The following is a 54,724-nucleotide window of genomic DNA, read 5'->3' on the forward strand; positions in this document are numbered from 1 at the left end:
GGGTACTTGCTTTATTTGCTCTCATTCTAATGAGTATTGGTGCGGCGATCCTCAAACCTGATGAACTAGAAGTAAGTTAAAGCAACTAAAAGGGCAGCCGGCTAAGGCTGCCCTTTCGTATCTGATGTTTGTTAGATTACAAAAGCGCTAGAGATAATAACCAACAAGATGAAAAGTACCAAAATTGCTGCTGCAGAGGATCCACCGCCACAGCCAACACCACCAACACCTGCTACACCATAACCCATTTCATTCACCCTCTCTGTTTTAAGACCTGTTCATTGACTTTCGACATAGCATATGGAGCAATGGGAAAGATGGAATGGGCTGTGAGAGACTTCTGAAATGATTGTGCTGCTGTCCCTAGTCAAGTGCGGATTTTGCATGGATGTATGGTATAATGATCGAATGTTCATGGAAAGGAGAATGGTTGGAGAATGACAGCGAATGAAATTGCAGAGTGGATGCTTAACGAGTTGAAATCGGCAGGTATTTTGTATCAGAAAGATGCCGTTGACTATATTCTTAAGCATTATGGGGAATCCTTTATTTATGTAAATGACAATGGAAATCAAGCCATTTCCAAAGATGTTAAGAAAATTTTCAAGAAATTGCATGGCGGTAGAGCAGCATGGGAACGTGATGGGTTTTTCTGGGGTTGGCATTAATCAATGGTTGGCGTGAACATGGGCTGTAGCTGATGGCAAACAGGCATCGGCTTTTTTTGTGCGCTTTCTTTTAAAAAAATATCCATAATCCAAGTTGCTAAAACATAGAATTCATAATAAGATAACATTAAGAACACAAGTTGTCTGAATATTTAAATAAATGGTTTGCGCCAATTATGGAGGGGATTGCCGTGAGTAAGAGTCATGAAGTGGAGTATTGCAACCTAGAGTTACGATTTGATCGCCGGCTAATCCGGAACTTCATTAAAGCACTCATCCAAGAAGGATATTCGCTCTACTGGAATGAAAGTGAACTTCAGTTTATCATTTCAATTCGCACTGGACGCAAGCTGATTAAGCTGAAATTCGAACGAATTGGCGAGAAGTATAAGATTGTTGGCAATTATTCATTCAAGGATGAGAAGCTTGCAGAAATGATGGAGAAGTTGATCGGGGATACCCGAGGCCATGCCGTTGTCAAAAGATTTAAGGATCGGCAAATTCTCATTGAGAATATTATGTTCGGGGAGATCATCCGCATGGTGGAGATTAGCGGAATTGAACATAAGGTGCTGTATCAGAAGGAGCCTGCTGTGACCGTAGAAGAAGTCATGCAAGCACTAAGATCGAAGAGGACAGACGAACGCATCCCTATTTTGCGAATGGAGCTTGATTATGAATTAGCTACATTGCAAGATGCGCTCTCGTCCGGTGATGCCAAAGCCGCGATGGAAAGTAAAGTTAAATTGATCGAGCTGAGACAAGAAATGCTGCTATTGGAGATGTGAGAATGAATAGTGTGCTGGGATGAAAGAGAGCCTGTATGAACGTATACGGGACTCTCTTTTGTGTGTTTATAAGGGGAGAAGAATGAGACTTTTGTAGATGCAGCGAAGAAAAGAAGATTTTCTGCGGTCAATGTCTGAACTCCCTGAGATGGGAGTTCTTTTGACTCGCGAAAAGACTATTGTTAACGTGTGCATAGATGTGATATGCTTCTAATTGAGGTGAATGTATGAGCGCAACTATTAAGGATATTGCGAAGCTCGCGGGAGTTTCCCACACGACAGTTTCCAGAGCGTTAAACAATAGTCCGCTCATCCAAGAGGAAACGAAAGAGCGCATTCGCATCATCGCTGAACAGCTGGATTACACACCGAATTATAATGCGAAAAGTTTAGTCTTGGATCGTTCGTATAACTTGGGGCTATTTTTTACCACACTAAGCAATGGAACATCTGCTGGTTTCTTCTACGAGGCCATTCGTGGGGTTAATTCTGTGATAAGAGATCGCTATCAGTTGATTGTCAAGGGTATTGATGATTACACTAGCTTTCATTCCATCACCAAGAAGAGCTTTGATGGCATTATTATTGTTAGTCAAAGTGACGACGATGGACCGATCATTGAGCATATTGCGAACAAAGGTATTCCGCTTGTCGTATTGAATCGGCCTGTGGACACCGCTGGTGTTCTGAATGTCCTTTCTGATGAGGAACAAGGAGCTTTTCACGCAGGAGCCTTCCTGGTAAATCAAGGGCATAAGAAAATCGCCTTAATTGAGGGACGTAAGGGCTTTAAGTCTGCACAGAATCGTAAGGATGGCTTTGAACGAGCAATGGAGCATTATGGTATTTTGATCCCAGCTTCATACCGCATGCCGGGACTTTACGATTTGGAAAGCGGTCATCAAGCGATGCAACAATTTTTGAGCCTCGAAGAGAGACCGACAGCGGTTTTTTGCTGCAATGATGAGATGGCATTAGGAGCTATTAAAGCTGTTTTTGAAGCGGGCTTACAAGTCCCGAAAGACATATCTGTAGTCGGTTTTGACGATACAGTTTTCGCGGCGTATGTGACCCCAGCTTTAACGACTGTACGCAGGCCGATCGAACAAATTAGCAAAGAAGGCGCACTTCGTCTCTTAGGTAATATAGAGAATAAATTGCATGCAACAGAGCAACTTCTTTTGCGGACAGAATTAATCGTTCGTGAATCTGTGCAAGTATTACAAGCATAAGAAAGTGGGGAAAGTCGATGAGTATTCTACGAGAATTGTTAAATGACATTCCGATTCCGCAAATGGTCAAAATTCGTCAGAAATTTGATCGCACAATTCTGGAAAATCCTTTGCAGGAACTTGCTGATAAGCTCGAAAGCAGCGGCGTTATGCCTAGCATCCTGCCAGGACAGCAAGTAGCAGTTGCAGTTGGAAGCAGAGGAATTGCTAATATTGCGGGTTTCACGAAGACAACCTTGGATGCCATCAAGGCAAGAGGTGCACATCCATTTATCGTACCTTGTATGGGAAGTCATGGCGGGGCGACAGCGGATGGTCAGACTGAGGTGCTCCAGCACTTTGGGATTACGGAAGAAACGATGGGAGCACCGATTCGTTCTTCCATGGACGTGGTTCAAATTGATCAACTGCCGAATGGTTTGCCGGTTTATGTAGATCGCATCGCCTCAGAAGCAGATGCCATTGTCGTTATTAACCGTGTGAAGCCGCATACCGCATTCCGCGGACGCATTGAGAGCGGCATCATGAAGATGATCGCGATTGGCCTTGGTAAACAAAAAGGCGCTGAAGCTTGCCACCAGCTTGGCTTTAAATACATGGCAGAGAATGTTCCTGCTATGGCGAATTTAATGATTGAGAAGCTGCCGATCGTATTTGGTGTAGCACTCGTAGAGAATGCTTACGATGAGACTTGCCAGGTTGAGGTTCTTCCTGCCGCAGAGATTGAAGCGCGTGAGGAAGTTTTACTGGTAGAAGCGAAATCGCGTTTGCCGAAAATTTTATTCGATGAAATTGACGTCCTTGTGATTGATTACATCGGTAAAAATATTAGCGGTGACGGTATGGATCCTAACGTAACCGGACGTTATCCAACCCCATATGCACATGGCGGACCCGAAGTGTCGAAGATGGTTGTCCTTGATTTGACACATGAAACTAAGGGGAATGCCAATGGCGTGGGTACAGCGGATTTCACTACACAGCGTCTGGTTGATAAGACAAATCTAGAATTCACCTATGCCAATGGGTTAACTTCTACGGTTTGTGCTCCTACGAAAATCGCGACTACCTTAGAAAATGATTTCTATGCGATCAAAGCAGCCGTGAAAACTTGTAATATTTTAGATTACACGACCTGTAAGCTTGTTCGCATCCAAGATACACTTCACTTAGGTGAGATTGAAATTTCGGTGAATCTCCTTGAGGCTGCCCGTCAGCATCCAGATATTGAAATTTTATCGGAGCCATTTGAGCTAACATTCAATGCAGAGGGGAATATTCGCCCATGACGCAAAGTCAGAAGCCCTATATCATAGCTGCGGATATAGGTACCACGAGCACCAAAACACTGGTCATCGATCGGGACGGACAAGTACTTGCCTCCCATTCCATCGAATACCCGTTATTCACACCTGCCGCAGATCGGGCTGAGCAGGATCCGGATCAAATTTTTGATGCGGTGGTGCAGGGGATTGGGGCCGTTGTTCGCAAGCAAGGCATTTCGCCTGAACAAGTGCTTTGCGTATCCTTCAGCTCAGCCATGCACAGCATAATTGCGGTAGATGAGCTCAATAAGCCATTAACCCAATGTATTACTTGGGCAGATAATCGTGCCGCGAAATATGCGGAGGATTTGAAGCTGAATGGACTTGGTCAACAGATTTATGCGAGAACAGGCACACCGATTCATCCCATGTCACCACTTTTGAAATTGAAGTGGTTCGGGGAGCATGAACCAGCGCTTGTTCGAAATACCCATAAATTTATAGGGATTAAAGAGTATGTGTTTGCCAAGCTGTTTGATCAGTATCTGATCGACCATTCTCTGGCGAGTGCGACAGGATTATTCAATCTCGAACAATTGGATTGGGATGCAGGTGCGCTTGAGTATGCAGGGGTTTCACCTGAGCAGCTATCCGCGCTTGTACCTACAACACATCGTGTAGAAGGTATGAGCTTAACTTATGCTGCTGCGATGGGCTTGTCCACGGACACGCCGTTTATTGTCGGAGCTTCCGATGGTGTTCTTGCCAACCTTGGCGTAGGCGCCTTCGAGCCCGGGGTTGTCGCGGTTACGATCGGAACAAGCGGAGCCGTGCGCAGCGTCGTAAACAAGCCGCAAACGGACCCTGAGGGTAAGTTATTCTGTTACGCGTTAACCGAAAACTTCTGGGTCGTGGGTGGACCGATTAATAACGGAGGTATCGTTTTCCGTTGGGTCAGAGACCAGATTGCGACAGCAGAAGCCGAAGAAGCACGCCGTATGGGGATGGATCCGTACGATCACCTGACAGCTCTTGCTGCTGAAGTGAGAGCAGGCTCCGAAGGATTGCTGTTCTTGCCATTGCTGTCCGGCGAACGTGCTCCATATTGGAATGCCAATGCTCGCGGCGTTTATTTCGGTCTATCGCTTAGTCATCAGAAGAAGCATATGATCCGTGCCGCTTTGGAAGGTGTTATGTTCTCCATCCAAGCCGTTGCCACATCGTTGGAACGAATGATGGGGCCAGCTACGGTCATTCGCGCCTCCGGCGGTTTCGCTCGCTCAGAATTTTGGCGTCAGATGATGACCGATATGCTCGGTACGGCAGTAACCGTTCCAGACTCCATTGAGAGCTCAGGAATTGGTGCAGCTTTGCTTGGTCTACTCGCTATGGGGGAGATCGACGACTTATCACATGCACATAAATGGATCGGGGTAGGAAAGGCTCACGAGGTGAATGAAAACGATTATCGCGTATATCAACAATTGACATCTATTTATACGAGCGTATATCATCAGTTAAAAGATCAATTCGACGCGATCACCGCTTTTCAAAGTCAGCACCTACGGAGTCCTCAATCATAATTCACTAGAGACAAAGAACTATTATTCGAGAGGATGACGACAATGAACTTATTCGATCTTTCTGGGAAAACAGCAGTAATTATTGGCGGTAATAGTACACTTGGTGGCTCAATGGCTTTAGCCCTTGCTGGACATGGCGCTAAAGTAGCTATCGTCGGGCGTAATCAAGAGAAAAGCGAGCTGGTTCGAGATAGTATTGCTGCTATTGGCGGCGAAGCGAAAACTTTCCAAGCGGATGCAACCAAACGTGAAGATTTAGAGCAAGTACTTCAAGATGTCATCGCTTGGTCAGGCAGTGCGGATATTCTTATGAACTGTCCGGGTAAAAATAGTGCGACACCTTTCTTTGACATTTCCATGGAAGAATGGGATTCTATTATGGAGGTAAATTTGAAAAGCGTCGTGCTAGCTTGCCAAGTGTTCGGGAAATACATGGTTGAACGAGGTGCAGGCGGAAGCATTATTAATATTTCATCCGTTTCCTCGGATCCACCACTTTCTCGTGTATTCACTTACTCCGCTTCTAAAGCAGCTGTGAATAATATCACACAAAACCTAGCTCGTGAGTTCGCTCCTAGCCGCGTACGTGTGAACGCGATTATTCCTGGCTTTTTCCCAGCAGAGCAGAATCGTAAGATTTTGTCGCCTGAGCGGATCGAATCCATTATGCGTCATACGCCAATGAATCGATTTGGTGAAGCTGCAGAGCTTCAAGGTGCTGCGGTGTACCTGGCTTCAGAGAAAGCTTCAAGCTTTGTAACAGGAACAGTTTTGAGAGTAGACGGCGGTTTTGGCGCGATGACGATTTAAACTATTTATATATCGGAAGGGTGTATGAGAGACATGTCTAAGCAACAAATAGGTGTTGTAGGTTTAGCAGTAATGGGGAAAAACTTAGCATTAAACATTGAAAGCAGAGGCTTTACGGTATCCGTATTCAACCGTTCTGCTGAGAAAACGAAGGAGCTTCTTAATGAAGCACCAGGCAAGCAACTAGTAGGTACATATACGGTTGAAGAATTCGTTCAATCCCTTGAAGTCCCGCGCAAAATTTTGATCATGGTCAAAGCAGGCGGTCCTACAGACGACACAATCAACCAATTGCTTCCGCATTTGGATAAAGGCGATATTTTGATCGACGGCGGAAATGCATTCTTCCCAGACACACAACGTCGTAACAAAGAGCTTGAAGCTCACGGTATTCGTTTCGTTGGAACAGGTGTTTCCGGCGGTGAAGAAGGCGCGCTTAAAGGCCCTGCAATTATGCCAGGTGGCCAAGAAGACGCGTATAAATTGGTTGAGCCAATCCTTACTGCAATCTCTGCCAAAGTTGGCGAAGATGCTTGTTGTACGTATATCGGGCCAGACGGCGCGGGTCACTATGTAAAAATGGTGCACAACGGTATTGAGTACGGCGATATGCAATTGATTTGTGAAGCGTACCAATTGCTGAAAGATGTACTTAACGTTAGCACAGAAGAGCTTCATGAGATCTTCACGGAGTGGAACAACGGAGAGCTTGACAGCTACTTGATCGAAATCACGCGTGATATTTTCACGAAATATGACGCTGAAACAGGCAAACCGATGGTTGACGTGATTCTGGATTCCGCTGGCCAAAAGGGAACAGGAAAATGGACCAGTCAAAGTGCTCTGGACCTTGGCGTGCCGCTTTCTATTATCACAGAATCCGTATTCTCCCGTTTCATCTCTGCGATGAAGGAAGAACGCGTAGCAGCTAGCAAAGTACTCAAAGGACCTGATGCTCCAGCATTCACAGGGGATCGCAAAGCGTTCATTGAGGCTGTTCGTCAAGCGCTATACGCAAGCAAAATTTGTTCTTATGCACAAGGCTTCGCTCAAATGAGAGCAGCTTCCGAAGAATACAATTGGGATTTGAAATACGGCAGCATCGCAATGATCTTCCGTGGCGGCTGTATTATCCGCGCTCGTTTCCTTCAAAATATCAAGGATGCGTATGATCGCAATCCTGAATTGAAAAACCTATTGCTTGATTCCTACTTCACTGGTGTAGTTGATAACTATCAAGGATCATGGAGACAAGTTATTGCAGAAGCAGTTACTCGTGGTATCGCAGTACCTTCCTTCGCATCAGCGTTAGCTTATTATGATAGCTACCGTACTGAAAGATTGCCTGCTAACTTGTTACAAGCACAACGTGATTACTTCGGCGCTCATACGTTCCAACGTGTAGACAAAGAAGGATCTTTCCACTACAACTGGATGGGTAACGAATAATTACGTCTCATCTTGGAAGCCGTATGCTGCTTCACGCAGCCACATCTTCAATCGATCAGCTTCTTGATCGAAGCCATTGCGTTTGTGGATGAGCATGAGGGATATCTCGGCAAAATATCGGAAATTTCTTAATAATCGTGGTTGAGTTAGACCTTGCATCAGCGGGTCTTCTTCAGCCACTTTTTTCTTAATAAATTCTAGAATCCAGACGACATCCTCTTTGCATAGCGTATAGCTTGGGTGCAAAATTTGCTCCAGTTTGCGTTGTGTGCGGTTTGTAAAGGCGGTAGTTTGGTTTTGCTGCAGCATAGTTGGGTTCAAAGCTCCATCTCTCCTTACCTTTGTGGTCTCTCTCCAATCTTAACTGTTTGTGCTAGAATTTATTCACACTACTATATGATTTTTGGATGGAATGTATTCATGCTGTAAGGGCTATGGTATGATGTTGGGAAGTTTGTATGACTAGCATATGGGAAAAGGGGATTTGTGTGACAGTCAGAAATATTGTACTTGTTGGATTCATGGGAACAGGGAAAACAACCGTAGGCAAGAAACTTGCAGAGCGTTTAGGATGGAGTTTTTGTGATTCTGACGCCGTGTTAGAAGAAGTTCAACAGACAAGCATTCCCGAATTATTTAGGGATCATGGAGAAGCACACTTTCGCGTTCTGGAAACCGAGACGCTGGCACGTATATTAGACAGTGAGGGACAAGTTGTCGCAACGGGCGGCGGTGCGGTACTTGCAGAATCTAATCGGATTTGCATGTTGCAGCATGGTTTTGTTGTCGCTTTGAATGCGACTGCGGAAACGATTATCCAAAGAGTAAGTAGCGATACGAATCGACCTTTACTTCAGGGTAATTTGGAAGAAAGAGTACATACGCTAATGGAACAAAGAAAGCATGCCTATGATTTCGCTCATACGTCCATTGATACGACGGACTTAAGCGAGGATGAAATTGTAGATCGCATCATTCAGCAAGCGGTACGCCACTAAGGAGAAGATAAGCTCTTCAGCTTAATCTTCCCACTCCAGCATGCCGCCGGTCATGTTCTTAAGTCCCTTATAACCGTTAGCTTCTAGATAGCCGAGTGCGCGTCCGCTGCGATTTCCACTACGACATACTAAAATGACTTCGTCGACTTGCGGGATCTCGCTAAGCCGCTCAGGCAATTGGCCTAGGGGGATATGTATTGCTCCTTGAATTATACCTTGGGCTACTTCCTCATCTTCGCGAACGTCAATAAGTGTTAACTGCTCTCCTTGCGCGAGTCTTGCTTTAATCTCGGATGGTAGAATCGTGTCCATGATACGCCTCCATGTTTGTATTTTCAGAAGATAGCTTCTTACTTAGTATGATAGAAACTTAACACCGTGATGTCAAACGGAGCGTTTCAATATCTAGCTTTTCCTTGATATATCTGCTAGGGGGAGAAGGTTCCCAAGTTACATTTCGTATGGTACACTGTCAATAAATCTTAGGATCTCTATCATCCTGCTGATGTTTGGTTTCTTGGCATTCATTCTGCTGGATATACATATAAACTATTTGCGAAGGAGTTAACAAACGACATGAAAGCCATCGTAAAACCAACCTCCCATCTCCAAGGGGAAATTAATGCGTTATCCTCCAAAAACTACACGACACGCTACTTGCTCATCGGTGCACTAGCTAATGGGACAAGTACTATCTATTACCCAGCTCATAGTGAAGATAGTGATGCTATGAGACGATGTGTACGTGATCTTGGTGCTATTATAGAAGAAGATGATGAGAAAATTGTTATTACAGGCTTCGGCAAGAACCCTAAGCATGTATCTCAATTGAATGTTGGTAATGCTGGCGCTGTGCTCCGCTTCTTGATGTCTACGGCTGCTTTCTGCCCAGAAGTGACATTTGTTAATACGTATCCAGAATCATTGGGTAAACGTCCTCACGATGATCTAATCGACACTTTGCAACAAATGGGTGTAGAAGTACAACATAATAACGGTCGTTTGCCGATAACAATTAAAGGGGGACAACCTCGCGGCGGCAAAATCACCGTTTCTGGTAATGTGAGTTCGCAGTTCCTGAGTTCTTTGTTGTTTATGACGCCACTTTTGGAAGAAGATAGTGAAATTGAAGTTTTGCATGATTTGAAGTCCAAAATTATTGTAGGGCAAACGCTTGAAGTTCTAGCACAGGCTGGCATCGTCGTTCATGCAAGCGAAGATTTAATGCACTACCGTATTCCAGGCGGACAATCCTATGAAGCCAAAGAATATGTGATCCAAGGCGACTATCCGGGCTCTGCAGCCATTCTTGCTGCCGCAGCGGTTACGAATTCCGACGTACGTGTACTTCGACTAGAAGAGAACAGTAAGCAAGGCGAGAAGGCCTGTGTGGATGTTCTGAAGGCGATGGGTGTGGACTTAACACATGACAATGGTGTTGTCCATATCCGAGGGAATCAACGTCTTGTTGCTGGTGAATTTGATGGTGATCATTTTACGGATGCCGTTCTTGCCATGGTTGCTGCAGCTGTATTTGCTGAAGGAACTTCGCGTTTCTACAATGTTGAGAACCTACGGTATAAAGAGTGTGATCGTATCACAGATTATTTGAATGAGCTTCGTAAAGCTGGAGCCCATGTTGAAGAGCGTCAGAGTGAGATCATTGTTCATGGTAAACCACAGGGGGTCGAAGGCGGCGTAGAAATTAATGCGCATTTCGATCATCGGGTAATCATGGCATTAACTGTAGTTGGTCTACGTTCTGAGAAGGGTTTAACGATTCGGGATGCCCACCATGTGGCGAAGTCGTATCCACAATATTTCGACCACTTGCGCTCAATTGGCGCACAGGTTGAGCTTGTGAGTGAGTCCTAGAATCTCAATTACATTGAATGGGTGAGTCAGCATGAGGATTATTTGGCAAGGATTGAAAGTGACGTTTGGATTGTTTCTCGTAGCAGGGCTTACATTTGCGAGCAGCGTATTTGCTGTATTGCTTTATGCGAAGGCTACAGGGAAAGAACCAGCATTATTCGCTTCTGGTCCAGTAGTCTTAGCAGTTGATAAACCCATCGCTACGGAGAAGGGCGCTGTGAAGCCGACACCGTCGCCCATACATGCACAAGTCACATCAGCGATGTTGGATGTTCCTATTTTCGAACAACTGCCCGAGCTGCCTGCTGGTTGCGAGATCACAAGCCTCACCATGCTGCTGCAGTATTATGGCGTAAACAAAACGAAGATGGATCTAGTCGCCGAAATGCCGACCGACATGACACCAGCCAAATTGGATGCCAGCGGTAACATCACTTATTGGGGCAATCCGAACTCCGGTTTCGTTGGAGATGTAACCCGTAAGAAAAGAGGCTTTGGTATCTATTCCGCAGGACTCTTCCCGCTTATGAAAAACTATATCCCTCAAGCGATTAATATAACAGGGGAAGCTTTTGAATTGTACGAGGGGCAAGTGGCGCAGGGGATCCCAGTTATCGTTTGGACGACAATTGACTACAACCTACCGTACAAATGGGTAACCTGGGATACACCAATCGGTCCACTAAAGACGACATATTCGGAGCATGCTGTAGTCCTTGTTGGATTTGATGAGACTAATGTTTACTTGAATGACCCATTGAGTGGTAAAAAGCAAGTCAAAGTGAGCAAAGCTCAGTTTATTGAAACTTGGACAGCAATGGGGCAACAAGGTCTAACCTACTTGAATAAATAGGAGAGCAACCCACATGACATTTGAGAATCCATCTAGGGAACATATCAAAGAATTGCTTGCTAATGCAGGGAATATTGCTGTAGTAGGCTTATCTGATAAACCAGATCGCACATCTTATATGGTATCAGCCGCCATGCAAAGCCGAGGATACCGAATTATTCCTGTTAATCCGAATGCGGATCAGATTCTAGGCGAGAAATGCTATCCATCGTTATCGGACATTCCTGAGCCTGTTGATATCGTAAATGTGTTTCGCCGTGCTGATCAGGTTGTTCCAGTGGCTGAAGAGTCAGTTAAGATTGGGGCGAAAGTGTTCTGGTTACAGCTAGATATCGTAAATGAGGAAGCAGGACGTATTGCTAGTGAAGGTGGCTTAGAAGTCATCATGGATCGCTGCATTAAAGTGGAAGATGCCATACTGAATCCGCGTAACAATTAATGCAGGTCGCGTAAGATGTATGCGTCAACCAAAGAAAACCGCTAGTCGATCACCTTTGCAGGGGGCCGATTAGCGGTTTTCTCATACGTTGGAACTAAGCTTTCAATACATCGTGATCCACATAGCGCTCGCCATTAAGCTCGCTAATTATATTGATAGCGACTTTGGCTCCATCACCAGCTGTGATAATCGTATGCATGCTGACGCCAGCTGTCGTACCTGCTGCCCATACACCTTTGAGACTTGTATTTCCTTGTGCATCACAGTCAACAATGGATTTAATTCGTGGTTCAGTTCCTGCTTTTGTCGCGATACCAGCGGCTTCAGCAAGTTCAACGGATAATCCAGTTGCAAGAATAACGTGCTTACCTGTATAGGTACCATTTTCTGTGGTGATCTCAAAACTATCTTCATTCTTTACAAGCTGAGTCGCTTTGCCATGAACGAATTCAGTTCCAAATTTTGCGGCTTGTTTCTTGCCGATTTCAACTAAATCAGGCCCGCCAATCGCTTCAACACCATAGTGATTTTCGATCCATGCACGCTTCGTAACACTTTGCTCATTGTCGATGACGAGCGTTTTCTTGCCTGCTTTTGAAGTGAAAAGTGCAGCACTCGCGCCGGTTGGACCTGCACCAATAATAATAACATCATAAGACATAAGCGTATTTCCTCCTTGAATCATGAATTTGGGTACAAGTGAAGTATGACAGTTTCTAGGGGACTTAGTCAACTTTTGCATTTACTATGTAGAGAAACCTTGGTGGAACATGCGATATGCTTATTTTTTTTGACAAAAGGACGTACAAGCTTTACGATTTGATAAGAGAATCTTATGGTGATGAGGAAGATTCTCTTCGAAATTGCTAAGGCAGATGCTTACGAAGTCAGTTTTCTGACGAAAACTTTAAGGAGGTTAGCATTCGTTTGAACTGGATGGGGAACTTACAACAGCTTGGCCGCTCCTTAATGCTGCCTACCATTGCGCTTCCTATTGCTGCTGTGCTGCTTTGTCTAGGGGAATTACCTTGGGATGTCATACATGCTTCAAGCTTTGGGGAAATGCTGTTATTGGCTGGAAATACAATCTTTGATTATATTCCAATAATTTTCGCTGTTGGTGTGGCATTGGGATTAACAGAAAGTGCCGGAATAGCTGGCTTATCGGCCATGCTAGGGTATTTCATGTTTACCCGACTCATCGAGCATGGGCTTGGCACGCAATTTCAATTAGGCGTTTCTGGCGGGATCTTGATTGGGCTACTGGCCGCAATTATCTATCATCGCTGCAAGGAGATTAAGCTTCCGGAGTATATACAATTTTTCGGTGGACCTCGGATGGTACCACTTGTTATGGGCCTCGCAACGCTCATTGTCTCGTATATTATGATCGGGATTGGTCCGTATCTAGTGATGCTTATGGGCAAAATCTCAAGCGGATTACTTGGATTAGGCGGCTTCGGTACATTCATATACGGGATTGCTCATCGCTTGCTCGTACCTTCGGGCTTACATCATATTTTGAATAACTTTTTCTGGTTTCAAGTTGGGGCTTACGAGACGCCAACGGGTCAATATGCTTATGGTGATTTGCCGCGCTTTTTCGCTGGCGATCCATCTGCAGGCATGTATATGGCCGGTTTGTACCCGATCATGATGTTTGCATTGCCAGCTATCGCTTTTGCGATTATCGGAGAGGCGAGGGAAGATCTAAAGCCGAAGATCAAAGCTACATTTTTAACGGCTGCATTAGCTTCCTTTTTAACTGGCGTGACAGAGCCGATTGAATTTGCCTTTCTTTTTGTTGCACCGTATTTGTTTGTTATCCACGCCATCCTTTCGGGTGTAGCTATGTGGATCGCGTATGAGTTAAATATCCACCATGGATTCTCATATTCTGCTGGGGCTATTGACTACATCATTAATCTGCACTTATCACACAATGGCTTATTATTGATCCCGATTGGGCTGGTCTATGGTTTACTGTATTATTTCTTATTCCGATGGGCGATTCAGAAGTTCCGAATTCCTACTCCGGGTAGGGAAGAAGGCTCATCGCTAGAAGAGTGGGCAGGGGACATACCGTATCGTTCTCCATTAATTTTGCAGGCACTTGGCGGGAAAGACAATATTAAGAAGATTGAAGCCTGTATTACTCGATTGCGACTTACACTTGTCAATGATCGTCTGATGGACATCACGGCATTACGACACTTAGGAGCAGCAGGCGTCATACGTCTTGGAGGAGGCAATGTTCAAGTCGTGTTTGGAACATTTTCAGAGCTTATACGTGAAGAAATTATGAAGGTATTACGCAAAGATATTCATGTCGTATTATTTACTTCTCCGATGCAAGGACGTATGATCCCGATTGAAGAAGTGCCGGATCGTATCTTTGCCTCCCGACTAGTTGGGAATGGTGTTGCCTTTATTCCTGAAAAAGGAGAGTTGGTTTCCCCTGTTGCAGGTACCATTATGCATATTTACCCGACGATGCATGCACTTGGGATTCTTACGGAAGAAGGGCTTGAAGTTCTGCTGCATATCGGAATTGACACGTCCAGCTTACCAGGTAAGTGCTTTAATGCGGTGGTGAAGGAAGGCGATCGTGTGGAAGCCGGGCAGCTGCTAGTGAAGTTCAATTATAACAAAGTGAAGAAATTCGCATCTTCCTTAGCGACACCTATGATTATTACGAATCCAGATATTGTGAAATCATGGAGTTTTGCTCCGTTTAAGCCAGTTAAGAAAGGCCAAGGCTCTGTTATGTCCGTAGTCCTTAAGCCAACTAAATCCGAGGGGGGGACGAACGGATGATTAGAGGTGTAGGCGCATCATCGGGAATTGCAATGGGTCAAGCGTTTGTTATTCCCACTTGGGAATGGGATTTTCCAGAGAAAATGATAGATGTGACGGATTTAGCGTATGAATTCGAGCGATTGTATGATGGTATTCGGCACTCCAAGGACGAGTTAGAACTAATCAAACAAGAGATCAAAGAAGTTGTCGGGCAAGAACAGGCCTATATTTTTGATGCACATTTGGCCATTTTGGAAGACCCTATTTTCATGAATGAAATTCAAGGTATTATTGAGCTGCAATATAAAGCCGCAGAAGTCGCGGTGAAAGAAGTTATTGATAAATTCGTAGGTATGTTTAATTTGATTGATGATGAATACATGAAAGAACGTGCCTTAGATATTAAAGATGTCGGTAATCGTCTCTTGAAACATTTATTGGGGGATACAAGCACAACAGTGCCGCCGATTGACCATCCTTATATTCTAGTTGCGAAGGAGCTTACCCCTTCACAGCTTGCTCATCTAGACCCGACGAATGTGCTAGGATTGTTGACCATTCTGGGAGGAACGCACTCACACGTGTCGATTATGGCTAGAGCGATGTCTGTTCCTTATGTACTTGGATTAGAAGGAAAGCTGCTGCGTCCTATTCAGAATGGTGATTTCTTGATTATTGATGGGCAAGAAGGCACTTTGTATATTAACCCAGATAAGATCACAATAGAACGTTATCAAGCGCGTAAGAAAAACTGGCTGGAGTTCAAAGAAAGTTTGCAAGGAATTGCCGATGTGGCTCCGTTGACATTGGATAGAAGCTTGGTTAATCTGCATGCGAATATTAATTCGGTTATGGAAATTGACCAAGTACTGAGGAATGGCGCATCAGGTGTAGGGTTATTCCGTACGGAATACTTGTATATGGATCGAGATTCATTGCCTAGTGAAGAGGAACAATTTGAGGTCTATCGCCACGCGGCGCTGCAGCTCAAAGGGCGTCCAATCGTAATCCGTACCTTGGATATAGGCGGGGATAAGAAACTGGACTACATGCCGCTAGCCAAAGAAGACAATCCTTTCCTAGGCTACAGAGCCATTCGGATTTCTCTGGATCGAACGGACCTGTTTATGACACAGTTAAGAGCGATCTTAAGAGCTAGTCATTATGGGAATGTGAAGATCATGTATCCAATGGTGACTTCGATCGAAGAGGTGCGTCAAGCGAAAGCGCACTTGGAAAGAGCGAAGCTGGAGCTAAGTAGTCTTGGTGTGCCTTTTAATGCGAATATCGAGGTTGGCCTTACGATTGAAGTACCTGCAGCTGCCATTATTGCTGATGTGCTTGCCAGTGAAGTGAATTTCATGAGTATCGGTACGAATGATCTAGTTCAATATGTTCTAGCTGTTGATCGAATGAACGAGAATATCGCGCACTTATATAATCCTTATCATCCCGCCGTTATTCGATTACTCAAACTCGTGATCGACGCAGGCAAGCGTGTTGGCATTCCTGTAGGCGTATGCGGGGAAATGGCAGGAGATATTCGGGCTCTGCCGATTTGGCTTGGACTGGGCATTGAGGAGCTGAGCATATCGGTTCAGACGCTCTTGCAAGTTAAGCACAGACTGCTTAGCAGTGATGCCGCGACATGCAAGGCGTTGGTCGATCGTATTTTAATTTGCAAAACGAGTGATGAAATCTTGGAGCTTCTTGCTCAAACAGAACAAACGGAATCCATTGTAGGAGGTAATTAGTATGGAATTAGCAGGTTTGAAGGTGCTAGCCTTTGTTGATGAAGAATTTGAAGATTTGGAAATGTGGTATCCTGTCTACCGGTTGCGCGAAGCAGGAGCAGTTGTAGACATCGTTGGACCTAAAGCGAAGACCGTATATCATGGCAAATATGGTGTACCCATCACGACGGACTATGCGTTCGATGAAGTGAAATCTTCGGATTATGTTGGTCTCTATGTACCAGGTGGTTGGGCACCTGACAAGCTACGTCGTTATGCCGATGTGCTTAGATTAACGCAGGAATTTCATGCGGATGTAAAGCCAATCGCGCAAATTTGTCATGCTGGCTGGGTTTTGATTTCTGCCAAAATCGTTCAAGGCTACACGATGACGTCCACGCCTGGCATTCGCGATGATATCGAAAATGCTGGGGCGATCTGGCTTGATGAAGAAGTGGTCGTGGATCGCAATATCATTTCAGGGCGTAGACCGCCGGATCTTCCGGCATTTTCCAAACGTTTTGTGGAGGAAGTTATCTCGTTTAGCAAACAACAGGAAAAGTAACACTTCGCTTCCAAAGGTGGCAAAAACTACTATGTATGACTCAGAAGGAAATCTGAAGACATCGTAGAATAACATAGTACAAGCAACTCATGTACATGCCGCCAGGAAGTAGAAGGAGTGTTAGAATGCAAAAGTATTGTAAGTGCGGACGCACGATGAACCTTCGTCTGCGTACGGTTATTTATCAAAGTAAAGTAGATATCGAGAATGTGCCTATTTATTCCTGTGAAGCCTGTGGACGAAGTGAGGTCGTACCTCATGTGAAGCCTGAACTTACTGGTCTGATAGGTAGGTTAGGTAGTAAACCAGAGAAGCAGCAATTCTTTTTCCATGAAGTTTCGGAAGTTGCCTTTCTGCTATTAAAAGTAACAGAAAAAGAGCGTATGAATGATTCTATGGAGAAAATTGTGGAAGAACGAATCAATGAACTGTTGGACATCTTATTGCTAGCGCAATCGCTAGGAGATGAGCCATGGGCTGAGGAAATTCGGAAACGGTTATCTCAAATCACTCAAAGCGCAATTTCAACGTAAAAATTGGCGGCCAATCTCGATAGGAGGTTGGCTTTTATTCTATTTGTGACCCTTTTGAAAATAAAATGAAAATTATTTTCAAAGCATTTTCATTTTGCATTGCAAGATGGGTTAATTTGTCGTATCATAACGATAATATACTAGGTTCGCAGAATACTTGTGAAAATGGAGAGAGCAACCGTGACCGTAACCATTTATGATGTAGCGAGAGAAGCAGGCGTTTCCATGGCAACCGTATCTCGGGTCGTTAATAATAACCCGAACGTGAAGCCACAAACACGTAAGAAAGTTTTTGAAGCCATTGAACGATTGGGTTACCGTCCAAATGCGGTAGCTAGAGGATTAGCAAGTAAGAAGACGACAACGGTTGGCGTTGTTATTCCCGATATATCCAATTCTATTTTTGCTGAAGTAGCGCGTGGAATTGAGGATATTGCGAATATGTACCATTACAATATCATTTTGTGTAATGCGGACAAGAAGAAAGAGAAAGAAATTCGTGTAATCAATACATTGCTTGAGAAACAAGTTGATGGGTTGCTCTTCATGGGTGGAGTTGTAACCGAAGAACATATTCAAGCTTTCCGTACTTCATCTGTACCGGTTGTCCTTTGTGGCACGAAGGATGAGAACCAAGCAATGGCATCCGTCGATATTGATCATGAGGCGGCTGCATTTGATGCAGTGAACGTACTTATTGCAGCTGGGCATCGCGATATTGCAATGATTTCAGGAACACTTCAGGATCCAGCGAATGGATTCGCGAGATATCAAGGCTACAAACGTGCGCTTGAAACGGCTGGTATTCCATTACGTGATGAGTATGTACGGATTGGCAATTACCGTTATGAGTCCAGTGTGGATGCGGTTAACTATTTCTTGGAACTTTCTCCTAAACCATCTGCCATATTCTCGGCAACGGATGAGATGGCTATTGGCGCTATTCATACCATTCAAGACAATGGGCTTCGCGTTCCTGAAGATATCGCTGTAATCAGCGTAGATAACATTCGGATGGCATCCATGGTGAGACCGACATTAACGACGGTAGCTCAACCAATGTATGATATCGGAGCTGTGTCGATGCGACTACTGACGAAGTTGATGAATAAAGAATCAACAGAAAATATGCAAGTAATTTTACCGCATGAAATCATTAACCGTCATTCGGTTAAAGCTCAAGCTTAAGTGAAAAAATAAACCTCTAATCGTGTCCTTCCATGTTGGAAGAGATGCGATAGAGGTTTTCTCATGTAGGAAGAGAGAGGGAAATCAATATGACTTGGAACAAAATCGCACTAATTGGAGCAATGAATGAAGAAATTGAGCTGCTCGTTGCTCATATGACAGATATAAGCGAAACGGTAAAAGCCGGCATTACCTTCCGAGAAGGCACATATTTCGGGAAAAATGTCGTTGTATGCCGCACTGGCGTGGGGAAAGTGAATGCTGCAGTAACTACGCAAATTCTGATCGATCAGTTTGGTGTAGAGGCTGTTATCTTCACGGGTGTAGCTGGGGCATTAGATCCTGAATTGCAAATCGGTGATCTTGTTATTTCCACGGAATGTGTACAGCATGATATGGACGTGACAGCACTAGGTTTTCCGCGCGGCGTTATTCCTTATGCTGAGAACTCGGTGTATGCAGCTGATCGCAAACTCGTAGAGTTAGCTGTCGCTTCTGGAGAAAAATTATTTGCAGGTAAAGTGAAGCAGGGGAGAGTACTATCAGGCGATCAGTTCATTGCAAGCCGTGATGTGGTAGCTAGTCTGTATCAAGAGCTGAACGGTATCTGTGTCGAGATGGAAGGATCATCTGTTGCACAAGTGTGTGCGATGAATAGTATACCTTATGTTGTCTTGCGCTCCATGTCGGACAAAGCAGATGGCTCTGCCCATGTGAATTTCGCCGAGTTTACGGTGATTGCATCGGAGAATTCGTATAAAATGGTTGAAGATATGGTGAAGCAGCTGTAAATCTGCCTCATGAATAAAGCTCAGAGCATCGCCTAGTTGGCGGTGATCTGAGCTTTTCTTATCTCTGGAATGATTTCACTTCAAATACATCATCGCGAGTTCCTTCGTCTGCCGATTCTTCTCTGTGATCACCTGACGCCTTGGAATCGGCGCCCAAGTGTCGACCGGGTCGAGCCACGTCTCCACGAGTGGGATGGGGCTCTTGCCTTGCCAGGCGTCCAGCCACGCCTGGGGCAGCCTCAGCTGGGGCTCCGCCTCCAGCTGATCCATAATCGCCTGCTCGCTCATCACGAGCCAGAGCAGGCTCCAAGCCCGCGGTACGACACGCCAGATGTCGTACCCTCCCCCCCCGAGCGCGACCCACCGACCTTCGCACCACTGGTGCGCAAGTCGATGGATGAGCTCGGGCATGGCCTTGTACACGCGCATGGAGCAATGTACATGCGCGAGCGGGTCGAAAGCATGGGCGTCGCACCCATGCTGCGAGATAATAACGTCCGGCTGGAAGCGGGCGATCAGCTCGGTCAACACCTCGCTGAAGCATTCCAGCCAAGAATCATCCTCGGTGTAGGGCTCCACCGGGATGTTCACACTCGTTCCGAACGCGTCTCCTTCTCCGCGTTCGTTCACAGCCCCAGTGCCGGGGAATAAATATTTCCCCGTCTCATGGATGGACAACGTGCCGACCTGCGGATCGGCGTAGAAGCTCCACTGCACACCATCGCCGTGGTGCACGTCCGTGTCGATGTAGAGCACCTTAGCGCTATATTTCTCCTTGGCGTAGGCGATCGCCGCAGATGCGTCATTATAGACGCAGAAGCCCGCACCCTTGCTCTGCAGGGCATGGTGGAGGCCGCCGCCTAAATGTAAGGCATGCGGCGCTTGGCCGGACATAACGACGTCTACGGCAAGGATAGAGCCACCTACGACCTTCGCTGTGATGTCATGCATCCCTGGGAAGTAGGGCGTATCGTCTGTGTCGAGCCCGAAACGCGTAGCTTCACGCACCCAGCGCTCATCAGGGTCAGCCGCACTTAGTGCTTTCACAGCCTCGATATAAGGGGCTGTATGCACGCGCATCAGATCTGTGTCTGTCGCTGGGCTAGCAGTGAGAAGTGCACTGTCAGGGAGCGCACCAGCCTTGCGAAGCAGATCAACTGTCATGATGAGACGATCCTGATTGAAGGGATGAGTATCATTAAATTTATATTGAATTTCTTGATCATCATAGATAAACACAGGTTGCGTAAACTTCATGTTCATTTTCCAAATTCCCCCGAATTGGCTAACAATTTCGTTTGAAGATCTGCTACTAACTGCATCTTATGGAGCTAATACATAAAGCGCTGCTGGAAACGCACACGATCGAACTGCTCGACCGATGAGATAGGTACTTGCTTCCCGATTCTCACCATGAGACAGTTAGCGGGATGTGAGCAAATTTCTGGATCATCGGTTGCAAACCAGATCATATCGACACTTTTCATGAGCTTCTCCATCATTTGACGATATTCCCAAACGGTTAATTTACTCGTTTCTAAATCCCAATGCCAATAATATTCGGTTGTGAAACATATGACATTTTCCATTTGATCATCTTCAAATGCAAGTTGAATCATTTTTTTGCCTAAACCAATCGATCTGTAATCATCAGCGACCTCAATGGCACCGAGTTCAATTAAATCCTTCATATTTCCTTGTGACCATCGTTCAATTTCATCTGCGTAATGGAAAGTGACGTAACCGACAATGGTGGATCCATCCCTCGCCAGAATGATTCGTCCTTCAGGTAACCCGGCGATCTCGATGAGTGCTTCGAGTTGTTCTTTCGGCCGGCGAAAGGCGTCGAGCTTCGCGTGCATGGTGAGTTCCTGCAATTTGTCTGGTGAAACGGGACCCTCAATAATAATTTCTGATTGATCGGGAGCAGTGCGCAAGCTTTGTGAGTGGTAGATCTTGATATGCTGCATAACCTTGGCTCTCCTTCTAAAAAACAGCATGATGGGCGTTTCCTTTACAAAAATATGAGAATTTATATATTTCACATAAGTAGTCGTTTATTTTGGATTCATAGTAATTTTATACCAAACTTTTGTTTGAAATCATAGCAAAACTTAAACATAGGCGAAATATTCTGAGTATGTTATAATAGAACATGTCAAAAATCGATCACATTTTGCTCGAATTCATCAGTAAAGTGAAAGCGGTTTATTTCGTGAGGAGGGTTTTACGTTTATGGATCCAATGAAAGATGAACTCATTAAATCAGTATCCCTTAATCCAAACATGGCTAATTACGAACAAACACATGCGACATTTGATTGGGCTGACATTGAGAAAAACTTCTCCTGGTACGAAACAGGTAAAGTGAATATGGCCTATGAAGCCATTGACCGTCATGCGGATGGCGGGAAGAAGGACAAGATTGCTTTATATTACAGCGATAGCACGCGTGATGAAGCGATTACATTTGGACAAATGAAAGAAAGATCCAATCAGTTTGGTAATGTGCTTAGAAATCTAGGCATTGGCAAAGGCGAGAGAGTTTTCATTTTCATGCCGCGGACACCTGAACTGTATTATTCTTTACTTGGATCGCTCAAAGTAGGCGCGGTTGTTGGACCGCTTTTTGAAGCGTTCATGGAAACGGCAGTTCGAGATCGTTTGGCGGATAGTGAAGCGGTTGCGATTATCACAACGCCTAGCCAATTATCACGAGTGCCATACAGTGAACTTCCACACTTGAAGCATGTGATCCTTGTTGGGGAGAACATCGAGCTTGGTGAAGGACAAGTTGATTATCATAAAGAAATGGCGAATGCTTCTTTAGAGCTTGAGATTGAATGGTTGGACCGTGAAGATGGATTAATTATTCATTATACATCAGGGTCAACAGGTAAGCCGAAGGGTGTATTCCACGTTCAAAATGCGATGTTGCAGCACTACTATACAGGACAAATTGTCCTTGATTTAAAAGAAGATGACATCTACTGGTGTACAGCAGATCCAGGTTGGGTAACAGGGACTTCCTACGGGATCTTCGCTCCGTGGTTGAATGGTGCGACGAACGTGATTCGCGGAGGACGTTTCAGTCCACAGGATTGGTACAATACACTTCAGAAATATAAAGTAACCGTTTGGTACAGTGCGCCAACTGCTTTCCGTATGTTGATGGGGGCGGGCGATGATGTTTCTGCTAGCTATGATTTGTCGGCACTTCGTCATGTATTGAGTGTCGGAGAACCACTGAATCCGGAAGTCGTCAGATGGGGTATGAAGGTCTATAATCAACGTATTCACGATACGTGGTGGATGACAGAGACAGGCGGACAGTTGATTTGTAACTATCCATCCATGACGATTAAACCAGGCTCTATGGGACGTCCAATTCCAGGTGTAGACGCTGCCATTATTGATGACGCTGGTAACGTTCTTCCTCCGAATCGGATGGGGAATCTCGCGATCAAAACATCTTGGCCATCGATGATGCGTAAAATTTGGAACAACCCATCTAAGTATGAAGAGTACTTCCGTTTGACAGGCTGGTACGTTTCTGGAGATTCCGCTTATCAAGACGAGGACGGTTATTTCTGGTTCCAAGGTCGAGTGGATGATGTGATTAACACAGCAGGAGAGCGTGTAGGCCCATTTGAGGTTGAAAGCAAACTTGTTGAGCATCCAGCTGTTGCTGAAGCTGGGGTCATTGGGAAACCAGACCCTATGCGTGGAGAAATCATCAAAGCGTTTATCGCGTTGCGTGAAGGCTTTGTTGCTTCTGATGAACTGAAAGCAGAAATTTCTAAGTTCGTCAAGGAAGGTCTATCCGCGCATGCGGCACCGCGTGAGATTGAATTCAAGGACAAGCTGCCCAAAACACGCAGTGGGAAGATCATGCGCCGTGTGCTTAAAGCATGGGAGCTTAACCTTCCAACAGGTGACTTATCGACAATAGAAGATTAATTTAGGTTCATTCACAGCTTTCTCCGTACCCTCAGTGGTGCAGAGAAAGCTTTTTTGCGTCAAAAAAAAAGAAGAGCCTGGCAGCAGCCAGGCTCTTCTTCAAATTCGTTTATTTATTGTATGCGATGGTAGCTGAGAATTTAGATTCTCCTGCATCATTAATGGCTGTTATCTTGTAATAGCCATTGAAAGCTGCTGCGTAGTAATGGAATTCATTTCCATTCTCGACGGTGCCTAACTTCGTGAAAGTGCCTTTTTCTTTATCACTAAAGTACACGACATACTGTTTGACTTTGTCTTTGGCATCATTCGCTTTCCATGTTAGGACAAGTGAAGCTTCTTCAGCTTTTGCCTTGATGCCGGTAGGGGCAGAAGGAGCATCCTTGGATACCGGCTTGCCTGAAGGCGTGCTAGTTCCTGTTCCAGTACCCGTTCCACCATTCGTTGTTCCTGGGGATGGCATAGTAAGATCTTTCAGTGGATTGCCATTGCTATCGACACCAGGGATGATTAACGAATCTAGCGTGCTTCCATCCGTATAAGAGGATCGGCTTGGTGTGGATTCTTTACCTGCAACATCAACAGCAGTGACATAGTACCCTGTTATAGCTGCCGTTTGAAGTTGATCTACAAACTTAGTCTCCGCACCTGCAAGCACGACTTTTCCACCTATAAGCTGGAACTTGCCTTGATTATCTGAACGATAAATGCGATAGCCTACGATATCTGCATCCGTGTTCGGTTGGAAAGTAATTGTCGCCGTATCCCCTGATTTGACTGTTACGACGTTTAGAGGTGCTGGAGGCACTTTCCCATCGTCCGCCCTTGGGTCAGTTTCGGAAGGAGCATCTACGTCATAATCAGTTGGCTTATAGAAATCGATAGGCTTTCTGCTTTTCTCAGGTAGCTTTTGCATGGCTGCATCGATTTCTTTTAATAATTGCGTGATTGATTTTTGTCGTTTAATTACGACTTTCTCTTGTACGAAATCAACAGGTGTCGTTTCTTGAGCTACGTAATTGAGCCCATTTAGCGAGCTGATTTTCATTTTAACCATGACATTATCTGTTTCTGTAGGCAAATACTTTTTGTTGAAAATATCGGTTACCAGATGCTCAGAGCTTGTTGTCAGTTCACTCGGAAGCATGCCGGATAAGCTAGAGACTGTTGATGAAACGATACCATCTGGTTTTGCGAATGTTTTGTTCGGGAATAGATTTGGTTTTTGCTCAATTGTTTTGTTTAAGATGAGCGCCCAGATATCTTTTGCATGGTTGGTTTGACCCGTTTTGGAAGACAGTTTATTAATCGGTTGATCATAACCGATCCACACGCCGACTGTTACATCAGGGGTGAAGCCCATGAACCAAGCATCAGCGTCATCCTGTGTGGAACCTGTTTTTCCAGAGATCTCGATTTTACCGTAAGATTTGAATTTTTTCATGAGATCAGTAGCTGTACCTTGGCTAGCGTTGCTAATGACGGTTTTCATCATATCCGTAATTAGGTAAGCCGTTTGTGGTGAGTACACCGTTTGGGGCTTCTGCTCATGTGCATAGATGATTTTGCCGTTCGAATCTTTAATTTCACGAATTAAGTACGGTGCATTAAACACGCCTTTATTCGGAATAGATGCATAGGCACCTGCTAATTCCTTGACGGAGGTTCCTCGACTTAAACCACCTATAACACCAGTTTGAGCGACATTGTCTTCTTTGGTAAGTGATGTAATGCCTAATTTCCTAGCGAAATCCCATGCTTGCGTAATGCCTACTTTATTGAGGAATATATCAATAGCAGGGATATTATAGGATTGATTTAATGCTCTTCGAGCAGTCATCAGTCCATGGAATTTATGGTCCCAGTTCTCTGGCAGATGGAAACCTTTAACGCCATCTTTGAGAATGATTGGGATATCATCTACGATGGTGGCAGGCTGCAAGACCCCTTTTTCGAGTGCAGGGATATAAGCGGCAATTGGCTTCATTGTAGACCCAGGCTGTCTGTAGGCTTGCGTAGCGTGATTCAGCTGCTCATCGAAGAAATCGCGGCCTTCAATCATTCCTTGGATGGCTCCTGTTTTGGAATCAATCATAATGGCGCCGACCTGCTCGATGCCGCCTTTCTTCTCATCCGTTGGTGCGAAATTCTTCTCATTGCTAGAAATCTCATGCATCGAATCATAAATTGTTTTATCAATCGTTGTGTAGATTTGATAACCGCCGCGTAATAGCTGTGTATGTATGTTTTTGAGTGCTTCATTATACGCGGTTGGGTTCGTCTTCGGATCAAGTTCAGGATGTTGAATCTTCAATAAAATTTCAGATGCTTCCTGTTCGGTCTCGATCATTAGATAAGGGTAGGTCGTATAGGCTTTTTGAGCTGCTGCAGGCATGGAAGCTTTAAGATCGAATTTCAAGGCATCTTGATATTGATCATTGCTGATTTTGTTTTCTTCCATCATCCGTTTTAATACGAGCTGCTGTCGCGTTATCGCTTTTTTGAAGCCATCCTCATCAAAAGTCGGCTTACTTGTAAAAGCCGAATATTGCGATGGAGATTGAGGTAATCCGGCTAAATACGCGGCTTGTGCAACATTCAATTTGGCTAAATCGTCGATATTGAACAGACCTTTGGCAGCGGCTTTAATGCCGTAGAGATTATAACCAGTTGCTCCATTGCCATATGGGATTTTGTTAAGGTAAGCAAGTAAAATTTCATCCTTCGACATGATGCGTTCCATTCGGAGTGCAAGCAGCAATTCTCTTGCTTTACGGCCGTCATCGCGATCTAGTGTAAGGAAAACACGTCTAGCTAGCTGTTGTGTGATTGTACTTCCACCGGTTTGCACATCTTCATTCAAAAGCTTCTGTGTGACTGCACGGTAGAGGCCACGGAAATCGATGCCGCGATGATTGTAGAAATCTTTGTCCTCAATGGCGAGAACGGCGTCTAACAAGTTCTGCGGGATGTCTTCGAGTTGTGCAAGTCGTCGATCTTCTTCGGTTCGTAATTGTCCAATTACAGCATCATCATTGAAATAGGCGAATCCTGTAATTGCATTCTCCTGCATTTGTTGTCGAATCGCATCTTCGCTGCGGATCGGATCTTTTTTGACAAGTGCACTTACATATCCGAAAGCGGCGGATCCACCCAGCAGGCCAGCCAAAAACACACAAATAATGGCCCATTTTAATGAAATTCCAATTACTTTAAATGTTGTTCTAACCCAGGGACGATTCAATTTCGCGAAAAAATTGCGCATAAGTTCCAATATCCTCCTTACATGAACCCTAATAGTATATCATAATTGCACCTTTTGCGGTAATGCTGATGGGAGAAAGGTTCAGTTCTAGGTTTGACAAGTATCAGATTGCTGTGTTATAACAAGAACAAATGCGTTGATGGATCAGCAGTAGGTAGCTTGTGGATGCTTTCAGAGAGCCGGTGGAGGGTGCGAACCGGTACCTGCAGGTTAGTGAATTACGGTCTTGAGCAGTAAATGGGAACCTGCAGGAATGTGCCTGCACTAGTAGTATTTACCGATTAAACCTCGTTATCGGTTCTTGAGTGAAAATAGCACGCCGTGCCTACGACTTTGGTTACCACAATAGAAAGTATAAGTGTTCGGCTTCCGAAAACGTCTTTCTATTTGGCGATAAAACCATCATCTAAACGCGGTCGCTCATCTTTGAATGGCCTCGATAGAGGTTTTCTCATAGATGTACGTAACTGCTGTTTTAATTAGGGTGGTACCGCGAGTCAAGTCTTCTCGTCCCTTTGGGATCAGAAGGCTTTTTTGTTTTTATATTTCATAATAAAGGATGGTTGCAGATGAGTATTCTGAAGGATTTAGAGTTTCGCGGTTTGCTGCATCAAATTACGGATCGAGAAGGTTTGGACAAAAAGCTGAGTGAAGAACGCGTTGTCCTATATTGCGGCTTTGATCCAACAGCGGATAGTTTGCATATCGGTAGTTTGCTTCCCATTTTAACCTTGAGAAGATTCCAACTTGCTGGACATGTTCCTTTAGCTTTAGTAGGTGGTGGAACTGGGCTTATTGGTGATCCGAGTGGTAAAGCGAATGAACGCACATTGAATGGACCTGAAGTTGTTGAGGCATGGTCTCAAAGTATTAAAAATCAGCTCTCTCGTTTTCTTGATTTCTCACCTGAAATTGAAAATAGTGCTGAACTAGTGAACAATTACGATTGGTTAGGTTCTCTGAATGTGATTGAATTTTTACGCGATGTAGGTAAAAACTTTACTGTGAACTATATGTTGGCTAAAGATTCTGTAGATTCACGTATTACGAAAGGGATTTCGTTTACAGAGTTCAGTTACATGATTCTGCAATCCTATGATTTCTTGAAGTTAAATGAAACGAAGAACTGTTCCGTTCAAATTGGTGGAAGTGACCAATGGGGGAATATTACGGCTGGACTTGAGCTAATTGGTAAATCAACGGATCGCCGTGCTTTCGGTGTAACACTGCCGCTTGTTACGAAGAGCGATGGGCAGAAGTTTGGTAAAACAGAAGGCGGAGCCATCTGGTTGGATGCTGCCAAAACATCACCATACCAATTCTACCAGTTCTGGTTAGGGACAGCTGATAATGATGTCATCCGGTTCTTGAAATATTTCACATTTGAAGCACAAGAAGAAATTGAAAGACTTGAAGCTGAAGTGGAAGCTCAGCCGGGGAAGAGAGAAGCTCAGAAAGTGCTGGCTCGCGAAGTTACGAAGCTTGTTCATGGGGGAGAGGCGCTAGAGAGTGCGCTTAATATCACATCCGCGTTATTCAGCGGGGATATTCAGTCACTTTCACGTGTTGAAATTGAAGAAGCGTTCAAGGATGTCCCTTCAACAACATTAGATCAAGATGACGTCGCTTTGATTGATCTTCTGATTTCTGTAGGAGCTGCACCATCTAAGCGCCAGTCGCGTCAAGATATTGAGAGTGGAGCGGTTACGGTAAATGGTGTTAAAGTGACGGATCTGGAGGCGACGACGAAACAATTGGGTCGATTAGGTGAATCTTATCTCATTATTCGCCGCGGTAAGAAGAATTACTTCCTCGTCAAATTTGAATAAACGTTGGTAAATAAATAACCCCCTTAGGGAAATCCCTAAGGGGGTTGCTTTTATTAACGGCTGTAGAACTCGACGATTTGTTTCTCGTCAATTTCTTGTGGAAGCTCGGAACGTTCTGGTAAACGGATGTATTTACCTTCTACGCTTGCGTCGTTAAACTCAAGGTAAGTTGGAAGGTAGTTACGGTTAGCAAGAGCTTCTTTCACAGTGGAAAGGCCTTTGCTTCTTTCACGAAGTGAAATCACATCACCAGTGGATACGATGTAAGAAGCGATGTCAACTTTTTTGCCGTTCACAGTTACGTGACCATGAGCAACGAGTTGACGTGCACCTGCACGGGAATTGGAAAGACCAAGACGGTAAACCAAGTTGTCTAGGCGGCTTTCAAGCAATACCATGAAGTTTTCACCGGCAATACCCTTGATTTTGGAAGCTTTGTCGAACAAGTTACGGAATTGTTTTTCGTTCAAACCGTACATGTGACGAAGTTTTTGCTTCTCGTTCAATTGTACACCGTAACCGCTCATTTTTTTACGTTGTCCTGGGCCATGTTGACCTGGAGGGAATGGGCGTTTCAAGTCTTTACCGTTACCGCTCAAGGAAATACCAACACGACGGCTTAATTTGAATTTAGGTCCTGTATAACGTGACATATAGGGAAAACTCCTTCTCATGACAATTAGTTTGTAAATAGCATCTAGATGTCAGGGTGAAGACAAGTGCCCGATTTTGCTTACGAATCATAAAGTGATTCCCTGTCAAGAGTAGTTCAGCCGCTGTCTTGTCAGGAGCAAAAGCAGTGAGGGTGATCACAAATGGCATTCACCGAAATCATGGTGTTACTCGACTTCTAATTTTATTAAAAACAGAGGCAAGTGTCAAGTCTCTCATCCTCTGAATGAGAGGAAAATATCGTGCAATAGATGTGGAAAAATAGTATGATAGAAGAAAGCGCTTTTTAATTGGTACTTCAGGACTATTGTTAGTGAGTGAAGGAGAGCCTATGAGTGAACTTCGCAGTATACAAGAGCATAGTCGCGCAGAACACTTTGACGTGTTTCTTCGGCAAGGCTTTATACTTTCTGACAACTTTTCTTACGAGGGTTTGCAGGCAAACCCAAACTTACACCAAGTATTTGAAAACTGGAATCAGCAATTCGGTCCGAACATGCTGCCTTCGCATACCGCGCTGTTGTGCGTTAATGAGCATCTGTGTGTAATCGGCTCTTGTTCGAACGAGACGCCTTTGATAGGCAATTACCTGCAACCAGGTATCTCGTGGAAAGTGGCAGATCAGGGTGATAATCCGTTTGCCCGTTGTGAAAGTACAGGTCATTTGCAATTGATGAATGGTGACGACTGGCACGTGCGAGAACTTAAAGCGTATTTGATTGCTGTAACGCCAGTTTTGGATAACTATGGAAAAATCCAGTTTTATTTAGGTCTTTTTTCCCAATCTCGTATAAATATGGAAAATTTAGCGCATTTGCTATATAGTCTTGCACTTTCCTTTCAAAGTTCCATCCACAATGTGGAGGAACGTAGAAAGTATGATCGTTTAAATAATCTTCATCATTTGAAGGAATTGGAATCCAAGAAGCATGTCATTCTTTTTGAAGCATCGAAGAGACTCCTTGCGAAGATAGATGTACATTCTGTTTTGACAGAAGTTATTGATTGTCTGGGGCGGGTATACCCCAACACGCGTGTTGATTTACTTCTTTCCCAAGATAATGATTCAACGAATTTGTCCGTTAAGCCTTTGAATTTCCAACGGACAGAGTCCGATATTCGAACGCGAGCTTTCATGGAAGGTCAAGTCATTTTTGAGCCAACCATTAGGGGGAGTGCTTCAAGCTCGGGCAACATCGCAGCACCTTTATCGGGGAAACAAGGCGTGTATGGTGTTCTGTACATGGAGTTCACGAATGAACTAATTGATGAGTCGGATTTACAATTTATTTCGCTGTTGGCGGACTCTGCCGGTACAGCTTTCGAAAATGCGAAGCTGTACGAGCAATCGAATCTGATGATTAACGAATTGCGCCTCATTAATGAGATTACCAAACAGCTTAATCAAAGTTTACGTCTAAATGAAATTTTCAATTCAGCGTCTAGTGAAATTTTAAGTATTTTTGGTGCTGATTATAGTTGTATCCTTCAAAACACCAAAGATAGTGATCAACTTATTGTTCAAGCTACGAACTTACCTGCCATGTTTCATGAGACATTTACACTTGATCAAGGTTTCTCAGGACTGATCTACTCAACTAAAGAACCGATCATTATTTCCGATTATTGGAGTAATGATAAAGTGCATTCTATCCTAATGCAGCGAACGAATTCTCGCTCACTTATTGGTTCACCCATTCTTGTAAACGGTAACGTAGAAGGGGTAATCCTCATTGTGCATCGTTTGCCCAACTTCTTCTCTTATGATAATTATAAGCTCTTGCAAGTGCTCTCCAGCCACATTGGACTAGCGATGACGAACGCCTCTTTGCATGCCGAAGTGAAGCGAATGGTAATTACGGATAATTTAACGGGCCTTTATGCTCGGCATTATTTGGATGAACAAGCGAATCTGATGCAGAAGAAAGATTTCTGTGGGTCACTTATTGTTGTTGATATTGATAACTTCAAGAAAGTGAATGATACCTATGGTCACCAAATTGGTGATAAAATTCTTATTCATGTCAGCCAGATCATCAAGTCCAGTATTAGAGAGGTGGATATCGCGGCTAGATGGGGTGGAGAAGAGCTTGCTGTCTATTTGCCTCAAGTGTCTAAGGATCAGGCGATTCGGATTGCAGAGCGCATTCGGAGGCGTGTAATGGAAGAGACACTGCCTCAAGTTACGGTGTCCTGCGGCGTATCGGATTGGAATTGGGAAGAGGATAGGATAAGTGTTGAGTCACTCTTTTACCGTGCAGATATGGCGCTTTATCAGGCCAAACATAGTGGCCGTAATCAAATTCAAATCGGTTGACGCATATTGGTGCTTGTCTTCGGACAGGCACTTTTTTCTTTACCACAGTAAGTTTTCGGTTCCCGAAAAGTCTTTCTGTTGGCGTTAAAGCCAACATCTAAACGCGGTTGTTCTTCTTTGATTGGTCTCGATAGAGGATTTTTCCAATCAGGTAGGTGAAGTGGAGATTACATTTGCATGATTTGCATGTATCCAGTTGAACGTATTTCTCCATCTAGTAGGTATTGATGAAGGATAACGATCACCTGTTTGCTCTTCCTGAACCTGTTGTAACATGTTACAATGATTTGGTCTAAGGGAGGATGGTCGAATTTTGTCGGCATTTAAAAGTAAACGTACAGGACTACTTATTTGTATTTTTATTGTGCTCGTTGGCTTGCTATATTTCTTCTTCTTTAATCCTATAGGCATTAAACTTGCACATAGTAATATGCGGCAATTGTCCGGACATCTAAGAGACATCGGCTGGCCTGGTAAAATAATTGGAATGAGTTTGATTTTCTTCCAAACCTTCTTTCCGTTTATTCCCTTTGTTCTCGTAGCAGGTACTAACGTTGCGATATTTGGAATAAAAATGGGATTTCTTGTGAACTATGTGATGTCGTGCTTGGGAGCCGTTGTTTCCTTTTATTTTGCACGTTATTATGGACATGCTTGGGTAGAAAAGAAACTGGAACGGTTTCCGCTCGTTACGCAATTTAGTAAGCGGATGGAAAGGCACGGCTTTTTCTATGTACTAATCGGACGCTTGATTCCGATATTGCCATCTTCTGCAGTTAACTTCTCGGCAGGTCTAACTCGAATGAGATTTCGGCATTTCTTATGGGGCACATTATTGGGGAAACTTCCAATCGTATTCCTGGAGTCAATGATCGCGCATGATCTATTTCATTTTCAGCGGTACAAGGGAAGATTACTATTATTGCTTGGGATATTGGTCTTGTTAGTATTCCTAGGAAATAGTGTGAAGAGGGCACTAGCGCCTAAGACGAAATAAAGGGCTTACATGGAGAATGCAGGAAATTTTGTAGTTGCTTTCCCTTCCTATTCCAAGTTATCATAGAGGAAGCAAGACGACCAACTCATTACGCAACTATAATGGAGGAATGAAATATGCCAAGTGCCAATAATGCAGCAATTGTTGAGATTTCCCAAACAGCGAATAAATTCAGATCATCTATCGTTCTTCAATATGACAATAAGTATATCGATGTGAAAAGTATCCTTGGCTTGTTTACGACTCTTCTTAGCTCCAGCAACTATGATTTGCATGTTCATGGACCGGATGCTGAAGAAGCGAAAACAGCTATGGCTGAAGTATTTGCGAAGCATAATCTAGGCGTAAACGTCGTTCAAGATTAGTTTTGAATCGCGAGAAGGTATTCTCAGAATCTCTGAGGGTACCTTCTCTTGTATATTACGGCAATTTCGCTTAATATAGATCATATAAGGACGGATGACTTTGCGTATGGGGGGAAGTTGGGAATGTCTTCATCTGATTTATTGCTGGATATGAATCAAAAGGCGCTTAATCTTCTTCAAGAAGATGCAGATAAAATCGAAAAGCTGATCGAAGTTCAGATGGAAAACTTGACGACACGTCAATGTCCACTTTACGAAGAGGTATTAGATACGCAAATGTACGGACTATCGAGAGAAATTGATTTTGCCATTCGAGCGGGACTGATCTCCGAAATACCAGGCAAACAAATTCTCAATAAGCTTGAACGTAATCTTGCGCAGCTGTATGAAGCGTTGAACAATAAAAAGTAACCCCGAGGGGTTACTTTTTTTGTTTGTCATTTGTGCAATTAAACTAAGAAGAATACGACACCAAGGATGATATAGACGAACAAGAGAAGAAGTCCTTCATACCAGTTCGTAGATCCATCCTGCGTGATGGATTTGGTAATGAAGACGGCGACGCCGATAGCTGCGATCTCATAGGTGGTAAAGACAATGTTCATGGGTGTACCACTGATGAAGAAGCTGAGAAGGATGAGCACTGGCGCGACGAATAGGGCGATTTGTAAAGAGCTTCCGACCGCAATTTCCACGGCTGCGCCCATTTTATTTTTCATAGCCATCATGACCGCGGCACTATGTTCTGCTGCATTTCCGATAATAGCAATGAGGAATGCGCCGACAAACAGGTCAGATAAGCCGAATTTGCCTTTAACTTCCTCTATGGTTCCTACTAACCATTCACTTGTAAAGGCCACCATGGCAGTCGCTACGATGAGGAATATAATCGAGGTGCCTTTGGACCATGCAGCTTCGCCATGTTCAATGGCTTCATCAGACAGCACACTTTTATGAGTAACCATCGAGAAGAACAGCCAGAGCAGGTAAGCTACGATGAGGACAATTGCTACAATCATACTCATGGAGGATGTTTCGTCAGTTGTCAATCCGCTGGCAAATATCGCAGGAATGAAGAGTGCAACAACACCCAGAATCATCAGTGAAGAATTATGAGACGCTAACTTAACGTTAAAGGATTGCTCTTTGAACTTTAACCCTCCTGCAAATAAGCTGAGTCCAAGAACGAGCAACAAGTTCCCGATGATGGCACCAGTTAGACTGGCTTTGACGACTTCGAACAACCCATCGCGGACTAAGAAGAAGGCAATAATGAGCTCAGCTGCATTCCCGAAGGTTGCATTGAGGAACCCGCCCATTCGGTCTCCCGCATAATGTGCAACGCTTTCTGTTGCTTTTCCTAAGAATCCAGCCACAAAAACGATGGCGATACAAGCGATTACGAATTGCAGAGTTGTATCCTGGTGCGTATAATGCGCGATGCCGGCTGCTATGAATGAGACTAACAAGCCAATGTAGAATAATTTTCCTTTCAATGGGAACCCTCCGACTCAAATATATTGGGAATTTTTACTTCTTTTAATATACCTACTTTGCGTAATATTGTAAATTAAAATGGATACGAGCAGGCAGTTCTTGCTTTAAGCTTTTGTTCTTATTACAATAGATTTATACCAAGTTTAGGGAGTGATCCGTATGTCCGAAGACAATCAAACCGGCTTAATTCGAATTTCTGATGACGTAGTATCGACAATTGCAGGGCTTGCAGCCTTGGAAACAGCAGGCATCGCGGGCATGTCAGGTGGTATCTCAGAAGGCTTAGCTAAGCGTTTAAGTGGTAAGAATGTGCAGCGCGGTGTTTCTGTTGAGGTAGGACAAGTTGAAGCAGCGATTGATTTACGAGTGATCGTTAAATATGGCTCCCGAATTCAAGATGTTTGTAGAGATCTCCAAGAGAACGTTCGGGAAGCCGTTGAAAATATGACGGGTTTAAATGTTGTGGAAGTCAACGTGAAAGTAGAAGGTGTCGCTTTCACCGAAGAAGAAACAGAAGATCAGCTACGAGTGAAATAAGCCCCATAAAAAAAGACCCTATCGACGTTATATTATGTCGATAAGGGTCTCTTTTTATGGGGTTTCTGTGCTTTTTGTGAAGCTGGTAATTCTTTGTAGGATTGTTCACGAGAAATCCCGAGTATAACCCCCATACTGATAAGAGAAACCATCATAGAGGAGCCGCCTGCTGAGATGAAGGGCAATGTTACACCTGTAAGTGGAATGGTATTGGTGACGCCGCCGATATTAATAAAGGCTTGTATAGCGAACATGACCATGATTCCTACTCCGGATAACATGCCGAACATGTCTGGACAGCGAACTGCAATGAGAATCCCTCGCCAAATGAAGATTAAATAGATCAGAAGGAAGAGAGAGCTGCCAATAAATCCGAGCTCTTCGCCTATAATTGCAAAGATGAAATCGTTATGTGCTTCTGGTAAATAGTGAAGCTTCTGAATACCTTGTCCGAATCCGGCGCCAGTTAACCCGCCATGCCCGAATGCGTATAAGGATTGCACAACTTGTAAGCCAGAGCCTTGCGGATCAGCGAACGGATCCATGAATGATGTTATTCGATTGAGTCTAAAGTCAGAGTCAGTGTTACCGAATACTAAGTACAAGAGAATTGCAATACCAATAAAAATCGTAAGAATAGTTCCAAGATAAAAAATATGCTTGAGATTAGAACCTCCGACCATGATGACAATGGCTGAGCACGCTAAGAGAATCATACAGGAACCGAAATCGGGCTGTAGGAGGATCAAACCGCACACGAAGCCTACGATCAAGATGGCAGGGAGTAATCCTTTACGAAAACTTCTGAACTTCTCTTCTTTATTACTAATCAGCGAGGCTAAGTAAAGAACAACAATTAATTTGGCAAACTCCGTCGGTTGTATCCCATATCTGCCAAGTGAGTACCAGCTGCTCGCCCCATTCGCTTTACTCGTAAAGACGACGAAGATTAGGCCGAGTACAATGAAGAAGAAAGCAGGGATAACGAGCTTCTTTAACTTCGTGTAATGGAGATTCATGCAAAATAACATGCCAATCGTGCCGATCCCGACAGCAACTATCTGCTTTCTCGTAAAGAACCACGGGTCGTCCCACCGATAGGCACTTGTCATTGAACTTGCGCTGAACACCATAACTAAACCAAAACAGACTAACACAAAGGTTAATAAGAGCAGCAGAAAATCCGGCGTTCCTCTTCGAGGGGGATTCATGCTGATTCCTCGCCTAGTCTGCTAATAATTGTTGCAGTTGGTCTAATTTTTGTTTTGAAATCTTAAGTACGTTCTCTGGGATTGGAGAATCGTAGTCCAAGCCATGTGGGAACGTTTCTTTGCCTATGTAAGCTTCCTCTAGATATAATACCGCGTAGGGAGATTCTAGCTTACCTGTTTCTACGCGTGCATTAACACGTAAGAAGTAAACAGCTTTGCTTGCTTTATCTTCCATTTTAAAATCGTAAGTAGCACGGGTGTATTCCCATTGCCAACGTACGAAACCAAGTTTAGTTGTTACTTCGTCCAAGTGAGCCAAATCGCTTTTTAGGCCTTTTAAGCCAGCTGCTTCAATAATCAATTTTAACGCCTCCATATATTGTACGTATGCATTCTTTTCTCATGATAGTATGTTTCTAATGGTTCTGCAAGTCGATTGCCTTCTGTAAATTCTAATATTTGATGGCACTTTAGAGATGAAACCGTGATTGATATTTGATAGAATAGGTTTCAAGAGATCATTTTAGATATATAGTTAGGTGATCACGCCTTAGGAGGTGGATGAACTTATGAATCATTTTCATGAAGATCTCCAAGCCATTTATGAAGAAATGGTGGGCTGGAGACGTTATTTACATCAGCATCCTGAGCTTTCCTACCATGAATACCAGACAGCAGAATTTGTTGCGAAGCATTTGCTAAGCTGGGATATTGAAGTGCGTACTGGCGTAGGCGGGAATGGTGTTGTTGGTTTGCTTCGCGGCAACGGTGAGGGACCGACGGTTGCTCTGCGTGCAGACATGGATGCTCTACCCATTCAGGATGAGAAGAACTGTGACTATACATCAACCAAGAACTGGATTATGCATGCCTGTGGACATGATGCACATACATCAACTTTGCTTGGGATTGCCAAAGTGGCAAGCATGCATCGGACGGAGATCAAAGGTAATCTGGTTTTTCTATTCCAGCATGCTGAAGAAATTTCACCAGGTGGAGCTGACTCGATGATCAAAGAAGGAGCCCTGGACGGTGTAGATGCTGTATTCGGCGTTCACTTATGGACACCGTTCCCGGTGGGTCATGTTTACACGCGATCAGGGCCTTTTATGGCCGCGCCAGATGAATTCACCATTCGCATCCAAGGGAAAGGCGGACATGGCGGATTGCCTCACCAAACGATTGATAGCGTGTATGTCGCCTCGCAATTAGTCGTTAATCTGCAATCGATTGTGAGCCGTCAAGTTGATCCTGTTGAGCCTTGTGTGGTCAGTGTAGGCTCGTTCCATGGAGGGACTAGCTTCAATGTAATTGCTGAAACGAGTGTACTTAACGGGACTGTACGTACCTTCAATCCAGAATTAAGACAAGAAGTGAGAACACGCATGGAGAGGATCGTACGTGCTACTTGTGAAATGTCGCAAGCAACCTACGAGCTGGAATATAAACTAGGATATCCAACTGTAATCAATGATGCTAACGAAGCGGCTCGTTTCTTTCAAGTAGGCGCTGCTTTGTTTGGTGAGGAAGCGGTACATGAATCCCCTCTTATTATGGCCGGAGAAGACTTTTCCTATTATTTGCAAGAGAAGCCAGGCTGCTTTATGTTCGTAGGTGCTGGTAATGCGGAAGCTGGTATCGTATATCCTCATCATCACCCGAAGTTTGATATAGATGAAAGATCTATGCTGAACGCAGCGAATTTACTCCTGTCTATGGCCTTGGATTATATGGCATGAATGCCCGCGGTTCTTTGGTGAAAGCTAATGTAGCAATTATTTGTTGTTGCTTACCATGACACCAAGGAGGATGATGAAATTGTCAGATAAACTAGTGAAGGACATTATGAGTAAAGACTGCGTAACGGTTACCTTACTGGATAATGTGTTCGAGATTGCTTTGAAAATGAAACAACATGACATTGGATTTGTTGGGGTTCTCGATGGGGATACCTTCATAGGCGGTGTGACGGATCGGGATCTTGTTATTCGAGGCTATGCCGAGAAGCATTCAGGATCAACGGCTGTTGAAACGGTTATGACGAAAAATATGATCACTGTTGATCCCAATACGTCTGTTGAAGAAGCAGCGAAAGTCATGGCGCAAAATCAAATTAGGCGATTGCCAGTTGTCGAAAAAGGTAATCTTGTCGGGATTGTAGCTATTGGTGATTTGGCAGTAAGAGGCAGTTTTGAAGACGAGGCTGGCGAAGCGCTAAGCCGAATTTCGCAAGAACGCACACTTGTGGGAAGTCATTAAACAAACCCATCCTAAATATTTAGCAGCTTTCCCAAATTCTGTGGGAAGGCTGCTTTTTTTCTTTAATACTCTTTACGAGGTATATCTATGTAAGCGATAATTATATCGAAATAGTGAAGGGGGTCCGTATAGTAAAGATGAACACGTTTGAGGAAAAGGCTTCTATGGGATTTATCATTCTAGATTCAAACTGGCATTTTATATACGCAAACGATTATGGTGCAAGTATTTTAAATCGATCACCTGAGGAACTAATTGGTAAAATGGCTTGGTCTGAGTTTCCTGATGCTATTCGGCATGCTTCCTACAGTAATTTTCATCAAGCTCGGAAAACTGGTAAAGAAACTTCATTCAAAGAATATGTAAGGCCATCCAATCAATGGATACATGTTAATGCCTTTCCTGGTGGTGAGAACTTACATATTACTATTCGTAAAACAGAGATGCTTGAAAATCATTTTGCCATGGAAACCGATCTCAATCAAAAATACACAAACTATGTTCAAGATCTCATTACATTGACATCAGAAGATGGCATGCTGCATTATGTTTCGCCCTCGATAAAAAACCTTTTAGGATATGAACTAGAGGATATGTACGGTGCGAGTGTATTGGCTTTTTGTCACCCAGAGGATATCGATGCGCTGAAGGAGATTTTTATCAACGTAACAGCGTCTGCTTCGAATGATCAAGGAATAATAACTTGTCGTTTCCTTCATAAAAAGGGTTGGTATGTATGGTTAGAAAACAATTTCAAGTGGTTATGGGACGAGCAAGGTAAACGTACTCAGAATTTAGGGATTTGGCGTGATATATCTGAACGTAAGATGGTTGAAGAGCGGTTCGTACAGGCACAACGTTTAGGTCAATTCGGTAGTTTTGAACGAGAGTTGGATGAAGATTCGATTGCGTGGTCGGTCGAAATGTTCCGAATACATGGGCTTGAACCTGCTGAAAGAATTGATTTGTGTAAAGCGACTGAGCCCATTCTCGTAGATGACCGTGAGAAAGTAGCGCTCGCGATTAAGCGCGCAATTCTGGTTGGAATGTCAGATATAGAATACAAAATTACAAGACATGATGGCGATATTCGCCATTTGCGTTCCCAAATTGAGCGAGTGGTTTTAGAGGGGGGGCGAATGGCCGTGCGTGGATTGGTTCATGATATTACCATTCACAAACGAATAGAGCATGAGTTGATCCAAAGCAAAGCTAAATTGGAAATCGCACAAGAAATTGCAGGTTTAGGCCATTATGAGTGGGATACCATCCATAACGTGGTGTATATATCAGAGGAATTGCACGCGTTATTTGGTTGTAAGAATGATGTGAAACAGATGCCTATTGAGGATCTTCTTGAGAGTATTCACCCCGATGACCAGATGAAATCGAAAACGGCTATCAAAAATGCGCTTCATCAGGGCACATTAGACCTCGTCTATCGAATTGTAATTAGAGACGAAATACGCTTCTTACATACCCTAGCAAGAACGACGTATGACGAGTGGGGAAGAGCGCTGTGTTTATTCGGAACCGTTCAGGACATTACGGTTCAGAAGCAGACAGAGGAGCTGCTTCGTAAAACGGAGAAATTACATGTTGCTGGCCAATTGGCGGCTGGTATCGCACATGAAATTCGCAATCCGCTGACAGCGCTGAAGGGTTTTGTGAAACTGATGTGCCATGCGAACGATGCGAGTAAGCTGCGATATTATCACATTATGCAAGAAGAATTTAATCGGATTGAGCTGATTCTAGGCGAGCTTCTGATTCTTGCGAAGCCGCAAGCCATTGCTTACATGCCGCATGATCCAGTAACAATACTTGATGAAGTCATTCAATTGTTAAATACGGAAGCCATCATGAATAATGTAGAAATTATACTCATTGCCAATACGATTCTTCATTCTGTCAATTGTGAGCGGAATCAAATCAAGCAAGTTTTTGTCAATGTGATCAAAAATGCGATTGAAGCGATGCCATCAGGCGGTATACTGACCATAACAGCGCACAATCAAGCTAACGGCGTCAAATTGCAGTTTGTGGATCAAGGCCAAGGTATTTCCGAGGAAAGACTGCCGCGGATAGGTGAACCATTTTATACGACAAAGGAAAAAGGGACAGGGCTTGGTATGATGGTGAGTTTTACAATTATTGAAGAGCACCACGGTGAGATCCGATATCAAAGTAAGCTAGGCGTTGGAACGACGGTCACTATTCAATTACCAGCATCTGCACAGTAAACTTGGTCTCAAATGTGTGTAACTGTCAAAGTTCGCAATAAGGTAGTCAATCTGCGACAAGATGCCTCCTCTTAAATATGCTAAAGTGAAAACGTGCTTAATAATTGTGAATCTGACAAGAAAAAGGTGACGTACAGTGGAGAAAGTAAGGATTGGTATCGTTGGTCTAGGTAACATGGGAACTGGACATGCCAAATATTTAGTGAAAAATGAAGTCAAGGGCGGCGTTCTTACCGCTATTTGTGAACCGCGAGCAGATCGTCTAGAGTGGGCAAAGGAAAATCTTGGTGAAGGTGTCAAGCTTTTTGACAATCTTGATGATTTTCTGGCTTCTGGCTTGATTGATGGGGTTTTGATCGCAACGCCTCACTATGATCACCCTGAAACAGCTGTACGTGCTTTCCAAGCAGGCCTACATGTAATTTGTGAAAAGCCGGCTGGCGTGTACACCAAACAAGTGCGTCAAATGAATGAAGCAGCAGCAGCTTCAGGTAAAGTATTCAGCATGATGTACAATCAACGTACAAATCCTCTATATAAAAAATTAAAGGATCTGGTTTCTTCTGGTGAACTAGGTGAGATTCGCAGAACGAACTGGATTATTACCAATTGGTATAGATCACAAAGCTATTACGATTCAGGCGGCTGGCGTGCAACTTGGGCTGGAGAAGGCGGCGGTGTACTTATTAACCAAGATCCGCATCAACTGGACCTATGGCAGTGGACGATTGACATGATGCCCAAGCGTGTTCGCGCGTTCTGTTATTTCGGGAAACACCGCAATATCGAAGTTGAAGATGATGTAACTGCCTTCGTTGAGTATGAGAATGGAGCAACAGGTTTGTTCGTGACGACAACAGGGGAAGCACCAGGAACGAATCGTTTCGAGTTGTCCGGTGATCGCGGTAAAATTGTCGTTGAAGATGGCAAATTGACATTCTGGCGTTTGCGTGTTTCCGAAAGAGAATTCAATGAAACGTACAAAGGCGGATTTGGTCAACCAGAGTGTTGGAAATGTGAAATCCCAGTTGAAGGTAAAGAAACAGGCCATATGGGAATCACACAGAACTTTGTTGATGCGATTCTTCATGGAACACCATTGATTGCTCCTGGAGCAGAGGGAATTAAAGGTTTAATGATTTCTAATGCGATCATGCTGTCAACGTTCACAGACAACTGGGTTGATCTGCCGATTGATGAAGATCTTTTCGAACAGCATTTACAAGAGAAAATCAAAAATTCCAAATCAAGCAAAGAGGCAGGCTCCTTTAAAACACTTGATGTCTAAGATCACGGGGGAAATTCGATATGCAAAAGAATGATGGCATGAATTATGCGCCAAAAGGGAAACCGAACCTTGTTGTTCAAAAAGGGGAGTTCACCTTTGCGGTAATTGCGTTGGATCATGGTCATATTTATGGTATGAGTAACGGACTTCTAGAGGCCGGCGCTGAACTCAAATGGGTGTACGATCAAGACCCTGCGAAAGTAGCGGCATTTGTCGCGAAGTTTCCTCAGGCTCAAGTTGCAGCTTCAGAAGAGGAGATTCTTCATGATCCAGAAGTGAAGCTTGTCGCTTCCGCTGCTGTACCTTCTGAGCGTGGTCCTTTAGGGATTCGTGTAATGGAGCATGGCAAGGACTATTTTACGGATAAAACCCCATTTACTTCGCTGGACCAGCTTGCTGCTGCGAAGGCCGTAGTTGAAGCTACAGGACGTAAATATGCCGTGTACTATAGTGAGCGACTCCACGTGGAAAGTGCCGTTTTCGCGGGTCAGCTGATTGAGGAAGGCGCGATTGGTCGCGTAGTTCAAGTTATTGGCTTAGGCCCTCACCGTTTGAATGCCCAAAGCCGTCCGGAATGGTTTTTCGAAAAGGATAAATACGGCGGTATTCTATGTGATATCGGCAGTCATCAAATCGAGCAGTTCCTCTTCTATTCGGGCTGTAAAGATGCGACGGTCGTTAGCAGTAAAGTAGCGAATTATCATGCGAAGGACTATCCGGAGCTTGAGGATTTCGGTGATGCGACACTGATTGGAGACAATGGAGCGACGAATTATTTCCGTGTAGACTGGTTGACACCTAGCGGCCTAGGGACATGGGGAGACGGACGGACGTTGATTCTCGGCACAGAGGGCTATATCGAGATGCGTAAGTATATTGATATTGCTCGTGATCCACAAGGGGATCAGTTGTACCTGGTCAACCAACAAGGAGAAAAGCACTACAGTCTTCATGGACAAGTAGGCTTTCCTTTCTTCGGTCAGTTGATTTTGGATTGCATCCATCGTACGGAAACTGCCATGACACAAGCGCACACGTTTAAAGCGGCAGAACTGTGCTTGATTGCCCAAGCGAAAGCTGTTCGTGTGGAGTAGATGTACACATCAGCTGGATGAAGTTTTGCATCGGTACAGATAATTGTCGTTTGGCATGATAGCATAATTGCACATTCAATTTAAAATTCGGGTAGTTCAGCGGTAATATCGCTAACTGCCCGTTTTGTGTTTCCGTCGTAACGGTCGTTCTCGGCAGTAAGCAGAGGCCGAGCCCGTGCATGGCGCATTTTTTGATCGTTTCATAATTATTGATCTCATAGGTGAGTGTATACTGCACATTATGCTTACGCAGCATCGTTTCAAATAATTTCCGGCAACGTCCTCCTGAGATAGACATCAGAATTTCTGCGCCAGTGAGATCCTCCGGTATAATAGCCGATTTCGCGGCTAAGGGGTGATCAGGTGCTGCCACAATGACAAATTCCTCTTCTTGTATCGTCTTATAGATTAAATCAGGATCGCTCAGTTCCTTGTCGACGATGAATCCTAAATCGCATTCGCCAGCCTTGAGCGCGCGTGACGTATCATTTTCCAACAATTCATTTATGGTGATCGTAATGTTTGGATAGCACTTCTTGAACGCTCCAAGGAACGGTGGCAGCATATAAGAGAAGAGGGTTGTTTCGTGCGTGCCAATCATGAAGCTTCCTGTCGTTTGACCAGTCACATTGATTTTGGATTCCTCGTATAGCTTCAAAATCTTCGCAGCATACCGCAGCAGGATTTCCCCCGCAGGCGTTGGTCTCATCTTTTTATCGATGCGCTCAAAGATTTCAACCCCGTATTCGATCTCTAGCTTTTGAATTTGGGAGGTCACACTTGACTGAGCGTAGCCCAATTTTTCAGAAGCCTTCGTAAAGTTTTGCCATTTCGCTACTTCGAGCAGTGTTTTATATAAGGTAAGATCCATCTGAATGCACTCCTCAACCATCACTATTTTCGATTGAAACGATCAATTTTTATAGATAACTCTGGTACTTCTTGCCATGTTAAAATCAATTCCAACCAAAGGATGGGGGGAATTACCATGTGGAACTTATACGACATAGAGAAAAAATTTGAGGATCATGTGAAAGATGTTGAAGCGCGCGCGAGGAAAGCACATTGGTACACGAAAGAGGTGAAAGTTGGTGTGCGTCCTGGCGTTATTGCAAGTTGGGTTTCTTTATTTGCCATCGTTATTGTCGGGATTATCGCTGCATATGAACTCTTTTGAGATACGTTAGCATGGAGTCCATGTTTAAATCAAGTACTTTCCCTTCATACTAAAGGAAAAAGGAGGGAATATGCGATTGACTATGGATCCTTCAAAGCCTCTGATCGTTCAGAGCGATTTATCTATCCTCCTCGAAACGAATCATCCTGAATTTGACAAGCTCCAAGGTAAGTTGGCTCGCTTTGCAGATTTAGTGAAAAGTCCTGAACATCTTCACACCTATCGGGTTACTCCGCTGTCTTTATGGAATGCAGCTGCAGCAGGCATGGGGTTGGAAGAAATGACATCTTGTTTGCAGCAACATGCCAAATTCGGTGTACCTTCGGCTGTTCTAAGCACGATTCGCAAATATACAAAGCGCTACGGGATTCTACGCATGCTGCATGTGGGGAAGGAACTCTTCTTGGTAAGCGAGGATACCGTCGTTTTCAAAGAAATTTGCGCCTATGAATCCTTGCAAAAATATCTCAAGGATGCCCGTGGTGAGCGGGCTATTGCCATATCGCCGAGCTATCGGGGGATTCTGAAGCAAGAATTAATGAAGCTCGGCTATCCTGTGGAGGACCTAGCTTCCTACCGCAGCGGCGAATTTCTGAAGATTCCTTGGCGAGATGAAGATCAGATGGATGAACCTTTCCAGTTGCGTGATTATCAAAAGCAAGCCGTAGATGCTTTTCAACAGGTTGGTCATGGCGGGAGCGGTGTTCTAGTACTTCCTTGCGGAGCGGGTAAGACGGTGGTGGGAATCGCCGCAATGGCGCAAGCAAGTTGTGCAACATTGATCCTTACTTCGAATGTCACGTCAGTGAAGCAATGGAAGCGCGAAATATTAAGTAAGACGGGTCTAACGAGCGATCAAGTCGGTGAGTATAATGGCACCACGAAGGAGATTAGGCCCATCACCATTGCCACTTATCAAATCCTAACGCACCGTGGGAGCAAGGAAGCTGAATTCTCCCATTTTCGCTTATTTAGTGAGAGGGAGTGGGGTCTTATCATTTATGATGAGGTTCACCTTCTGCCTGCCCCCATTTTTCGTGCGACGGCTGAGATACAAGCCACGCGCAGGCTCGGTTTAACAGCTACGCTAATCAGGGAAGATGGCTTAGAGGGGGATGTATTCTCGTTGGTCGGGCCCAAGAAGTATGATATGGCATGGAAGGAGCTTGAAACGATGGGCTGGCTCGCCAAGGTGACCTGCCAAGAGGTGCGAGTACCTTTGTCGATTTCAGACCGTGATCGTTACCATGCGTCAGAAGCTAGGCACCAGTTCCGGATTGCAGGGGAGAATACAGCGAAGCTTGAGGTCATTGATCATTTGCTGAAGCTTCATCCGGATGAGCCGACTTTAATTATCGGTCAGTATATCGATCAACTTGAAGAGATTGCAGCACATACAGGTGCTCCTATGATTTGCGGCAGTATCCCGCACGAACGTCGAGAAGAGCTTTATGAGCGTTTTAAAAAAGGGCAGCTTCCACTGCTTATTGTTTCCAAAGTGGCAAATTTCGCTGTCGACCTCCCCGATGCAGCGATCGCAATTCAAGTTTCGGGAAGTTATGGTTCGAGGCAAGAAGAAGCACAACGTCTGGGGCGTATTCTTCGGCCGAAGCGAAATAGTGAAAATACAGCAGTCTTCTATTCACTCGTTAGTGAGGACACGAAAGAACAGGATTTCGCAATGAAGAGGCAGCTCTTTCTCGTAGAGCAAGGCTATCAATACGAGATTACAAGCTGGAATCAAGCGTTAAGATAAGGAGGTAGGCATCGAAATGAAGTACGAGCATGTGGAAAGGAAAATGCCGGTTTCGTTAAAGGATTCCATTGTAAGACAACCGTGGTGCTCTGCGCTTCGTACCTCAGGGGAGTCTTTAGGTGAGATTCTTACGCTTCCTATTCACTTAGCTGAACTCTATCGTGAGCTCTCGTCCGATGAGAAGCGTACCTTGCGCCTGGTGATGTCAACGTTCGGCTGTCTGCCTTTTACTAGAGAGGGGTTGGAGAAGGAAGCTATGCTCCAAATGGCAGGAGCTCAAGTCAGTTTGGGGCTATGGGGACTTCGTCGCTATGGTGTCATTATTGCTTTCCGCAAATCATGGGGAGACCAGTTGTACACGCTGCCTGAGGATGCATTCGCTGGTTGGCAGAGCCTAGTATTTCCTACCTCATGGCCTCCTAATGACCGTGGTGTAGAGGAGGAGTTCAACGATCTTGGAGACCGCATGGCAGATATAGATGATGGTGTCTCTTCGAATCCACGGGGATTAGCGCAGCAATTGTTTCATTGCATGGTCAGCTGCTCGCGGCAGTCCGAACTTTCCCTTACGAATAAAGGAACCTTACATAAGAAGCAGCTGCACAAGATTACTGAACATGTAAGTTTACCCGCAAGAATTCTTACACTATCAGGACTTACTTACGCGTTCACAGACGTTTATGACGAGCCTGCCGCGTTGATGCTTGAAATGGCCATGCGGATGGGCTTTCTCTATAAGAATGAAGCAGGCAACCGTCTGCAGTTCCATTATCGACATTTCGAGAGTTGGCTACAAAGTCCATATGAACACCAACAAGCGCAATTGTATCGTATTTGGCGACAGGCCTTAATTCCCGCGCCAGTATGGCTAGAGCATGGGATCGCATTTATGGAAAGGGCAACTGCCTTGCAGTGGTACAGCTTATCGGAGTTGTTACAAGCCATTCTCACTTGCTGTTCGATTGCACATAAATCGATGGATGAGGAGGCTCTTCGTCAGGAAATGATGGCAGCCTGGATCAGACCATTATCTATATTTCGTTTTGTCGACTTGTCGGAAGATCAGGAGGGGCAGCTTTGGTTCATGTGGCTGATAACGCCTACTTTGCGTGCAGGGGAGAGTTCTGACTCTCCTATCGAACTTTCTCTTCAAACCGAACCTTCTCTATATGTTCAGCCCGATTTCGAAGTGCTTTTACCACCCAATGCTTCTCTGCGCTTAGAGTGGGAAGTAGCAGCATTTGCTGATCTGCAGAACGCTGATCTCGTACGTACCTATCGTTTGACTAAAGAAAGCTTTGGACGCGCGTTAGATCATGGTCGGAGGAGTGCTGACGTGATTCAAGTTCTGCGAGATCATGCTTATTATGAGGTTCCAGAAGGAGTGATCATCACGTTGCAACAGTGGGAGGAGCAGAAGGACAGGCTCTACCTAACGGATGTGACTCTGCTTCGCTGTCAATCGAATGAAGTTGCGGAAGCTTTGCTACGGAATGAGAAGTGTCGCAACCTGCTCGGAGAGCGCATAGGAGAAACCAATTTTATTATTTCTCGCACACATGTTAAACATCTGACGAAATGCTTGGAAGCGATGGGTTTCCATCCCAATCCAAGTCTAATTACGAATTTATCAAGCGATGAAGAGCTGGAGACCCCATCATCGACGGAACCAGTACTAGGCCTTTGTTACTCTAAAGATACGATTCAATTATATGAAATTGATCCGTATTTGCCGCAGCGGGAGGATTTATATCCAGATATGCAGCAAATTCCTATGAGTTGGATTAAAGAGCTACGTGACTATCATATCTCTACACGGAAGGATATGATCCGTAAAGCGATCGAATGGAAAAGTGTGCTGCAGTTGAGAAAAGAAGGACACGATTGCTTCATTATCCCCCGCATGCTGCGAGAAGATCGAACAGGTTGGATTCTGGAGGGTTGGAGAGAATATGAGGAGATTGCTTGGACCAGCGAGGATTGGAAAGAGATGAAGCTCATATTACCAGGAATCAACGATGGGTCTGTGAGAGAAAAGGGAGAAACTCTTGGCGAACTGTGATATGATAGAGGTGTTATAGACTTTTTCGCGAGGAAGGATGAGGCTGTCGTAATGTTACAAACAATGGAAACTGAAACACTGGATATGTCGGCTATCCTTATGCAGGCCTACGATATGGGTGATATGATTAATTCTTCTGCGGAAGTTGCAGATTATTTATATTGGAAGACCGAGGTTGAGAGCAGCAGAGAAGTGAAAGATTTGCAAGCTGTTTTTGCTAGGAAGAAAGATGCGTTTGAGGAGTGCGAGCGTTTTGGGCATTACCATCCGAGCTATCACGATGCATTAAACGCTTTGAATGAGGTGCAAGAGAAGCTCCTAGCTATTGAGGCTGTTCGCAAGTACAAAGAAGCTGAGGATCGCTTGGACGATTTGTTATTCACCGTTTCAACGACGATTGCCCACGCGGTATCAGATTCCATTAAAGTGCCAAGCAATAACCCCTTGCCAACCGGCAAAGGCTGCAGCTCCGGTGGAAGCTGCAGTGGGAATTGCGGTTAATGTAAGGACGACTTCGTGATCAGAAACTCCGGTTTTCAGCACCGAGAAGATTGAAAGAAGCTAGGAAATGAGGAGCGGAGCGTAGTGTAGCTATGTGAGCACCGGAAGTTCCGGCTGAATTCAATCTTCGATGTCGAATAATTTTCTTGGGTTACCTCGTGATTAAAAGCGTCCTTACAGGCAGAAATCGGGGCGGATGCTTCCGACCTCGGTTCCTTGCCAGTTGTGAACGGCAGGTGTATGGAATTCCTTGAGCTCACTGATCTCGGTTTCCGAGAGATAGCCTAGCTGCTTTAAAGCCTCAGTGACCGCGGGATACAAGGCACGAATGTTTCCATCTTCTACCTTTAAGACTAAGCCAATGGCTTGATCGGGTATGGAGAGGGCGAAGATTCCTTCAGCGCCCATTTTGCCTATGACTCGGCCCTTTGTTACCTCGATTAATCGCGTATCGAAGCGATCGCTTCCTGCGAGGAATTGAGGATATTTTCGCACAGCATTGACAATTCTCTGGCAAGCGTTTGCACGCTGAGCAGATAGCCCTTCAGGGCTGCCCAATCGTGCAAAAGCGAGTGCGAGATGATTGATCGGCATCCCAAAAACAGGGACGCCACAGCCGTCAATTCCGAGCTCTATTTGTTCCTTGGGCATATCTGACATGGCGCTCACAGCAGCTAACATTAAGTTCTGAACCGGATGCTCTGGGCTCATGTAGGTATCTGGTGAAGCTCCTAGATGGCTGCTTAGAGATAGCATACCCGAATGTTTGCCCGAGCAATTGTTGTGTAAAGTTGACGGGGACTCTCCCTGCTCACGCATCGCCTGTGCGGTTGGCGCATGGTACGGTTCATGTGCACCGCATTGCAGATGCTTGGCATGATACCCTAGCTTGCCCAGGATGCCTCGGGCCGTGCTCACGTGCACAGCTTCCCCATTGTGGGAAGCGCAGCACAAGGCAATTTCGGCCTCTGTCAGGCCGAAATGATCAGCCGCGCCGGATTCAATGACCGGCAAGGCTTGAATCAGCTTCGCGGTTGAACGGGCGAAGGTGAGCAGGTGCGGATCGCCTGCACTGTGCAGGAGCGTTCCTTGGTTATCAACGACAGCAAGGTGGATGCGATGTATACTTTCTGTTATATTCCCGCGAGAAACGCGGACAATAGTGTCTGATGGCTTCATGTTGTGAGATCACTCCATACTAGGATTATTGAAAAGAGGTTGCAATCATGATGATTGAGCGAAGCGGATTAATCATTTGGGTAAACGATATCAAAGCCGCCAGAAATTTGGAGCGGTTCGGTTCCCTTCATTACATATCCAAAAAAATGAATTATGCAGTTCTTTATATACATGCGAGCAAATTGGAAGAGACCACACGCAGTCTGCTTAAGCTGCCTTACGTCAAGAAGGTAGAGAAATCTTATCGTAATGAAATTCCAACGGAATATAGTAGTGACGTTCCTGACAAAACTAGATTTTACACGCTTTGAGGCTGCAGTGCAAAATGAAAGCTTCGTGAGAAGCTTTTTTCTTTTTTTTATATCCACATTGACCTGGGGCGCTCCTGCTGAATGACTTTGTTAGAAGTTTTCTCAATTTTCCGAAAATTAGGCATAGTTTGTTGTCTTCATAAATACTTATTAATAATTTTATATATTCTTCCATGGGAAAAAAAGTTATAATACAGTAAAATATAACTTACAGAACTTCTGGGAGTAGGTATTCGGTCCCATTAAAATAGGAAAGGGGATGTGATCATGAAAGATAAGGTTATGGGGAGATGGAGTACTTACGAACCATTCTTCGTACAGCTAGGTGATAAGAAAGTGGCGGATATCGTGATCACGAATCATGCTAAGCTGCGATGGAGCGATCGTATTTCTAGCGATAACAATTCACTCGAGGAAATCTGCGCGTTTCTTTGGGAGAAGCTTAAAAATGATTGCATGGTCCCTTATTATCGGAACGAAGAAGACGTCTATCTCATTGATGATGATTTGGTGGTAGTGGCGGAATTCTCCCATTTGGAGCATGAGACGGACCTTGTAGGCAATCCTCTACACAAAATGATCATCGTTACCTTTCTTGGCAAAATGTCAGAAACCATGGAGCTGCGCGATCTGAAATCGTACTATTCCTGGTTGAGGCACTCTCGTCGTATGACCTTAATTAAGAATAGTCGCAAACGGCGTTAATCATGTCATGGAGCAGAGTATGTCTGGAGCTAGGCAGACATACTCTTTTTTTGTCGTCTTGATGGACTGTACGTGTTCGATTTCATATAATGGAGCAAAGAGAGGCGGTATATCATGGCACTTAATTTTCATCAATTACACATTTTCTATACCGTAGCGGAGAAAGGCAGTTTCTCACATGCAGCCGGTGCGTTACATATGACACAACCTGCCGTGACGATGCAGGTGCAGTCACTTGAGGATTACTTTGGCGTGAAGCTCTTTCATCGCAGCACCAAGAAGATCGAACTGTCCGAGGCAGGACGAGCTTTGCTGCCATTTGCCAAAAATAGCATCGAGCTTATTCGGGACACCGATGTCGCGATGTCGAAATTTACAATGATGATCGAAGGGCGGCTTCAACTTGGCGCCAGCTTAACGATGGGGGAGTACATTTTACCTCGGCTTCTGGGCCCATTCAGTAAGGACTACCCGAACATCTCCGTATCGATGAAAGTAATGAATACTGCGCAAATCCTGGATGAGGTACTCAGTCATCAACTCAATTTCGGTCTTGTTGAGGCGCCTATTCATCATCCGGACGTTCATACCGAACCGATCCTTAGCGACGAGTTGCGTCTAATTGTTCCTTCGGATCATCCGTTAGCGGATGCCCCGGTTGTTACTTTGGAAGAATTATTGAAGTACCCTTTTGTACTGCGAGAACAGGGCTCAGGCACAAGAAGAGTCATGGAGGAAGAATTCGCTCGCTGCAACATGGACTGTACTTCGATGAAGATCGTGATGGAGCTAGGAAGCACAGGAGCCATCAAATCGGCTGTTGAAGCGGGATTGGGGATTTCTATTCTTTCGCAATCATCCGTGAAGCATGAGGTAACGCTAGGCCTTTTTAAAGTGAAGAAAATCGAGAATATCGTGTTTGAGCGCAGCTTTTATGCGATTTATTTAAACTCGACCTTACTGCCTATTTCGGCCGTAAGCTTCATGACTTTCTTGAGACAAGAAGATTTAAGTCGTTTTCTATGAAAAAGGACGGGGATCGCATGGAAGCAGACTTACATTCACATACAACAGCTTCAGACGGGACGCAGTCGCCGAGAGCGAATGTCCAAATGGCTCTAGACGCAGGATTAGGTGCAATTGCGATTACTGATCATGATACGATTTCGGGGGTAGCGGAGGCACTTGCGGCAGGCTTGGAAATGGGCATTGTCGTTGTTCCCGGCGTAGAAATCTCAACGGTTGTCAGTGGCCAGGACATTCATATTCTGGGTTATTACATGAACATTGAGGATGAACAATTTCTACAACGCTTGTCGTCTTTACGTGAAACAAGGGATACCCGCAATGAGATGATTATTGCACGACTACAGGAGCTTGGTATCGACATTACGATGGAGGAAGTTCTCAAAGAAGTTGCAAATGTGAAGCGCAAAGGTGATACCGTTGGCCGACCACACATTGCTGCTGTGCTCTTGAATAAAGGCTATGTGAGTACGATCAAGGAAGCTTTCGATCGCTATTTGGCTACTGGTGCGGCTGCTTTCGCTAATCCACCTCGCATTGAGCCCGCAACGGCGATTGCTTGGATTCATGAGGCAGGCGGCAAAGCGGTGCTTGCACACCCCGGCGTTTATCACGATGATGCGCTAGTAGAGGTCATTACATCACAGGGATTAGACGGCATTGAAGTATATCATGCTGATCATTCGCCAGAAGATGAAGAAAGATATCGGCTTCTTGCAGAGCGTAAGGGGCTGCTGATCACGGCAGGCTCTGATTTCCATGGCGTACGCGGCGATACAGCTTTCCACGGGCCTATCGGCTCGAAACGCATCGGAATGGGTGTCGTGGAACTTCTACGGTCAAGCGTATGCTTCCGGAGCGAGTTTTGAGATTGCAATTCCACACTTCGCTTGCATGAGTTACTCAAAACTTTTAGAGCAGCGGTACTATGTCAAGACCCTAATTGGAAAAAATCTTGAAGGTCCGTTACTTTTTTAGGGGGTGAGCCTAAAAAAGAGCATACGACCCTAATTAGAGCAGCGGTACTATGTCAAGACCCTAATTGGAAAAAATCTTGAAGGTCCGTTACTTTTTTAGGGGGTGAGCCTAAAAAAGAGCATACCAAACTAAACCCACCCTACCTTAGAAGTTTGGAAATATTTTCTAACTTCTGAAATAATAGGTGGAATGGATGTGTAGGTTATGTCAAACCTGTTGTCGGATCACCTCCTTGGGTTCGTAGAGTCGGTTGGTTCGGAGCAGGTAATCGACCAACCGCACTAATTTACGAGCTGTTAGCGCAAGGGCACGTTTTTCGGCGTATTTGGCCGGCTCCGCTTTCTTCATACTGTAGTACTCCGCAAATACAGTGTCATGCACCTGAACACTTTTTGCGGCTTCTGTAAAGTAGTACTTCAGATAGCGGTTACCGGATTTAATAAGCCGAGATTCTACACCTTTAAAGTCGCCTGACTGGTTCTCAGTCCAAGCAAGTCCGCCATATTTGGCAAGTGCCATCTGGTTCGGAAAGCGCGAGATATCGCCAATTTCCGAAATCAGGCCTGCTGCGAAAATCGTAGCGATGCCAGGCACGGACGTGAGCGTCTGAGGAATGGTAGCCAGATGCTCTTCAATCGCCTTCTTTAGCGAATTCGCCTGTTCTTGAAGCGACCGAATAATCCGAATGTTGGAGGCCATCGCTAAGTTTACAGCGTCAGCCATCGCCTTAGGCAAACGGTAGGAAGAGCGTGCGGCTTTTTGTAGGGCTTTTGCGACTTCTTGTGGATTCTCGAAGCGGTTTTTGCCGCATTCGGCAACAAAGGCCATGAGATCATCGACGGACATGTTCACAATGTCCTCTACACTAGCAAACTCTTGAATGACTGCGAGACTCGTCGCCGACGTTTTTTTACCGAAAGGGCCACTTGAATAGCTGCTGAACTTTAAAAATAAGTTGGTCAGCAGGAAATTCGTCTCCCGTGTCAAAGTCTGTACAATGTGGTAGCGAGTTCGCGTGAGGCGTTGTAGGGCGGCCAGCGACTCACTCCACGTGTAGGCACGGGGTAGATGACCGGATCGGAGCTTAGCGGCGATGAACCAGGCGTCTACCCTGTCGTTTTTTGGGGCATCAAGAAAATGGGTCTTCTTGAACACCTTGATGAGACTAGGGTTAAAGACATAGACACTATGCTCAAACGGCGCGAAGCTAAGCACACTTTCCAAGTATCTGGCAAGGTGACTGGAATAGCAGCCTGTCGCTTCAAGTCCGAAGCGAATGTGCGTTAACTCGTGCTTTTGCATAAGTGACAAGATGCGCTCTTGTAGCGTCGTAACACCGGGCTCGTCATTTGAGACGGTAAAGCGACTTAGGGATTTGGCGTTATCGCCTTCTGGGAGGCAACAAATCACGTTTTTCTTACTGCTTACATCGATCCCGACAAATAAGATGTGTGGCATGGAATCACCTCCTTTCATAGAGAACTGGGTGTTTACAGTCCTGGGATGTCCTTGGAATTCTCTCCGCTAACAGCCTTGCGAGCTATAGGTATACACCACGGTTCATCGGTGCACGAACCTTCCTCTGCAATGCGGAAGGGATGAAATCGCGTGGGACACAGTCAGCGTGTAGGAAAAGACGGAAGAGGTCAAGGGAACACTCTAACTTGGAAGAAACCGATGATTCGGTTCAACAGGAGGAAAAGGAACATTCCCGTCGGTAACACCTAATGGCATTGTCCCAAAGACATCCCAAGATCGTAAACACCTTTTTAAAGATATTTCGTCCCGCTGGGACAGCTCCCGCGCCTTCGCTTGAGCTACGTCCACAACCGGTTGAAATTCATTTTTCAAAGAACAAAAATAAGAAAGAGCAATTTCCAATTCATTAAAGAATCAGGAACTGCTCTTAGCATACAAGGAGGAATT

General features: G+C 44.7%; 52 protein-coding genes and 1 other annotated feature (1 of these 53 only partly in view). Of the genes, 38 read left to right on the top strand and 14 right to left on the bottom strand.

All coding sequences use genetic code 11. The features are described from left to right. Nucleotides 1–80, top strand: the 3' portion of a protein-coding gene (locus ASG89_RS28910; RefSeq protein WP_057314748.1) for an ABC transporter permease. 1,075 nt of this gene lie to the left of the window's left edge; only the last 80 of its 1,155 coding nucleotides appear in the window; its start codon lies off the left edge, out of view; its stop codon occupies nt 78–80. A gap of 51 nt (nt 81–131) precedes the next feature. On the opposite strand, the gene ASG89_RS35895 is transcribed toward ASG89_RS28910, so the two are convergent. Continuing rightward, a complete protein-coding gene (locus tag ASG89_RS35895; protein WP_082593678.1) occupies nt 132–248 on the bottom strand; it encodes a YjcZ family sporulation protein in 117 nt (38 codons plus the stop codon). 189 nt (nt 249–437) lie between these two features. Here ASG89_RS35895 and ASG89_RS28915 point away from each other — a divergent pair, with 189 nt between their 5' ends. The 7 genes from ASG89_RS28915 (at nt 438) to gndA (ending at nt 7,795) form a co-directional block, all read left to right on the top strand. Continuing rightward, the gene (locus ASG89_RS28915; RefSeq protein WP_057314750.1) at nt 438–668 is read left to right on the top strand and encodes a DUF6953 family protein; all 231 of its coding nucleotides are present in this window, start codon (nt 438–440) and stop codon (nt 666–668) included. A gap of 191 nt (nt 669–859) precedes the next feature. Further along, nucleotides 860–1,456 (top strand): hypothetical protein, encoded by a 597-nt coding sequence (locus ASG89_RS28920; RefSeq protein WP_057314752.1) that lies wholly within the window; start codon nt 860–862, stop codon nt 1,454–1,456. A gap of 227 nt (nt 1,457–1,683) precedes the next feature. Next, entirely contained in the window at nt 1,684–2,688 is a 1,005-nt protein-coding gene (locus tag ASG89_RS28925) for a LacI family DNA-binding transcriptional regulator (protein WP_057314754.1), read from the top strand. 17 nt (nt 2,689–2,705) lie between these two features. Continuing rightward, nucleotides 2,706–3,977, top strand: a complete 1,272-nt coding sequence (locus tag ASG89_RS28930; protein WP_057314755.1) for a lactate racemase domain-containing protein — start codon at nt 2,706–2,708, stop codon at nt 3,975–3,977. After that, nucleotides 3,974–5,536, top strand: a complete 1,563-nt coding sequence (gntK, locus tag ASG89_RS28935; protein WP_057314756.1) for a gluconokinase — start codon at nt 3,974–3,976, stop codon at nt 5,534–5,536. Before ASG89_RS28930 ends, gntK begins: the two co-directional genes overlap by 4 nt. A 42-nt stretch (nt 5,537–5,578) precedes the next feature. Next, a complete protein-coding gene (locus ASG89_RS28940) occupies nt 5,579–6,346 on the top strand; it encodes an SDR family oxidoreductase (RefSeq protein WP_057314758.1) in 768 nt (255 codons plus the stop codon). A 33-nt stretch (nt 6,347–6,379) separates the two neighbouring features. Continuing rightward, nucleotides 6,380–7,795: an NADP-dependent phosphogluconate dehydrogenase gene (gndA, locus tag ASG89_RS28945; RefSeq protein ID WP_057314760.1), complete on the top strand. Its 1,416-nt coding sequence runs from the start codon at nt 6,380–6,382 to the stop codon at nt 7,793–7,795. On the opposite strand, the gene ASG89_RS28950 is transcribed toward gndA, so the two are convergent. Then, entirely contained in the window at nt 7,796–8,116 is a 321-nt protein-coding gene (locus ASG89_RS28950) for a hypothetical protein (protein WP_321166538.1), read from the bottom strand. It abuts the gene before it with no gap. Nucleotides 8,117–8,253: 137 nt separating this feature from the next. Between ASG89_RS28950 and ASG89_RS28955 the strand changes: the two genes are divergently transcribed. Beyond that, the gene (locus ASG89_RS28955) at nt 8,254–8,793 is read left to right on the top strand and encodes a shikimate kinase (protein WP_057314762.1); all 540 of its coding nucleotides are present in this window, start codon (nt 8,254–8,256) and stop codon (nt 8,791–8,793) included. Nucleotides 8,794–8,814: 21 nt separating this feature from the next. Here ASG89_RS28955 and ASG89_RS28960 read toward each other — a convergent pair whose 3' ends face one another. After that, nucleotides 8,815–9,105 (bottom strand): rhodanese-like domain-containing protein, encoded by a 291-nt coding sequence (locus ASG89_RS28960; protein ID WP_057314764.1) that lies wholly within the window; start codon nt 9,103–9,105, stop codon nt 8,815–8,817. Between the two features lie 264 nt (nt 9,106–9,369). Here ASG89_RS28960 and aroA point away from each other — a divergent pair, with 264 nt between their 5' ends. From aroA to ASG89_RS28975, 3 genes are read left to right on the top strand one after another with little or no spacing between them, the layout of a single operon-like run. After that, nucleotides 9,370–10,668 carry a 3-phosphoshikimate 1-carboxyvinyltransferase gene (aroA, locus tag ASG89_RS28965; protein ID WP_057314765.1) on the top strand — a complete coding sequence of 433 codons (1,299 nt, stop codon included), beginning with the start codon at nt 9,370–9,372 and terminating at the stop codon, nt 10,666–10,668. Between the two features lie 31 nt (nt 10,669–10,699). Beyond that, the gene (locus ASG89_RS28970) at nt 10,700–11,521 is read left to right on the top strand and encodes a C39 family peptidase (protein WP_057314766.1); all 822 of its coding nucleotides are present in this window, start codon (nt 10,700–10,702) and stop codon (nt 11,519–11,521) included. Between the two features lie 13 nt (nt 11,522–11,534). Next, nucleotides 11,535–11,960 carry a CoA-binding protein gene (locus ASG89_RS28975; RefSeq protein WP_057314767.1) on the top strand — a complete coding sequence of 142 codons (426 nt, stop codon included), beginning with the start codon at nt 11,535–11,537 and terminating at the stop codon, nt 11,958–11,960. Nucleotides 11,961–12,054: 94 nt separating this feature from the next. Here ASG89_RS28975 and ASG89_RS28980 read toward each other — a convergent pair whose 3' ends face one another. After that, nucleotides 12,055–12,621, bottom strand: coding sequence for an NAD(P)/FAD-dependent oxidoreductase (locus ASG89_RS28980; RefSeq protein WP_057314768.1), 567 nt, complete (start codon nt 12,619–12,621; stop codon nt 12,055–12,057). A gap of 266 nt (nt 12,622–12,887) precedes the next feature. Here ASG89_RS28980 and ASG89_RS28985 point away from each other — a divergent pair, with 266 nt between their 5' ends. From ASG89_RS28985 to ASG89_RS29010, 6 genes are all read left to right on the top strand, one after another. Next, a complete protein-coding gene (locus ASG89_RS28985) occupies nt 12,888–14,777 on the top strand; it encodes a glucose PTS transporter subunit IIA (protein ID WP_057314769.1) in 1,890 nt (629 codons plus the stop codon). Next, nucleotides 14,774–16,513 (top strand): phosphoenolpyruvate--protein phosphotransferase, encoded by a 1,740-nt coding sequence (gene ptsP / locus ASG89_RS28990; protein ID WP_057314770.1) that lies wholly within the window; start codon nt 14,774–14,776, stop codon nt 16,511–16,513. The genes ASG89_RS28985 and ptsP overlap by 4 nt, the downstream gene beginning before the upstream one ends. Nucleotide 16,514: 1 nt before the next feature. Beyond that, entirely contained in the window at nt 16,515–17,057 is a 543-nt protein-coding gene (locus ASG89_RS28995; protein WP_057314771.1) for a type 1 glutamine amidotransferase domain-containing protein, read from the top strand. Between the two features lie 125 nt (nt 17,058–17,182). Next, nucleotides 17,183–17,590, top strand: a complete 408-nt coding sequence (locus ASG89_RS29000; RefSeq protein ID WP_056612481.1) for a hypothetical protein — start codon at nt 17,183–17,185, stop codon at nt 17,588–17,590. Between the two features lie 180 nt (nt 17,591–17,770). Beyond that, nucleotides 17,771–18,778, top strand: a complete 1,008-nt coding sequence (gene ccpA, locus ASG89_RS29005) for a catabolite control protein A (protein WP_057314772.1) — start codon at nt 17,771–17,773, stop codon at nt 18,776–18,778. An 89-nt stretch (nt 18,779–18,867) separates the two neighbouring features. Continuing rightward, a complete protein-coding gene (locus ASG89_RS29010) occupies nt 18,868–19,569 on the top strand; it encodes a 5'-methylthioadenosine/adenosylhomocysteine nucleosidase (RefSeq protein ID WP_057314773.1) in 702 nt (233 codons plus the stop codon). A 75-nt stretch (nt 19,570–19,644) separates the two neighbouring features. On the opposite strand, the gene ASG89_RS29015 is transcribed toward ASG89_RS29010, so the two are convergent. Further along, nucleotides 19,645–20,826 carry an acetoin utilization protein AcuC gene (locus ASG89_RS29015; protein WP_057314866.1) on the bottom strand — a complete coding sequence of 394 codons (1,182 nt, stop codon included), beginning with the start codon at nt 20,824–20,826 and terminating at the stop codon, nt 19,645–19,647. Nucleotides 20,827–20,900: 74 nt separating this feature from the next. Beyond that, the gene (locus ASG89_RS29020) at nt 20,901–21,539 is read right to left on the bottom strand and encodes a GNAT family N-acetyltransferase (RefSeq protein WP_057314775.1); all 639 of its coding nucleotides are present in this window, start codon (nt 21,537–21,539) and stop codon (nt 20,901–20,903) included. Between the two features lie 265 nt (nt 21,540–21,804). On the opposite strand from ASG89_RS29020, the gene acsA reads away from it, so the two are divergent. Then, nucleotides 21,805–23,529: an acetate--CoA ligase gene (gene acsA, locus ASG89_RS29025; protein ID WP_057314777.1), complete on the top strand. Its 1,725-nt coding sequence runs from the start codon at nt 21,805–21,807 to the stop codon at nt 23,527–23,529. A 109-nt stretch (nt 23,530–23,638) separates the two neighbouring features. On the opposite strand, the gene ASG89_RS29030 is transcribed toward acsA, so the two are convergent. Then, nucleotides 23,639–26,794 (bottom strand): transglycosylase domain-containing protein, encoded by a 3,156-nt coding sequence (locus ASG89_RS29030; RefSeq protein ID WP_057314780.1) that lies wholly within the window; start codon nt 26,792–26,794, stop codon nt 23,639–23,641. 127 nt (nt 26,795–26,921) lie between these two features. Then, nucleotides 26,922–27,312, top strand: a binding site (T-box leader). 51 nt (nt 27,313–27,363) lie between these two features. Here ASG89_RS29030 and tyrS point away from each other — a divergent pair. Next, complete coding sequence (tyrS, locus tag ASG89_RS29035; RefSeq protein WP_057314782.1) at nt 27,364–28,623, top strand: tyrosine--tRNA ligase; 1,260 nt, start codon at nt 27,364–27,366, stop codon at nt 28,621–28,623. A 53-nt stretch (nt 28,624–28,676) separates the two neighbouring features. On the opposite strand, the gene rpsD is transcribed toward tyrS, so the two are convergent. Next, a complete protein-coding gene (rpsD, locus tag ASG89_RS29040) occupies nt 28,677–29,276 on the bottom strand; it encodes a 30S ribosomal protein S4 (RefSeq protein ID WP_057314783.1) in 600 nt (199 codons plus the stop codon). Between the two features lie 350 nt (nt 29,277–29,626). On the opposite strand from rpsD, the gene ASG89_RS29045 reads away from it, so the two are divergent. The 4 genes from ASG89_RS29045 to ASG89_RS29060 all read left to right on the top strand — a co-directional run bounded on the left by ASG89_RS29045 (nt 29,627) and on the right by ASG89_RS29060 (nt 33,385). Then, nucleotides 29,627–31,612, top strand: coding sequence for a diguanylate cyclase (locus tag ASG89_RS29045; RefSeq protein WP_057314785.1), 1,986 nt, complete (start codon nt 29,627–29,629; stop codon nt 31,610–31,612). A 313-nt stretch (nt 31,613–31,925) separates the two neighbouring features. After that, on the top strand, nt 31,926–32,609 hold the full coding sequence (locus tag ASG89_RS29050) for a TVP38/TMEM64 family protein (protein WP_235549967.1): 684 nt from the start codon (nt 31,926–31,928) through the stop codon (nt 32,607–32,609). Nucleotides 32,610–32,725: 116 nt separating this feature from the next. Further along, nucleotides 32,726–32,974 (top strand): HPr family phosphocarrier protein, encoded by a 249-nt coding sequence (locus ASG89_RS29055; protein ID WP_057314788.1) that lies wholly within the window; start codon nt 32,726–32,728, stop codon nt 32,972–32,974. Between the two features lie 123 nt (nt 32,975–33,097). Next, the gene (locus ASG89_RS29060) at nt 33,098–33,385 is read left to right on the top strand and encodes a YlaN family protein (RefSeq protein WP_057314789.1); all 288 of its coding nucleotides are present in this window, start codon (nt 33,098–33,100) and stop codon (nt 33,383–33,385) included. A gap of 38 nt (nt 33,386–33,423) precedes the next feature. Here the strand turns inward: ASG89_RS29060 and cax are convergent, their stop codons facing one another. Then, nucleotides 33,424–34,470, bottom strand: a complete 1,047-nt coding sequence (cax, locus tag ASG89_RS29065) for a calcium/proton exchanger (RefSeq protein WP_057314791.1) — start codon at nt 34,468–34,470, stop codon at nt 33,424–33,426. 160 nt (nt 34,471–34,630) lie between these two features. Between cax and ASG89_RS29070 the strand changes: the two genes are divergently transcribed. Further along, entirely contained in the window at nt 34,631–35,008 is a 378-nt protein-coding gene (locus tag ASG89_RS29070) for an Asp23/Gls24 family envelope stress response protein (RefSeq protein ID WP_057314793.1), read from the top strand. Between the two features lie 32 nt (nt 35,009–35,040). On the opposite strand, the gene ftsW is transcribed toward ASG89_RS29070, so the two are convergent. Next, nucleotides 35,041–36,219 carry a putative lipid II flippase FtsW gene (gene ftsW, locus ASG89_RS29075; protein WP_057314795.1) on the bottom strand — a complete coding sequence of 393 codons (1,179 nt, stop codon included), beginning with the start codon at nt 36,217–36,219 and terminating at the stop codon, nt 35,041–35,043. A gap of 13 nt (nt 36,220–36,232) precedes the next feature. Further along, nucleotides 36,233–36,580, bottom strand: coding sequence for a YugN family protein (locus ASG89_RS29080; protein ID WP_057314797.1), 348 nt, complete (start codon nt 36,578–36,580; stop codon nt 36,233–36,235). A gap of 208 nt (nt 36,581–36,788) precedes the next feature. On the opposite strand from ASG89_RS29080, the gene ASG89_RS29085 reads away from it, so the two are divergent. From ASG89_RS29085 to ASG89_RS29105, 5 genes are all read left to right on the top strand, one after another. Continuing rightward, nucleotides 36,789–37,958 (top strand): M20 family metallopeptidase, encoded by a 1,170-nt coding sequence (locus ASG89_RS29085; protein WP_057314798.1) that lies wholly within the window; start codon nt 36,789–36,791, stop codon nt 37,956–37,958. A 70-nt stretch (nt 37,959–38,028) separates the two neighbouring features. Then, complete coding sequence (locus ASG89_RS29090; RefSeq protein ID WP_082593679.1) at nt 38,029–38,478, top strand: CBS domain-containing protein; 450 nt, start codon at nt 38,029–38,031, stop codon at nt 38,476–38,478. A gap of 137 nt (nt 38,479–38,615) precedes the next feature. Then, the gene (locus tag ASG89_RS29095) at nt 38,616–40,721 is read left to right on the top strand and encodes a PAS domain-containing sensor histidine kinase (protein ID WP_057314800.1); all 2,106 of its coding nucleotides are present in this window, start codon (nt 38,616–38,618) and stop codon (nt 40,719–40,721) included. Nucleotides 40,722–40,857: 136 nt separating this feature from the next. After that, a complete protein-coding gene (locus ASG89_RS29100) occupies nt 40,858–42,009 on the top strand; it encodes a Gfo/Idh/MocA family protein (protein WP_057314801.1) in 1,152 nt (383 codons plus the stop codon). A 20-nt stretch (nt 42,010–42,029) separates the two neighbouring features. After that, complete coding sequence (locus tag ASG89_RS29105; protein ID WP_057314802.1) at nt 42,030–43,103, top strand: Gfo/Idh/MocA family protein; 1,074 nt, start codon at nt 42,030–42,032, stop codon at nt 43,101–43,103. Here ASG89_RS29105 and ASG89_RS29110 read toward each other — a convergent pair. Continuing rightward, entirely contained in the window at nt 43,048–43,974 is a 927-nt protein-coding gene (locus tag ASG89_RS29110; RefSeq protein WP_057314804.1) for a LysR family transcriptional regulator, read from the bottom strand. The genes ASG89_RS29105 and ASG89_RS29110 overlap by 56 nt on opposite strands. A 117-nt stretch (nt 43,975–44,091) precedes the next feature. Here ASG89_RS29110 and ASG89_RS29115 point away from each other — a divergent pair, with 117 nt between their 5' ends. The 4 genes from ASG89_RS29115 (at nt 44,092) to ASG89_RS29130 (ending at nt 48,599) form a co-directional block, all read left to right on the top strand. After that, nucleotides 44,092–44,280: a hypothetical protein gene (locus tag ASG89_RS29115; protein ID WP_057314806.1), complete on the top strand. Its 189-nt coding sequence runs from the start codon at nt 44,092–44,094 to the stop codon at nt 44,278–44,280. Nucleotides 44,281–44,350: 70 nt separating this feature from the next. After that, nucleotides 44,351–46,036 carry a DNA repair helicase XPB gene (locus ASG89_RS29120; RefSeq protein ID WP_057314808.1) on the top strand — a complete coding sequence of 562 codons (1,686 nt, stop codon included), beginning with the start codon at nt 44,351–44,353 and terminating at the stop codon, nt 46,034–46,036. Between the two features lie 16 nt (nt 46,037–46,052). Continuing rightward, nucleotides 46,053–48,098: a helicase-associated domain-containing protein gene (locus ASG89_RS29125; protein ID WP_057314810.1), complete on the top strand. Its 2,046-nt coding sequence runs from the start codon at nt 46,053–46,055 to the stop codon at nt 48,096–48,098. 51 nt (nt 48,099–48,149) lie between these two features. After that, nucleotides 48,150–48,599, top strand: a complete 450-nt coding sequence (locus ASG89_RS29130) for a YlbF family regulator (protein WP_157276853.1) — start codon at nt 48,150–48,152, stop codon at nt 48,597–48,599. 174 nt (nt 48,600–48,773) lie between these two features. On the opposite strand, the gene ASG89_RS29135 is transcribed toward ASG89_RS29130, so the two are convergent. After that, nucleotides 48,774–49,778 carry an asparaginase gene (locus tag ASG89_RS29135; RefSeq protein WP_057314811.1) on the bottom strand — a complete coding sequence of 335 codons (1,005 nt, stop codon included), beginning with the start codon at nt 49,776–49,778 and terminating at the stop codon, nt 48,774–48,776. A gap of 47 nt (nt 49,779–49,825) precedes the next feature. Between ASG89_RS29135 and ASG89_RS29140 the strand changes: the two genes are divergently transcribed. From ASG89_RS29140 to ASG89_RS29155, 4 genes are all read left to right on the top strand, one after another. Further along, nucleotides 49,826–50,089, top strand: coding sequence for a YlbG family protein (locus tag ASG89_RS29140; protein ID WP_057314813.1), 264 nt, complete (start codon nt 49,826–49,828; stop codon nt 50,087–50,089). Between the two features lie 267 nt (nt 50,090–50,356). Then, the gene (locus ASG89_RS29145; RefSeq protein WP_057314815.1) at nt 50,357–50,794 is read left to right on the top strand and encodes a hypothetical protein; all 438 of its coding nucleotides are present in this window, start codon (nt 50,357–50,359) and stop codon (nt 50,792–50,794) included. 114 nt (nt 50,795–50,908) lie between these two features. Then, nucleotides 50,909–51,820 carry a selenium metabolism-associated LysR family transcriptional regulator gene (locus tag ASG89_RS29150; protein WP_057314817.1) on the top strand — a complete coding sequence of 304 codons (912 nt, stop codon included), beginning with the start codon at nt 50,909–50,911 and terminating at the stop codon, nt 51,818–51,820. Then, a complete protein-coding gene (locus ASG89_RS29155; RefSeq protein ID WP_082593681.1) occupies nt 51,817–52,689 on the top strand; it encodes a PHP domain-containing protein in 873 nt (290 codons plus the stop codon). The genes ASG89_RS29150 and ASG89_RS29155 overlap by 4 nt, the downstream gene beginning before the upstream one ends. Before the next feature lie 316 nt (nt 52,690–53,005). On the opposite strand, the gene ASG89_RS29160 is transcribed toward ASG89_RS29155, so the two are convergent. Next, on the bottom strand, nt 53,006–54,256 hold the full coding sequence (locus tag ASG89_RS29160) for an IS110 family transposase (protein WP_057314818.1): 1,251 nt from the start codon (nt 54,254–54,256) through the stop codon (nt 53,006–53,008). Nucleotides 54,257–54,724 lie beyond the last annotated feature (468 nt).

Origin of the sequence: Paenibacillus sp. Soil766, from assembly GCF_001428105.1 — a bacterium.
GTDB lineage: Bacteria > Bacillota > Bacilli > Paenibacillales > NBRC-103111 > Paenibacillus_E.

What these genes read in the sequence shown, in the direction of transcription:
- ASG89_RS35895 (WP_082593678.1), bottom strand. Translation starts at nt 248, where the DNA reads ATGGGTTATGGTGTAGCAGGTGTTGGTGGTGTTGGCTGTGGCGGTGGA.
- ASG89_RS28915 (WP_057314750.1), top strand. Translation starts at nt 438, where the DNA reads ATGACAGCGAATGAAATTGCAGAGTGGATGCTTAACGAGTTGAAATCG.
- ASG89_RS28925 (WP_057314754.1), top strand. Translation starts at nt 1,684, where the DNA reads ATGAGCGCAACTATTAAGGATATTGCGAAGCTCGCGGGAGTTTCCCAC.
- ASG89_RS28930 (WP_057314755.1), top strand. Translation starts at nt 2,706, where the DNA reads ATGAGTATTCTACGAGAATTGTTAAATGACATTCCGATTCCGCAAATG.
- gntK (WP_057314756.1), top strand. Translation starts at nt 3,974, where the DNA reads ATGACGCAAAGTCAGAAGCCCTATATCATAGCTGCGGATATAGGTACC.
- ASG89_RS28940 (WP_057314758.1), top strand. Translation starts at nt 5,579, where the DNA reads ATGAACTTATTCGATCTTTCTGGGAAAACAGCAGTAATTATTGGCGGT.
- gndA (WP_057314760.1), top strand. Translation starts at nt 6,380, where the DNA reads ATGTCTAAGCAACAAATAGGTGTTGTAGGTTTAGCAGTAATGGGGAAA.
- ASG89_RS28955 (WP_057314762.1), top strand. Translation starts at nt 8,254, where the DNA reads ATGACTAGCATATGGGAAAAGGGGATTTGTGTGACAGTCAGAAATATT.
- ASG89_RS28960 (WP_057314764.1), bottom strand. Translation starts at nt 9,105, where the DNA reads ATGGACACGATTCTACCATCCGAGATTAAAGCAAGACTCGCGCAAGGA.
- aroA (WP_057314765.1), top strand. Translation starts at nt 9,370, where the DNA reads ATGAAAGCCATCGTAAAACCAACCTCCCATCTCCAAGGGGAAATTAAT.
- ASG89_RS28970 (WP_057314766.1), top strand. Translation starts at nt 10,700, where the DNA reads ATGAGGATTATTTGGCAAGGATTGAAAGTGACGTTTGGATTGTTTCTC.
- ASG89_RS28975 (WP_057314767.1), top strand. Translation starts at nt 11,535, where the DNA reads ATGACATTTGAGAATCCATCTAGGGAACATATCAAAGAATTGCTTGCT.
- ASG89_RS28980 (WP_057314768.1), bottom strand. Translation starts at nt 12,621, where the DNA reads ATGTCTTATGATGTTATTATTATTGGTGCAGGTCCAACCGGCGCGAGT.
- ptsP (WP_057314770.1), top strand. Translation starts at nt 14,774, where the DNA reads ATGATTAGAGGTGTAGGCGCATCATCGGGAATTGCAATGGGTCAAGCG.
- ASG89_RS28995 (WP_057314771.1), top strand. Translation starts at nt 16,515, where the DNA reads ATGGAATTAGCAGGTTTGAAGGTGCTAGCCTTTGTTGATGAAGAATTT.
- ASG89_RS29000 (WP_056612481.1), top strand. Translation starts at nt 17,183, where the DNA reads ATGCAAAAGTATTGTAAGTGCGGACGCACGATGAACCTTCGTCTGCGT.
- ASG89_RS29010 (WP_057314773.1), top strand. Translation starts at nt 18,868, where the DNA reads ATGACTTGGAACAAAATCGCACTAATTGGAGCAATGAATGAAGAAATT.
- ASG89_RS29015 (WP_057314866.1), bottom strand. Translation starts at nt 20,826, where the DNA reads ATGAAGTTTACGCAACCTGTGTTTATCTATGATGATCAAGAAATTCAA.
- ASG89_RS29020 (WP_057314775.1), bottom strand. Translation starts at nt 21,539, where the DNA reads ATGCAGCATATCAAGATCTACCACTCACAAAGCTTGCGCACTGCTCCC.
- acsA (WP_057314777.1), top strand. Translation starts at nt 21,805, where the DNA reads ATGGATCCAATGAAAGATGAACTCATTAAATCAGTATCCCTTAATCCA.
- ASG89_RS29030 (WP_057314780.1), bottom strand. Translation starts at nt 26,794, where the DNA reads ATGCGCAATTTTTTCGCGAAATTGAATCGTCCCTGGGTTAGAACAACA.
- tyrS (WP_057314782.1), top strand. Translation starts at nt 27,364, where the DNA reads ATGAGTATTCTGAAGGATTTAGAGTTTCGCGGTTTGCTGCATCAAATT.
- rpsD (WP_057314783.1), bottom strand. Translation starts at nt 29,276, where the DNA reads ATGTCACGTTATACAGGACCTAAATTCAAATTAAGCCGTCGTGTTGGT.
- ASG89_RS29045 (WP_057314785.1), top strand. Translation starts at nt 29,627, where the DNA reads ATGAGTGAACTTCGCAGTATACAAGAGCATAGTCGCGCAGAACACTTT.
- ASG89_RS29055 (WP_057314788.1), top strand. Translation starts at nt 32,726, where the DNA reads ATGCCAAGTGCCAATAATGCAGCAATTGTTGAGATTTCCCAAACAGCG.
- ASG89_RS29060 (WP_057314789.1), top strand. Translation starts at nt 33,098, where the DNA reads ATGTCTTCATCTGATTTATTGCTGGATATGAATCAAAAGGCGCTTAAT.
- ASG89_RS29070 (WP_057314793.1), top strand. Translation starts at nt 34,631, where the DNA reads ATGTCCGAAGACAATCAAACCGGCTTAATTCGAATTTCTGATGACGTA.
- ftsW (WP_057314795.1), bottom strand. Translation starts at nt 36,219, where the DNA reads ATGAATCCCCCTCGAAGAGGAACGCCGGATTTTCTGCTGCTCTTATTA.
- ASG89_RS29085 (WP_057314798.1), top strand. Translation starts at nt 36,789, where the DNA reads ATGAATCATTTTCATGAAGATCTCCAAGCCATTTATGAAGAAATGGTG.
- ASG89_RS29090 (WP_082593679.1), top strand. Translation starts at nt 38,029, where the DNA reads ATGATGAAATTGTCAGATAAACTAGTGAAGGACATTATGAGTAAAGAC.
- ASG89_RS29095 (WP_057314800.1), top strand. Translation starts at nt 38,616, where the DNA reads ATGAACACGTTTGAGGAAAAGGCTTCTATGGGATTTATCATTCTAGAT.
- ASG89_RS29105 (WP_057314802.1), top strand. Translation starts at nt 42,030, where the DNA reads ATGCAAAAGAATGATGGCATGAATTATGCGCCAAAAGGGAAACCGAAC.
- ASG89_RS29110 (WP_057314804.1), bottom strand. Translation starts at nt 43,974, where the DNA reads ATGGATCTTACCTTATATAAAACACTGCTCGAAGTAGCGAAATGGCAA.
- ASG89_RS29115 (WP_057314806.1), top strand. Translation starts at nt 44,092, where the DNA reads ATGTGGAACTTATACGACATAGAGAAAAAATTTGAGGATCATGTGAAA.
- ASG89_RS29120 (WP_057314808.1), top strand. Translation starts at nt 44,351, where the DNA reads ATGCGATTGACTATGGATCCTTCAAAGCCTCTGATCGTTCAGAGCGAT.
- ASG89_RS29125 (WP_057314810.1), top strand. Translation starts at nt 46,053, where the DNA reads ATGAAGTACGAGCATGTGGAAAGGAAAATGCCGGTTTCGTTAAAGGAT.
- ASG89_RS29130 (WP_157276853.1), top strand. Translation starts at nt 48,150, where the DNA reads ATGTTACAAACAATGGAAACTGAAACACTGGATATGTCGGCTATCCTT.
- ASG89_RS29135 (WP_057314811.1), bottom strand. Translation starts at nt 49,778, where the DNA reads ATGAAGCCATCAGACACTATTGTCCGCGTTTCTCGCGGGAATATAACA.
- ASG89_RS29140 (WP_057314813.1), top strand. Translation starts at nt 49,826, where the DNA reads ATGATGATTGAGCGAAGCGGATTAATCATTTGGGTAAACGATATCAAA.
- ASG89_RS29145 (WP_057314815.1), top strand. Translation starts at nt 50,357, where the DNA reads ATGAAAGATAAGGTTATGGGGAGATGGAGTACTTACGAACCATTCTTC.
- ASG89_RS29150 (WP_057314817.1), top strand. Translation starts at nt 50,909, where the DNA reads ATGGCACTTAATTTTCATCAATTACACATTTTCTATACCGTAGCGGAG.
- ASG89_RS29155 (WP_082593681.1), top strand. Translation starts at nt 51,817, where the DNA reads ATGAAAAAGGACGGGGATCGCATGGAAGCAGACTTACATTCACATACA.
- ASG89_RS29160 (WP_057314818.1), bottom strand. Translation starts at nt 54,256, where the DNA reads ATGCCACACATCTTATTTGTCGGGATCGATGTAAGCAGTAAGAAAAAC.